Here is a 57,671-nt window from a genome sequence, read left to right as displayed (position 1 = left end):
ATCGGTGCTGCAGGATGGCCAGCCCTGTGCGACGCTGTTTCTTGCGGCGGGCAGCGATGTTGCAGCGCTTGCCCATGCGGATGGGGTCGCGCCATTGTCTCAGGCCAGTGTCGGCGGTGCTGCCTGCGTCACCTATCCACTGTCCGAGGATGGCGACCTGCGACTGACGCTGAACGGCGCGCCTGTGGAGATCATGCTGGCCGCGTCGGAACAGGACCGGTTCGAAGGGCTGAACTGCATCGCCGCGGTGCGCAATGGCGAGAATGCACAGACTGTTGCGGTCTGGCTGCAACACCATGTACAGACCCAGTCGCTTCAGGCGGCGGTCATCGTGGACCGGGCGCAACCGGGGACAGACCCCGAATTTGCCGCGCAGCTTGCCGCCGAGATGGAGCGCCTGTCTCTGGGGTGCGATGTGACCATCCTGACCAGCGATCTGCCATTGGGGCGAACCGATGCCCCCGCCGAGGCGCACCCCTTCTGCGTGCCCGAAGCCCCCGGCAAGGACCGGATGGAGGTGCCACCGCCATCGCCCTGGGACTCGCCGCTTGGCGCGATGTCGCTGTACGAAATCCTGCGCGCGCGGTTCCTCGGGCAGGCGCGGGCGGTATGCAATATCGACGTGCACGACCTTTTGCCGCCGGATGCGCCAAACGTGTTCGACAGCGCGGTGGAGGCTGAGGGCGGTCTGATTGCGCTCTTCGGGCGGCATTGCTACCCGTGGCGCGTGCGCAAGGACGACCCGACCCGTTTTGCCGATCACATCTGTGTGCAGTTCGACTCGAAAAGCGGGCGACAGCGCTGGTGTATCGCACCGGCCAAGGCGCCCGAGGCCGCGATCTGGCGGATGATCCGGATCGGGAACGCGGTGCCCGACAGACGCCGCACGCAGCTGTTCTACCGGCACATGGCGCTGCGGCACCCGACGCCGTCGATCTCAAAGATCGTGCCCAAGACCTCGCTCATCGAACACCCGCCGCTGCTGGAGATGTCCGAGCACCACTGGGGCCACAAACCCGTGCGGATGCCGGAACTCGCCACCGACGCGTTGCCCAGAGGCAAGGGGCGTCGGGTCATCGTCACCACGATGAAGAACGAGGGGCCGTTCATCCTCGAGTGGCTGGCCTATCACCGGGCCATCGGGTTCGACGACATTCTGGTTTACACCAATGATTGCACCGATGGCACCGACACGATGCTCCGGACGCTGGAACGCAAGGGGTTCGTGCAGCACCGCGAAAATCCGTTCCGCGAAAGTGGTCTCAAACCGCAGCACGCCGCCTTGCACGCGTCGGATGATGAACCCTTGGTCAAGAACGCCGCGTGGCTGACCTGTATCGACGTCGATGAGTTCGTGAACATCAAGGTGGGTGACGGCACGCTGGATGCGCTCTTTGATGCCGTGCCGGATGCCAACATGATCGCGATGACATGGCGGCTCTTCGGCAATTGCGACGTGCATGAATACGAGGACCGGCCGATCACCGAACAGTTCCTGCGCTGCGCGCCCGAATTCGCGCGCAAGCCGCATCAGGCCTGGGGCTTCAAGACGCTGTTCCGGAATATCGGCTTGTTCAAGAAGATGGGCGTTCACCGGCCCAAGGGGCTGAACCCGCAGCTTTGGGAAGAGATCAACTGGGTCAACGGGTCGGGCAAGCCGCTGCCCCGCGAGATGTTCCGAAATGGCTGGCGCTCGACGACCGAGACCTATGGCTATGATCTGGTGCAGCTCAATCACTACGCCGTGCGCTCTGCCGAGAGCTTTCTCGTCAAGCGTGACCGCGGACGCGTGAACCATGTCGACCGGGATCAGGGGCTGGCCTACTGGTTCCGGATGAACAACAATTTCGAGGAAGATCTGTCGATCCAAACGCGACTGCCACTGATGCGGGAAGAACTGGCGCGGCTGCTGGCCGATCCGGAGATCCGCGCCGCCCACGACAGCGCGGTTGCGGCGCATCGGGACAAGATCGACGCGCTTCGGGCGACCGGAAACTACGCCGGTTTCTATGCGGATTTGACCGGCGATCGGCTTGAAAAGCTGTCGCGGTTGCACATGCATTTCGGGTCGAACGTGTTTCTGTCGGGGCCTGAAGTGGTGCCGGACGAGGTTCTGCGCAAAGACCCGAACGAGGACTGGTTCTTCACTGTCGAACTCAGCGGCGAGACCGCGCACTAGGATGCCGCCGAGACATTGAAGGCCGCCCGGATGGGGCGGCCTTTTCCATCTTCCGCGACGGGGCCTGTTCAGAGGCCGCGTCGCGGGATTTGGTGTTTGGCCCATTGGGGCCGGTCCATGCTCACTTGACGAGGGCCTGGACGAGTGCGCGCTTTTCGCCTTCGCTGTCGCTCGAGTGGATGACGGACAGGATGGTGTTGACCTCGGCGTCGGTCAGGGCCGCGACATCGGCGTTCGGCGCGTATTGCTCGATCGCGGAAGTGTCGATCATGGCGGAGGCGGAGAAGGCTGTAAGGACAAGTGCGGTTGTTGCGATGAGGGTTTTCATGTTTTTGGTCCTTTTTCTGGGTTGGGTTGCTGCGCCGTGGCGCGGTTTCGGTGATCTGCTGTGCCGGTCTGTGTGTCCGACACCGATCAAGCTAGGCCCGGCTCGGCGGGCTTTGAACTCACAGCTCGTGCACGGGCGCTCTCGCAAACGTGGACTTGACGCGAGGGGTGGGCGGTCCCCCCCCCTTGCGCGATGCTGCACAGGCGCGGTGCGAGCCCGGATTTCATGGGGTTTTGGGCGGTCGCGGCTGGAAGGATTTGACACCGTCGCGTGACGGAATGGCGAGATCTCCTGTGTCCTGCGACGTGTCAACAAAATGTGACCGTTCGAAAAAAGCCCATTGTTTCAATGCAAACACCGGAGCGAGAGCAGCCGCGACCCGCGGCGTGAGGCATGTGTCGGTGTTTTGTGACGCCGGGGCGAGTCGTTTGGTCGTCTGGATGCAGAAATGGCAAGGATGATGGCCAGTAGGCGAGCCATGATCGCGCGCACGGGTCATCGTCATCCCCGGGTGTGGCCCGGTGATCTGACGTGTCCCGAGGTCCTCGGATCGATCCCGAGGGTGGCGGTGGTATTGGAGAGGAAGCGGCGCCGCCCTGTTGGGCCTGACGGTTCTCTCAAATCCCCGATTTAACGGGCGACCTGTACTCCGGGGGTGCCGGAGCCTGTGAAGACCGGTCTCTCAAGGTCAGCCTTCCGGCATATGAGAGAAGTGTCAGTTTTGTAGTGTCGCGGTATGGGAGTGACCCTTGCCGCTCAAAGCGCTTTGTGTGGGGGAAGGTGCCTCCGGAGCGTTAAGGTTTTGCAAACCCTGCGCTCGGTCAGCGAAAGTCGTTTGCCGTGGCGTGCTCCAAGCGGTCAGGAAACCGCTTGGAGCAGTTTTTCAAACGTGGTCGGCAAGCCCGTGTGACTGGGCTTGCTGCGCTTCATGTTCGCCGTCAGCCGATGATGGCGTTCAACGTTGCAGAGGGGCGCATCACAGCTTCGGTCTTTGTCGCATCGGTGTGGTAGTAGCCCCCCAGGTCCGCCGGTTGGCCCTGAGCCGCTGCCAGTTCCGACAGGATCGCCGCTTCTTTGTCTGCCAGGGCCTTTGCGATGGGCGCGAAATGCGCAGCAAGCTCGGCCTCTTCGGATTGCGCGGCCAAAGCCTCGGCCCAGTAGCGGGCGAACCAGTAATGGCTGTCGCGGTTGTCGGGCTCACCGACCTTGCGCGACGGCGACCGGTCATTGTCGAGAATGCCCTGCGTTGCGGCATCCACGGCCTTGCCCAGCACGCGCGCCTTTTCGTTCGACCGGACATCCGCGAGGAATTGCAGGCTTTCGCCCAGAGCGCAGAATTCGCCAAGGCTGTCCCAGCGCAGGTGGTTCTGTTCCATCAGCTGCTGCACGTGCTTGGGTGCCGATCCGCCTGCACCGGTTTCGAACAAGCCGCCACCGTTCATCAGCTTGACGATGGACAGCATCTTGGCCGAGGTGGCCAGTTCGAGGATCGGGAAGAGATCGGTCAGGTAGTCGCGCAGCACGTTGCCCGTCACCGCGATCGAGGTCTTGCCCTCGCGGATCGTCTCGAAGCTGGCGCGGGTTGCTTCACGCGGCGCCATGATCCTGAATTTGTCCGCCACGCCCTTGGCGTCGAGGATCGGCGTGACGTATTTCAGCAGCTCGGCGTCATGCGCCCGTGTCTCGTCCAGCCAGAAGATCGCCTCGCAGCCTTCGGCCTTCTGGCGGTCGATGGCCAGTTGCACCCAGTCTTGGATCGGGGCCTTGCGGGTCGATGCAGAGCGCCAGATGTCGCCCGTTTCGACGGCGTGTTCGTGCAGGACCGTACCGTCGCCCAGCACCATCCGCACGGTTCCGTTGTGCGGGATTTCGAACGTCGTCGGGTGCGAGCCGTACTCCTCGGCCTTCTGGGCCATCAGGCCGATATTCTGCACCGTGCCTGCGGTCGCCGGATCAAGCTTGCCGGTTTCTTTGAAGTAGTTGATCGTTTCCTCGTAGACCGACGCATAGGAGCTGTCGGGGATCACGCAATTGGAATCGTGTTCCTTGCCATCCGGGCCCCAGCCCTTGCCACCGGCGCGGATCAGCGCGGGCATCGACGCATCGACGATCACGTCCGAGGGCACGTGCAGGTTGGTGAGACCCTTGTCCGAGTCCACCATGTAGAGCGGCGGTCTTTCAGCCAGAACGCGTTCGATGTCGCCCTTGACCTCGGGCATGTCGGTGATCCGGGCCATCATGTCACCCAGACCGGAGTTCGGATTGACGCCGGCCTCTGCGAGTTTGTCGCCATGTTTGTCGAACACCGGCTGCAGGTAGGATTTGACCGCGTGGCCGAAGATGATCGGGTCCGAGACCTTCATCATCGTGGCCTTGAGGTGGAGCGAGAACAGCGTGCCGTCGCGTTTGGTGCTGGCGATTTCCTCGGAGATAAAGGCATCCAGCGCCTTGGCCGACATGAAGGTCGCGTCGACCACGGTGCCCGCCGGGAAGCTGAGCCCGTCCTTGAGCACGGTTTCGCTGCCGTCTTCCGCGATCAGGACGATCTTTGCCGTCGTTTCTGCGGGCAGGGTGGCGGATTTTTCGTTCGAGCGGAAATCGCCGGAGGTCATGGAGGACACGCGCGTCTTGCTGTCGGCCGACCAGTCGCCCATGCGGTGCGGGTTGCTCTGGGCATAGGCCTTGACCGCCTTGGCCGCGCGTCGGTCGGAGTTGCCTTCTCGCAGGACCGGGTTCACGGCGGAGCCCTTGATGGTATCGTACTTGGCGCGGACCGCCTTTTCCTCGTCGGTCTCCGGCGCGTCGGGATAATCGGGGAGCGCATAGCCCTGGGCCTGCAATTCCTTGACCGCGGCGACCAGCTGCGGCACCGAGGCCGAGATGTTCGGCAGCTTGATCACGTTTGCTTCGGGTGTCTTTACCAGCTGTCCCAGTTCGGCCAGATCGTCGGACTGCCGCTGATCTTCAGTCAGGAATTCGGGGAAGGTGGCAAGGATCCGCCCCGCGAGCGAGATGTCCCTTGTGCCGACCGTCACGCCAGCGGCGCTTGCGAATTTCTGGATGATCGGAAGGAACGACGCCGATGCGAGCTCGGGCGCTTCGTCTACCTTGGTATAGATGATGTCTGGATTTGTGGTGTCAGCCATGGGTCACGCCTTTCATGTTTCGCCCATGCAATAGGCCAAACCAAGCGAGTCGTAAACAGCATACAGTGGTATACATTGCCGCAACGGGCGATCAGGTCGAAATGAATTCCACTCCGTCAGGGGAAAACACGGCGGCGGTCAACTGCCCGGTGGCATAGGCGCCCGTGTCGATCGAGATGCGCCCATCCTGCAACTTGGGTTGGTCGACGATCGTGTGGCCGTGAACGACCCAGAATCCGTCGGTGCGCGGCGTCTTGCGGAATTCCGGATGTCCCCAGATAAAGATATCGGGGGCGTGTTCCTCAAGAGGTGTGTTCGGATCGGCCCCCGCATGCACCACCGCGATATTGCCCGACCACGCGATACATTCGAGGTTGGCCAGCCAATTCACCATCTGGTCGCCCATCGCGTCGAACAGGTCATCGCGCGCCCGCATCAGTGCGTCCGTGCCAGAGGATTCGGTGACGCCGGACACGCCAAAGCTGGCCAGCGTCTGCAGCCCGCCGTTGCGCAGCCATCTGCGGCCTTGCGTTTCCGGCGATTTCAGGAAGTTCAGCAAGACCTGTTCGTGATTGCCCATGATGGGCGTGATCCTGTCGTGGCGCATCACGTAGTCCAGCACATCCTTACTGTGATCGCCACGGTCAATCATGTCTCCGACAGAGATGATGTCTGCTTCTGGGGGCAGCGCGTCGACGAGGGATGTCAGCAGGTCGATGCGTCCATGGATGTCTCCGATCACGCAAAACAGCAAGTCCGCGCGCACGGGGGCAAAGGCGACCTCGGGGGCGGGGGGTTTGCGTTTGCCGAAGAGATTGGAGAACATCAGGCGGGCTTCTTGTTGTGACGTGTAGCGTTTGCCGGTTTTTTGTGCGGTCCTGAAGGGGAATATGGGACATTTATCGTCAATACAAACCTTTGGGGGCGATTTCCTTTGGTGGTCGTGGCTTGGGTTTCGTGCTAGCGCGTTGGCATCCACGACGACAACATGAGCGAAATGGCTTTATGAAACGTGTGCTTGTCACCGGAACCGCAGGGTTCATCGGATTTTACCTTGCGCGGTTGTTGCTGGATGAGGGCATGGTCGTTCATGGCTATGACGCACTCACGGACTACTATGATGTGACGCTGAAAGAGCGGCGCAACCAGATGCTGCTGCAATCGCCCGGTTACAGCTTTACACATGCGACGCTGGAAGAGGACGGCACGTTCGAGCGGGTCGCGGCGGAGTTTTCGCCGGACATCATCGTGCACCTCGCCGGGCAGGCGGGTGTGCGCTATTCGCTCGAAAACCCGCGCGCCTATCTGGACAGCAATCTGGTGGGCACGTTCAACGTGATGGAGGCCGCGCGGCAGTTGCAGGTCGCGCATCTGCTCATGGCGTCCACCTCTTCGGTCTATGGTGCCAACGAGGAAATGCCGTTCAAGGAGACCGACAAGGCGGACACGCCGCTGACCTTCTATGCAGCGACGAAAAAGGCGAACGAGGCGATGGCGCATTCCTATGCGCATCTGTGGCAGATCCCCACAACGATGTTCCGATTCTTCACCGTCTATGGCCCGTGGGGAAGACCGGACATGGCGCTGTTCAAGTTCACCAAGGGGATCTTCGAGGGCACGCCCATCGACATCTACAATCACGGCGACATGTACCGCGACTTTACCTATGTCGACGACCTTGTGCGCGGTATCCGGTCGTTGATGGATGCGGTGCCCGGTGGGCCGGAGACGGCGGTGGAGGAGGACACGCTGAGCCCAGCAGCACCCTACCGGATCGTCAATATCGGCAATTCCGACAAGGTGCGCCTGATGGATTTCATCGAAGCGATCGAGGCCGAGACCGGGATTGCGGCCAAGCGCAATTACATGGACATGCAAAAGGGCGATGTGTTCGCCACATGGGCCGACGCGTCGTTGCTGCGCAACCTGACGGGATACGCGCCGCAGACAGATGTGCGCGATGGCGTGGCGAAGTTTGTCGCGTGGTACCGGGACTATTACCGCATCTGACGATTGATCGTTGTTTCAAGGCAATCGCGAGCGATTATCAAGGAAAGCCGAAAAGTCTTGATTGCCGATAGGCATGGTCGCTTGGGCGTTGCGGCGCGATACTTGGCCATGATCAGCAGAGGATAGCGCGCATGACCACGTCATATTTTGCCCCCAAGGGCGGGCACCCCGGCCAGGATCAGCTTTTGACGGATCGCGCCATGTTCACCGAGGCCTACGCGGTGATCCCCAAGGGGACGATGCGCGACATCACCACCAGCTTTCTGCCGTTCTGGGACAACACGCGGCTTTGGGTGATTGCCCGGCCTTTGACCGGGTTCGCTGAGACGTTTTCCCATTACATCATGGAGGTTGGTCCGGGTGGCGGATCGGATCGCACGGAAACCGATCCCGAAGCGGAAGGCGTGCTGTTCGTGGTCGACGGTACTTTGAGCCTGAGTGTCGGCGGTGATGCGCACGAGATGACCGCTGGTGGTTATGCCTACCTGCCGCCGCAATCGGGCTGGACGCTGCGCAACACCGGGTCCGAACCTTTGCGCTTTCATTGGCTGCGCAAGGCGTATCAGGCGGTCGACGGCCTCGATCATCCGCAGGTGATCGTCACCAACGAGGCCGATGTCGCGCCGACGCCGATGCCGGGAACGGATGGCAAATGGGCGACGACGCGGTTTGTCGACCCGGGTGATCTGCGCCATGACATGCATGTCACCGTTGTGACCTTCGAGCCCGGTGCTGTGATCCCGTTTGCCGAAACCCATGTCATGGAACACGGGCTGTACGTGCTTGAAGGCAAGGCGGTCTACCGGCTCAATCAGGATTGGGTCGAGGTCGAGGCGGGCGATTACATGTGGCTGCGCGCGTTCTGCCCGCAGGCCTGTTATGCTGGCGGGCCGGGGCGGTTCCGCTATCTGCTTTACAAGGATGTGAACCGGCACATGCCGCTGCGACTGGGTGCGGCGCGCTGAAGGGCTGCGCCGATTCTTCTGGTTTTTATGTAAAGCGTATCCTGAACCGGGTGCGCTTTTCGTTTTCAAAAAATGCTTTCATACGGTGAAAAATTTATCCCATTGATTTAATGTGTTTTCTTGCTGTGTGAAAAAATGAAAAATAATTTCGAAAAAATTGCCATAGGCGGACCGGGCCTCTAATGTTGCATTAATTGGAGGAGAGACGCCATGAGTTTCCAGAACCCCGTTTTCATACCCGGCCCGACGAACATCCCGGAATCGCTGCGCAGGGCGTGCGATATGCCGACCATCGACCACCGGTCGCCGCTGTTCGGTCAGATCCTGCACCCGGCCCGCAAGGCGGTTCAGCAGATCCTGAAAAGCACCAGCGCCGAGGTTTTCATCTTCCCGGCTTCGGGCACCGGCGGTTGGGAAACCGCGCTGACCAACACGCTTTGCGCTGGGGACAGCGTTCTTGTGGCGCGGAACGGCATGTTCTCGCATCGCTGGATCGACATGTGCCAGCGCTTTGGCCTCGACGTTCAGATCGTCGATGTCGCTTGGGGCAAGGGCATCCCGGCGGATCGCTATGAAGAGGTACTGGCCAACGATACGGAGCACCGGATCAAGGCAGTTCTGGCCACCCATAACGAGACCGCGACGGGCGTGAAGTCCGACATCGCTGCCGTGCGCAAGGCGATGGATGCGGCCAAGCATCCGGCCTTGCTGTTCGTCGATGGCGTGTCGTCGATTGCGTCGATGGATTTCCGCTTTGACGACTGGGGTGTCGATGTTGCCGTGACCGGGTCGCAGAAGGGCTTCATGCTGCCTGCCGGTCTGGCGATCTGTGGGTTCAGCGCCAAGGCGATGGAGGCGACAAACACCGCTGATCTGCACAGGACGTTCTTTGACGTGCGCGACATGATGAAGGGCTACGCGAACAACGCCTATCCCTACACACCCGCCGTTGGACTGATGAATGGCCTGAACGAGGCGTGCCGGATGTTGCAGGCCGAAGGTCTGGAAAACGTGTTTGCCCGTCACACCCGGATCGCGTCGGGTATCCGTGCGGCCGTCGATGCCTGGGGTCTGCGCCTTTGTGCGGAAACGCCCGATCTCTATTCCGACACGGTGTCCGCGATCCGCACGCCCGAAGGGTTCAACGCGACAGATATCGTGGCGCATGCCGCCAGCAATTATGGCGTGGCGTTCGGCGTTGGTCTGGGTGAGGTTGCGGGCAAGGTGTTCCGCATTGGCCACCTTGGCAGTCTCACGGATGTGATGGCGCTGTCGGGGATTGCGACAGCAGAGATGTGCATGGTGGACCTTGGTCTGGACATCAAGCTGGGGTCCGGCGTCGCGGCGGCGCAGGAGTTCTACCGCCACGGATCGAAGATCGAGCAGAAGGTTGCGGCGCAATGAAAGACAACGCATTGATCATTCCGACCTACGACGACATGCTGGCCGCGCATGAGCGGATCAAGCCACATATCAACCGCACTCCAGTCATCCAGTCCGCCTATCTGAACGATCTGACGGGCGCGCAGATTTTCTTCAAGTGCGAGAACTTCCAGGAGCCGGGCGCCTTCAAGGTGCGTGGCGGGTCGAACGCGGTGTTCGGGCTGAGCGATGAAGATGCGCAGCGGGGTGTCTGCACCCATTCGTCCGGCAATCATGCGCTGTGTCTGAGCTATGCCGCCGGTCGTCGGGGCATCCCGTGCAACGTGGTCATGCCGCGCACCGCACCGCAGGCCAAGAAGGACGCGGTGCGTCGTTACGGTGGCACGATCACCGAATGCGAGCCTTCGACCACCTCGCGCGAGGCGGTGTTTGCCGAAGTGCAGGCCCGCACGGGCGGTGAGTTTGTGCACCCCTATAACGATCCGCGCGTGATCGCGGGGCAGGGCACCTGTTCCAAGGAATTCATGGAGCAGACCGACGGGCTCGACATGATGGTCGCGCCCATCGGCGGTGGTGGCATGATTTCGGGCACCTGCCTGACGCTGTCGACGCTGGCCCCCGACGTGAAGATCATCGCGGCCGAACCGGAACAGGCGGACGACGCCTATCGCAGCTTCAAGGCCGGGCACATCATTGCCGATGACGCGCCCGAAACGATTGCCGATGGTCTCAAGGTGCCGCTCAAGGATCTGACCTGGCATTTCGTGTCGAACCACGTGTCCGACATCATGACCGCGACGGAACAGGAGATCATCGATGCGATGAAGATCACCTGGAAATACCTCCGCATCGTGATGGAGCCGTCCTGCGCCGTGCCGCTGGCGGTGATCCTCAAGAACAAGGAAGCGTTCGCGGGCAAGCGCGTTGGGGTGATCGTGACGGGTGGCAACGTGGATCTCGACAAATTGCCGTGGATGATGAGCTGAAGGCTCTTCCCATCGAGCTTAGTTTCCGATAGGAAACTTCTGGAATTATACGACACACGCTGATCTCGCGCGACGTCCGGGACGCGTTTACATTCGGAGAGACGCAATGAAAGACATGACCGTATTCGACGATTACGAAGTGGGTTTCGACATTCCGGCCAAGCCGGGCATGGCGGAATCCGATGTTCAGACACCGTGCCTCGTGCTCGACCTCGATGCGCTGGAGCGCAACATCAAGAAGATGGGCGACTATGCCAAGGCGCATGGCATGCGTCACCGCGTGCACGGCAAGATGCACAAGTCGGTTGACGTGGCGCTGTTGCAGGTCGAACTGGGTGGTGCCTGTGGCGTCTGCTGCCAGAAGGTGTCCGAGGCTGAAGTGTTCGCGCGCGGTGGCATCAAGGACGTGTTGGTGTCGAACCAGGTGCGCGAACCCGCCAAGATCGACCGCCTTGCCCGCATGCCGAAGCTGGGCGCGCGGACGATCTGCTGCGTTGACGATATCGAAAACGTGGCTGACCTCTCGGCTGCTGCGGTCAAGCACGGTACCCAGATCGAATGTCTGGTCGAGATCGACTGCGGCGCAGGCCGTTGCGGTGTGACGACGACACCGGCCGTTGTCGAGATTGCCAAGGCGATCGACGCGGCTGAGGGCCTCAAGTTTGCCGGCATCCAGGCCTATCAGGGCGCGATGCAGCACATGGACAGCTACGAAGAGCGCAAGGCGAAGATCGCGATTGCCGTGGCACAGGTCAAGGACGCGGTCGATACGCTCAAGGCCGAAGGCATCGAGTGCGACATCGTTGGTGGTGGCGGCACAGGGTCGTATTATTTCGAGTCCAACTCGGGTGTGTATAACGAGCTGCAGTGCGGATCCTACGCGTTCATGGATGCCGATTATGGCCGTATCCTCGACAAGGACGGCAAGCGGATCGATCAGGGCGAATGGGAGAACGCGCTGTTCATCCTGACCTCGGTCATGAGCCACGCGAAGGCCGACAAGGCCATCGTCGATGCCGGTCTCAAGGCACAGTCGGTGGACTCTGGCCTGCCGGTGATCTTTGGCCGGGACGATGTTCAGTACGTCAAATGCTCGGACGAGCATGGCGTCGTGATGGACACGGATGGTGTGCTGAAGGTCAATGACAAGCTCAAGCTGGTGCCGGGCCATTGCGACCCGACCTGCAATGTGCACGACTGGTATGTGGGTGTGCGGAACGGTGTCGTCGAGACCGTCTGGCCGGTGTCGGCACGCGGCCGCGCGTATTGATTTCGCCGCGCTGACGCGCATCGATCCGTGGGGGGCCAGCCCCCCACACCCCCCGAGATATTTTCGAACCAGAGAAGCCCAAGACGGTGCGCAGTGAGGACTGTCGCACCGTTTTTGCGAGGGAGAGACCATGTATATTGTTCCTGAAGCACTGATTGCCGATCTTGTGTCGCGCGAGGCGTCGTTCGAGGCGGTCGAACAGGTGTTCGCTGCGATGGCGTCCAAGGACGCCTATAATTTTCCGGTGGTGCGCGAGGCGATTGGCCATGAGGATGCGCTCTATGGCTTCAAGGGCGGGTTTGATCGCGTTGGAGGATCGCTGGGCCTGAAGGCGGGTGGATACTGGCCGCACAACCTCGAGAAGCGCGGGCTGATCAATCACCAGTCGACGGTGTTCCTGTTCGATCCCGATACCGGCAAGGTCCACGCGATGGTGGGGGGGAACCTCTTGACCGCGCTGCGCACGGCGGCGGCGTCTTCGGTGTCGATCAAGCATCTGGCGCGGGCGGATGCCAAGGTCATGGGCATGGTCGGCGCCGGTCATCAGGCGACGTTCCAGCTGCGCGCGGCACTGGAGCAGCGGTCCTTCGAGAAGGTGATCGGCTGGAACTACCATCCCGAGATGCTGCCCAATATCGAGAAGGTCGCAAACGAGGCCGGTGTGCCCTTCGAGGCGGTCGATCTGCCGGGGATGCAAGAGGCGGATGTGATCATCTCGATCACCTCGGCCTTTGCGCCGTCGCTGATGGCCGATCATGTCAGCCCCGGCACGCATCTGGCCTGCATGGGCACCGACACCAAGGGCAAGCAGGAGGTCGAGGCGGCGCTGCTCGCGCGGGCCAAGGTGTTTACGGATGAGGTTGCGCAATCGGTCAGCATCGGTGAGGCGCAGCACGCGGTGGCGTCGGGTCTGATCGCGCAGAGCGACGTGGTCGAAATCGGCGCGGTGATCAACGGCACGCATCCGGGGCGCACATCGGATGACGACATCACGCTGTTCGACGGCACGGGTGTGGGTTTGCAGGATCTGGCGGTTGCATCGCGGGTCGTGGCGCTGGCCATCGAACGGGGCGTGGCGATCGAAGTGGAGTTCTGAGCGCTATCAGGTCCGTCACAGGCGCGTTTTGACGCGGACTGTCCGGAACGGGTGCAACGTTTGTGTGTTGGTCCTCTGTCAACAAGAGAAAGGAGGACATCATGTCCGTTGCTCGTGTAACAGAGATTTCCGCTACATCACCCAACAGCTTCGATGAGGCCACCCGTATGGGGATCGAGCGCGCGTCGAAAACGCTGCGTGGTATGACAGGCGCCTGGGTGAAGGATCAGAACGTGATGATCGAAGGCGGCAAGATCACCGAATTCAAGGTCAACCTCGCCGTGACATTCATTCTGGACGACTGAGCCAGATCGTGGGGTGGGCCTTTTGCAAGGCGCGCCCTGACGGGTTCGGCGGAGAGCACACCATCCGCCCTGAAAGGGTTCCCGCGCATCATGACGGGAGCCCTTTTCTTGTGCGCATCTCCCGTGGACGGCAACATCCGCCCCGCATCAAAAAACCCCGCGCCCGGACAGGCCGAGCGCGGGGTGAAGAGCGAGATCAGGTCAGCTTACTGGGAGCGTGCCTGAAGTTGCGTGTAGTCGAAATTCTCGAGCGTATCGACTTCAGTCGCGTCATAGGGCAGATCATACCGGGGACTTTCCATCGGTGCCGCGCCATTGACGTTGTAGGGATAGGCGTAATAGCCGGCCCGACCATAGGCACGCGCATCCGTGACGATGGCAGAGACCATCTCGTCCTGCACGAGGATGTCAGCAACATACCCATAACGGACGTCATCGCTCAGGTAAACGTAATCGCCGATCAGGTCCGTTGCCTTGAACACGCTGGGACCGGCAACAAGATCATCGTTTACGGGGCTGACTTCGGCGGTGTCCTCCTGATCGATCTGTTCCTCACCGGTAAAGCCGCCGAACACGTCGAAATTGTCGACCGTTTCCTCGGTCACCGGCACTTCGATCTGGTCAATGTCGTCACCGACCATCACGTCGCTCCATGGGACATGAACATGGGTGTCGCCGATATCCCAGAAACCGCCGACCTCTGCGATCACGCCGAGCAATTCGCCTTCATTGCTGAAGATGACGTTTTCCACGTCGCCGATCACCTCGCCGTTCGAATCCACGACTTCGGTGACGTTGAACATGCTTTCGATGCTCCAGCCGCTTTCATAGATCGGATCATAGGTCCAGCTGGACAGGAGCTTGACGGAATCGCCTTCGGATTGCTCGGATTCCTGTGCAATCGCGGGGGCGGCGACGGCCAAAGCCAGTGCGCTTGCGGTTGTCAATGTGAGTGAGAACGTCTTCATATCTGTCTCCTTGGCTGTGCGTGCCGCGCGGCACGTCTTCAGCAGGGAAACGCGAAAGCACAGGTTTCGTTCCGGTCAGTGCCGACGGGCTGAACCGCCCAGGTTCGCAGGATCGGTGCCTTTTTCGCCCGTAAAAAGGCCCCCGGCGCTTTGCCGGAGGCCCGCTGGTGTCGCATCGGGATGCGGTTATTCGCCGGGCATCGACCCCTTGCCGTGGCCTGACATGCCGCCCGAGACTTCCTCGGTCGATTCACCGGCCAGTTCTTCGGGCAGGACAAGGTTCAGCACGATGGCGATCAGCGCGGCGGGCAGGATGCCGGATGTTGCCAAAACCTTGAGCGTCTGCGGCAGGTATTGCAGCGCGTCGGGTTCGAGTTGCAGGCCAAGCCCCAGCGACAGGGCAATCGCGAAGATCACCATGTTGCGCCGGTTCCAGTTGACGTCGGACAGCATCGAGATGCCCGCCGCGACAACCATGCCGAACATGACGATCACACCACCGCCCAGCACTTCGATTGGAACCGACGAGATCACCGCGCCGACCTTGGGCACGAGACCGCAGAGGATCAGGAACAGCGCGCCTATGGTGACGACGCCGCGGCTCATCACGCCGGTCATGGCAATGAGGCCCACGTTCTGGCTGAAGGAGGTGTTGGGCAGCGCGCCGAAGAGGCCGGAGACCGCTGTACCCAGACCGTCGGCATAGGTTGCGCCCTCGATCTCTTTGTCCGTCGCTTCACGGCCTGCGCCGCCCTTGGTGATGCCGGACACGTCACCGACGGTTTCGACAGCCGACACGAAGGACATCGCGCAGAAGCCGACAATGGCCGCGACCGAGAATTCCAGCCCGAAATGCAGCGGGTTCGGCAGGGCAAAGCTGGCCGCGCGGCCCACATTGCCAAAGCTCACCTGACCCAGAGCAAAGGCAACGGCATACCCTGCCAGCAGGCCAACAAGCACGGCGGATACCGACAGCATGCCACGGGTGAAGAACTTGAGGCCGAGTGTGACAAGGATGACCGTTCCGGCCATCGCCCAGTTGAGCAGCGACCCGTATTCCGGCGTGCCGATGGCGGGAACGCCGCCTGCCGCGTATTGCACGCCCACCCGCACCAGCGCGAGGCCGATCATGGTGACCACAAGCCCGGTGACCAGCGGCGGCAGGGCAAAGCGCAGCTTGCCGATGAAAAGGCCAAGGGCCGCGTGGAAGAGGCCACCGACAAGGATGCCGCCCATCAGCACTGCAATGGCGTCAACGCCCTTGCCCGCGACCAGCGGAATCATGATCGGGATGAAGGCAAAGGACGTGCCCTGCACGATGGGCAGACGCGCTCCCACGGGGCCCATGCCGATGGTCTGGAAGAGCGTGGCGATGCCGGCAAAGAACATCGACATCTGGATCATGTAGATCATCTGCGGGAAGTCGGGGCTGTTCGAACCAAAGCCGAAGCCCGCAGCACCGCACACGATGATCGCCGGGGTGACGTTGGACACGAACATCGCCAGAACGTGCTGGATGCCCAGTGGCACCGCCTTGATCAGTGGGGGGGTGTAGTTCGGATCGCGGAGCTGTTCCGGTGTGCCGATGGATGCGTCAGACATGGTTCTCTCTCCCTCGTAACCATTGGTTTTATTGCCGGGCGCCCCTCCTCAAAGGCAGCCGGTTCGTCATTCGTGGCGGATCACCTCGACGGGGGTGTCGAGCCAATGCTCTTGCAGATTCGCTCCGTCTCCGATCCGGTCGATGACGGCGAAAAGCCCCGTGCCTGACAGCGGGGTCAGAACCCCGTGCCAGGTGCTGCGGTGCAGGTTGATCGCCTGACCTGCTTGGGTCAGGAAGGCGCGGGGTGTGCCGGGGGTGCCGCCTTCGTCCGGGGCGACGATCACCAGAAAGGGATCATGGCTCATCGGCACAAAGGCCTGACTTCCCAGGGGGTGCCGTTCCAGCAGGTCCAGCGTGTAGGGCAGGCTGCGCAGTTCGGCCTTGAAGAGGCTGATCCCGGCGCGGCCATCGGCGAAATCGAGCGTTGCGCGGTCGTGGTAGCGGCCGCACAGACCCTGATTGATGAGCTTGTCCGGGTCGCCTGCGCAATCGAGGAGGTCTCCGAACGGGGCGAAGGCGTCGGCCGTCAGCGGCTCTGTGGTGATCTGGCGGGTCATGCGCCCAGCTTTTCGATCAGGCGCAATTCCGCGATCCGTTCGACCTGACGGCAGGCTTCGGCGAATTCGGTGTCGCGGTCGTTGCCGAGGCGGCGGTGGAAGGCGGCGAGGATCGTGGCCTTGGTGTTGTCCTTGACAGCGATGATGAACGGGAAGCCGTGGCGCGTGACATAGTCGATGTTCAGTTTCTGGAACGTCGCGCGTTCCTCGTCGGTCAGCATGTCGAGGCCCGCGCCTGCCTGCTCGGCAGTGGACTCGGCGGTCAGGCGACCGGCCGCGGCAAGTTTCCCGGCAAGGTCCGGGTGAGCGTTGAGCACGCCAAGCCGTTCGTCGTCCGTGGCGCTGCGGAACGCGCGGCAGAGCAGGCTGTGCACGCCGCGCGCCGTGTCATGGGTCGGGCCGGACTCAAAGGCGCAGGCGCGTTCGGCGATCCAGGGAGAATGCTCAAAAATGCCACCGAAGGCGGCGACGAACACCTCTCGCGACATCTCGGAGGGGCGCTGTGCTGTCGGCGCGGGATGCTCCTTGGCCCAATGCTGCGCGATCTGCTGGCGCGTGGCGAACCAGACGCCATCATGGCTGGCCATGTAGTCGAGCGCGCGCTTGAGCGCAGCCGCCCGTCCGGGGCGGCCGGCGATGCGGCAATGCAGCCCGATGGACAGCATCCTGGGCGCGCCTTCGACCCCTTCGGCATAGAGGTAGTCAAAGCTGTCCTTGAGATAGCTTTCGAACTGGTCGCCGGTGGTGAAGCCCGCCTGAATGCCGAACCGCATGTCGTTGCAATCCATGGTGTAGGGCATGATGAGCTGATGCGTGTCGCCGAAGCGCGCCCAATAGGGCAGGTCATCGGCATAGCTGTCGGCAACGTAATCAAACCCGCCACGCTCCGCGACCAGCCGCACGGTGTTGTTCGAGCAGCGGCCGGTGTACCAGCCTTTGGGCGGTTCGCCGACGATTTCGGTGTGCAGGCGGATCGCCTCCTCAATCTGCGCGCGTTCCTCGTCTTCGGGCATGTCCTTGTGTTCGACCCATTTCAGGCCGTGCGACGCGATTTCCCAACCGGCATCCTTCATGGCCGCCACCTGTTCGGGCGCGCGGGCCAGCGCGGTGGTGACGGCGTAGACCGTGATCGGCAGATCCTGCATCATCCGGTGCAGACGCCAGAACCCGGCGCGGCTGCCGTATTCGTAGAGCGATTCCATGTTCCAGTGCCGCTGACCCGGCCAGGGCTGTGCGCCGGTGATTTCGGACAGGAACGCTTCGGAGGCAGCATCGCCGTGCAGGACGTTGTTCTCGCCGCCTTCTTCGTAGTTCATCACGATCTGAACGGCGATCCTGGCCCCACCGGGCCAATTGGCGTTTGGCGGCGTCGCACCATATCCTGTCATGTCGCGGGGGTAGCGTTGCACGTCTGTGTCCTCCTGAGTGGTCGTCGTTATATTCCGAATAATGCAATCCGTTTTTCAAGAAATCCCGAAAGGTGTCTCAAACGGCTTATCGTTTGCGCCTTTCCGGCTGTTGGCTGCATAAAGAGGCAATCATGCAAGAGGAGAGCGCGATGTCAGGCTATTTGACCACCCATGTTCTGGACACGGCCAAGGGCTGCCCGGCGGCGGGTCTGAGGATCGTTCTGTATCGCGTGACAGGTGCGGGGTCAGAACAGATCGCCGAGACCAAGACCAATGACGACGGTCGGACGAACAGCCCGATCCTGCCCGCAGATGCCTTTGAGACCGGGACATATGAGTTGGTGTTCTTTGCGGGCGATTACCTGCGGGCGTCAGGTCAGGCGGGGGATGATCCGCTGTTCCTCGATCAGGTGCCGATCCGGTTCGGCATGTCGGATGCTACCGCGCACTACCATGTGCCGCTTTTGCTGTCACCTTACGGGTATTCGACCTACCGGGGGAGTTGAAGTTCTGCTGACCCGATCTGACTGACGCTCAGAATTTTATGGGGGCGGCCAAGAAACTTCGTACGAAGTTTCTTTCAGCCGCGGATTAATTTCTGGTGATGTCGCCTCGAAATACCCTCGAATTTCAGCGCGTGACATGATCCATCCAGAGGGATGGAGTCCATCTGATCCAATCTTCGACGGCTTCAGGCGTTCTTGATGGCCAAGCCGATGCGGCCAATGACGAAATCCATGAACAGCCGCGTCTTTGGGTCTTGCCTGCGCCTGTGGGTAAAGAGGCAGGCCATCTGAACCGGGACCGGCGGGGTGTTCCTGGCCACCGCGACCAGACGCCCGGCGCGCAGATGATCGCCCACTTCGAACACGGGTTTGAGCGCGATGCCATGCCCCGCCAACGCCCAATCGGTGAGTACATCGCCATCATCGGATTCGTAGCGCCCTTTGACCTTGAACCGTTTTGGCCCGTCGGGGGTTTGCAGCCGCCACTGGAACTCCGTCGCCCCCGGAAAGCGCAGGTTCAGGCATTCGTGGTTCTGGCTGAGCAGGTCATCGCCGGAATCGGGCATCCCGCGCGACTCGAGATAGCTGGGCGCGGCGCAGAGCACACGGGTCACATCGTCGATCTTGCGAATGCGGAGCGTGCTGTCTTCGGGTTCGCCCAGAAAGAACGCGAGATCCAGACCTTCGGTGGTCAGGTCAACCTTACGGTCCGTCAGGCGCAACCGGACGGAGACCTCGGGGTATTGTTCGATGAAGGCGGGCACTTGCGGCGCGATCAGGCGGCGGCCCACACCCAAGGGTGCTGCGACATAGAGAGACCCGCGCGGGTTCTCGGTGATGTTGACCACCTGCGCCTCGGCCACTTCCACCGCTTCGAGCACCTCGACAGCACCGGTATAGAACAACCGCCCCTGTTCGGTGGGCGTCAGGTTGCGCGTGGTGCGCTGAAAAAGGCGGACCGACAGATGTTCCTCAAGCTGGGCGATGCGCGTCGAGGTCACGGCAGGTGAAATGCGCAAATCGCGCCCGGCGGCGGACATGCTGCCCAATTCGTAGACACGCACGAAGGTTCTGATGTTGTCCAGATAGCTCATTATTCGCAGATTTTTGATACAGCTTGGAGTTTCATCGGAATAGCAGAAGAATGACCCTGCCGCTAGTCTGGTGCAAACCTGCCAACAGGAGCCTTTCGCCATGTATGATTTCGCCGTTCTCTGGGACTGGATCGCCTTTGCGGTGCGCTGGCTGCACGTCATCACCGCAATGGCGTGGATCGGTGCCAGCTTTTATTTCATTGCACTCGACCTGATGTTGAAACCGGCCCCCGGCATGCCCGAAGGTGCCTATGGCGAAGAGTGGGAGGTGCACGGTGGCGGGTTCTATCACACCACCAAGTATCTTGTGGCGCCCGATAGGCTGCCCGAGCATCTGACCTGGCACAAATGGCAGAGCTACACGACCTGGTTGTCAGGTGCCGCCCTGTTGATGATCATCTACTGGGTCGGTGGAGAGCTGTATCTGCTCGACCCGACCAAGGCCGATTTGTCCCTGTGGCAGGGGATCGTGATCTCGGCGCTGTCGCTGACCATTGGTTGGCTGCTCTATGATGTCCTGTGCAAATCCGCGCTGGGCAATCAGCCGACGGTGTTGATGCTGCTTCTGTTCGTGATCCTCGTGGTGATGGCCTGGGGCTATGACCAGGTGTTCACCGGGCGTGCCGCGCTGTTGCATCTGGGCGCGTTCACGGCGACGATCATGACGGCCAACGTGTTCTTCATCATCATGCCGAACCAGCGGATCGTTGTGGCGGACCTCAAGGACGGGCGCACGCCGGATCCGAAGTATGGCAAGATCGCCAAGCTGCGGTCGACCCATAACAACTACCTGACGCTGCCCGTGATCTTCCTGATGCTGTCGAACCACTACCCGCTCGCCTTCGGCACCGAGTTCGCCTGGATCATCGCGTCGCTGGTGTTCCTGATGGGGGTGACGATCCGGCATTACTTCAACTCCATGCACGCGGGCAAAGGCCAGCCCAACTGGACCTGGGCGGTCACGGTGGTGATCTTTATCGCGATTGCGTGGCTGTCCACCTTGGGCGGGGCCGAAACCTATGACGAGGCGGCGGAACGGCCTTTGACCGAATTCGAAATGCGTTTCGCGTCAGCAGACGGTTTTGAGGACGCGTATAACGTGGTGCAGGGCAATTGTTCGATGTGCCATGCCCGCGAACCTGTGTGGGATGGCATCCGCTGGGCCCCCAAGGGCGTTTACCTGGAGACCGAAGGTGACGTGGCGCAGCATGCAGAGCAGATCTACCTGCAAGCCGGACGGTCCCATGCGATGCCTCCGCCGAACGCGATCCAGATGGACGCCGAGCAACGCGCGCAGATCGTGGCGTGGTATCGGGCGGTGGAGTAGGGCGGGAGACTTTTCGAAAAGCCTCCCGCACGTCTTCGAAGAAGTGCCGTCCTTAGAGGACCGCTTCGAACAACGCCCGCGTGTTCGCCTCGTTCATGGTGACCGGGTTGCCGCCAGTCGAGGGATCGTTCAGAGCGTCGCGGACCAGCACGTCGAGGTTGGGATCGGTCACTCCCAGATCACCCAGCGTTTTGGGGATCGCGAAGCTGTCGTTGAACTGATCGACAAAGGCGCAGAACCCGTCGAACCCACCCTCGATGCCCAGATAGCCCGCCGCGCGGTCAAAGCGGTCGCGGATGGCGTCGGCGTTGAACTTGAGCACGGTGGGCATGAAGACCGCGTTGGTGGTGCCGTGGTGCGTGTGGTGATGCGCGCCGATGGGGTGGCTTAGCGCATGGATCGCGCCGAGGCCCTTCTGGAAGGCGGTGGCACCCATGGCGGCGGCGCTCATCATGTTGGCGCGGGCTTCGATGTCGGTGCCGTCGGCATAGGCGCGAGGCAGGTTGTCGACGACAAGGCGCATGCCTTCCAAGGCGATCCCCTGGCTCATCGGGTGGTAATGCGGGCTGGAATAGGCCTCGACACAATGGGCGAAGGCATCAAGGCCGGTGCCTGCGGTGATGAACCTGGGCATTCCCACGGTCAGTTCCGGGTCGCAGATCACCACGGCGGGGAGCATCTTGGGGTGGAAGATGATCTTTTTCTCGTGGCTTACCGAATTGGTGATGACGCTGGCGCGGCCCACTTCGGACCCGGTGCCTGCGGTGGTGGGCACGGCGACGATGGGGTGAATGCCGGCGGGGTCCGCACGGGTCCACCAGTCGCCGATGTCCTCAAAGTCCCAGAGCGGGCGGGACTGACCCGCCATGAAGGCCAGCGTCTTGGCGAGGTCGAGACCCGATCCGCCGCCAAAGGCGATGACGCCGTCAAAGCCGCCTTCGCGGTAGACCTTGAGACCTTCCTCAACGTTCTTTTCGTTCGGGTTTGGATCGACGTCCGAGAACATCGCACGCCCCAGACCCGCTTGTTCGACAAGGTTCAGGGTCTTTGTGGTGATCTCCATATTGGCGAGGCCCCGGTCGGTGACCAGGAGGGGCTTGGTGATGCCCGCGGCAAGGCACGCCTCGGCGATTTCCGAGATGCGGCCAGCGCCGAAACGGATGGCGGTGGGATAGGACCAGTTTCCAGTGGGGGCCATTTGGGTCATGCCTTCTTGAGGTGGTAGGATTTGGGGCGTGTCAGGGCCTGATACGCCAGTTTCGACAGACCTTGCCCGCGTCCGGTGTCCTTGCAGCCGGTCCAGCACAGCGCCGGGTCAAGGTAGTCGCAGCGGTTGAGAAAGACGGTGCCGGTCTCGATCCGGTCACCAAGCGCCTCGGCCGTTGCGGTGTCGGTGGACCAGATCGACGCGGTCAGACCAAAACGGCTGTCGTTCATCAGTGCGATGGCCTCGTCGTCGTCCTTGACCGGCATGATGCCCACGACCGGACCAAAGCTTTCGTCGCGCATGACGCGCATGTTGTGCGTGACATTGGTCAGGATTTGAGGGGTCAGGTAGGCACCACCATCATCGGCGGGCATGGTGTCGATATGGGCTTTCGCGCCATCGGCCAGTGCCTCTGCGATCTGGGCGCGCACTTCGTCGGCAAAGCGGACATTGGCCATCGGGCCCATCGTTGTGTCCGGATCGAGCGGGTTGCCGAGTTTCTGGGCGTTGACCCAGGCCACGGCCTTTTCAACGAACTGGTCGTAAAGGCTTTCGTGCACATAGATGCGTTCGATGCCGCAGCAGCACTGGCCCGCGTTGAACATCGCACCGTCCAGCAGCGTGTCGACCGCCGCGTCGATATTGGCGTCGGCGCGGACATAGCCGGGGTCCTTGCCACCCAATTCAGTGGAGACCGGGATGAAAGTGCCCGCCGCTGCGCGTTCCATCGCCTGACCACCGCCGACTGAGCCGGTGAAGTTCACGAAATCCACCGCGCGTTCGGACAGCAGGGCCGAGGTGGTGTCATGGTCGAGGACAAGGTTCTGGAACACGTCTTCGGGCACACCTGCGGTCTGGAACGCCTCGGCCAGATGATCCCCCACGGCAAGCGTCTGGCCTGCATGTTTCAGGATCACGGTGTTTCCTGCGATCAGGGCAGGGGCCACGGTATTGATCGCGGTCATGTAGGGGTAGTTCCACGGTGCCACGACCAGAACCACACCCCATGGGACACGCTTGATCACGCGGCGGAAGGCGTCACTGTCCTCGATTTGCATGGGGGCCAGCGCGTCTTCGGCAACTTCGGCCATGTAGGACAGGCGTTCGTCAAAACCGCCATATTCGCCGCCATAGCGCACGGGGCGGCCCATCTGGTGCGCCAGTTCGGTGGCCATGCGGTCTTTTTGCTGGCCGATGATCTGGCCTGCCTTGCGCACCAGTGCGATGCGTTCCGAGACAGGGCGCGCGGCCCAGTCGGCTTGGGCGGCTTTCGCGCGTTTGGCGGCGTCAAAGGCGGCGTCGCGGCTCAGCACCTCGCGCGTGAGATATACCGATCCATCGATCGGGGAAATCAGGTCTACAGTCTTGGTCATGTCTCAGGCTCTTTCAAATCCGCGCTGGAGTTCCCAGTCGGTGACAACGGCGTCAAAGGCTTCTTGTTCCACCTCTGCGGCGCGCGTGTAATGGTCGATCACATCGTCCCCCATCGCGCTGCGCAGCATGGCAGAGCCGCGCAACGATTCCGTGGCGGCGCGCAGGGTGTTCGGGATCTCGGGGATGCTGGTCATGTTGTAGACGTCACCCGAAACGGGCTCTTCGAGCGACAGGCCTTCTTCCATCCCGGCGATGCCAGCCGCAAGCTGCGCGGCGCAGGCGAGGTAGGGGTTGATGTCGCTGCCGGGGATGCGGCATTCGATCCGCACGCCCTTGGTGCCTTCGCCGACAAGGCGGTAGCCCGCGGTGCGGTTGTCGACGGACCATGCGATCTTGGTGGGGGCAAAGGTGCCGGGCAGGAAGCGTTTGTAGCTGTTCACGTAAGGCGCAAGAAAGACCGTCATGTCCGGGGCGTATTTGATCAGGCCCGCGACATAGGATTTCATCGTGCCGGACATGCTCAGCTTGGCGTCCGGGTCGTGGAACACGTTGGTGTCGCCCTTGAACAGCGATTGGTGCACATGCGCAGCGCTGCCCACACGGGTGTGGTGCCATTTCGGCAGAAAGCTGGCGGCATGGCCCTGCATGTTGGCGATTTCCTTGACCGCATGTTTGGCGATCGTGTGGTTGTCGGCGCAGGCCAGCGCATCGGCGTAGCGGATGTTGAGCTCTTCCTGACCGGCCTCGGCTTCGCCCTTGGTGTTTTCGACCGGGATACCGGCGGCCACCAAGTGGTTGCGGATCGGGCGCATCACGTGTTCCTCGCGGGTGGTCTGGAGGATGTTGTAATCCTCGTTATAGCCGCTGATCGGGGTCAGGGTGCGATAGCCGTTCTTGCGGATCTCGTCATAGCTTTTCTCGAACAGGAAGAATTCCAGTTCGGTTGCCATCATCGGCGTCAGGCCCATCTCGGCCAGGCGCGCTAGCTGTTTCTTGAGCATCTGGCGCGGCGAATGGGGCACAGGCTCGTGTGTGTGGTGGTCGATCAGATCACAGAGCACCATCACCGTGCCATCGAGCCACGGCATCGGGCGCAGCGTGGCAAGGTCAGGCTTCATCACGTAGTCGCCATAGCCCGCCGCCCAGCTGGTGGACTTGTAGCCATCCGGAGTGGCCATCTCGAGGTCGGTGGCCAGCAGGTAGTTGCAGCAATGCGTCTCTTTCCACGCAGACTCGAGGAAGTTCGAGACATGGAAACGCTTGCCCATCAGCCTGCCCTGCATGTCGACCATGCAGACCAGAACAGTGTCGATTGCGCCGGTTGCGGCTTTGGCGTGCAGGTCATCAAGGGTCATGTTGGCCATTGTCTCGTCCTTTTCATTCACGGTCAAAGCGACCCCCCGCAGGGGATCGCTTCGGAGTGCTGTCGCTTCGATTATTCGAAGGTGTAGGGCGCGCCAGCCTGGTTGATGACGCTGTTGTATTCGCGGAAGATGCTGATGATCTTTGCCTCGATTTCACCTTCCTGGGCAACCTCGTCCCAGAATTCCTTGGCAGCATTTTCGACCTCGGCCCATTCGCTTGGCGGAACCTGGCGCAGTTCGAGTTTGTCGCCATTGGCGCGCAGGGCGGCTTCGCCGCCCCAGTACCACTGGTTGCGGTAGGTGTGGCCTGCCTCGGTGGCGGCCATAACGACGGATTTCAGGTGATCCGGCAGGTCCGCCCAGCGTTGCTGGTTGACGAACCACGAACCGATCCACGCGCCAGAGATGTTGTTGGTCAGGAAATAGTCGGTCACGTCGGCCCAACCCACGGTGTAGTCTTCGGTGATGCCGGACCATGCCATGCCGTCAAGCTCGCCGGTCTGCACGGCAACTTCGGCGTCTTCGTAAGGGATCGACACGGGCACGACGCCGAATTTCGACAGGAAGCGACCGGCGGTCGGGAACGTGTAGAGGCGCAGGCCGTCAAGGTCCGCGACCGAGGTGATTTCCTTGGTGGTGTTGAAGTTGCACGGGTCCTGACCTGCGGCAGACAGCCACTTCACGCCGACCTTGGCATATTCCTCTTCCCAGATTTCCTTGAGGCCGTACTGGTTGAACAGCACCGGCACGTCGAGGATGTGCTTGGTCGCGAAGGGGAAATAGCCGCCGAACTGGCGCAGCGGGGTGGGCGATGCCATGGAATCGTCGTCCGAGTGCACGCCGTCGATGGTGCCGCGCTGCAGCGCCTGGAACAATTCGCCTGTCGGGACGATCTGGTCAGCGTAGAACAGTTCGACCTGAAGCTCGCCGTTGGAGTTGGCGTTGATGTAGTCGATGACCGGCTTGGTCACGTGTTCGCCAAGAGCGGCACCCGCGTAGGTCTGGAACCGCCATGTGATCGCGGATTGCGCCTTGACGACGGCCGGGGCTGCAAGGCTGCCGACACCGGCGATGCCGGCTGTTTTTAGAAACTTGCGTCTTGTGGTCATGTCATTTCCTCTCGGTTGGGTTGCGAAACGCTCCGTTGCCGGAGTCTTGGTTGTTGTCATTTGTCGTAGATGTATTCCGGCAGCCAAAGAGCGATCTGCGGGAACATCATCACGAGCGCGAGGGCCGCGACCATCACCAGAACAAACGGGATGATCGACACATAGATGTCGCGCAGGCTGATTTCCGGCGGAGCCATCGCGCGCATCAGGAACAGGTTATAGCCGAAGGGCGGGGTCATGTAGGCGATCTGGGTCGTGATTGTGTAAAGGATACCATACCAGATCAGGTCGAAGCCAAGCGCGCCAACCAGCGGCACGTAAAGGGGTGCCACGATGACCAGCATCGCGGTGTCGTCAAGGAAGGTGCCCATGATGATGAAGCTGAGCTGCATCAGGATCAGGATCACCCATGGGCTGAGGCCAAGCTGGTCGGTGAACAGGTCGTCGATTGCCTTGACCGCGCCCAATCCGTCGAACACGGCACCGAAGGCCAGTGCGGCCAGGATGATCCACATGAACATGCAGGAGATGGCCAGCGTGTTGCGGACCGAATTCTCGAACACCTCACGCGTCATGCGCCCCTTGAGCACGGCCGCGCCGAACGCCGCCAAAGCGCCGATGGCCGAGCTTTCGACAAGCGATGTCCAGCCGTTGATGAAGGGCACCATCATGACGAAGAAGATCGCCAGCGGCAGAAGGCCCGCACGCAAGAGGCGGAGTTTCTCGGCACGCGGTATGTCGCGTTCGGCGGCGGGCAGGACCGGGCCGAGAGCGGGGTTCAGTTTGCAGCGGATGACGATGTAGAGGATGAACATGGTCGCCATCATCAGGCCCGGGATCACGCCTGCGAGCCAAAGCTGGCCCACGGGTTGGCGCGCGATCATGGCATAGAGCACCAGAACCACAGAGGGCGGCACAAGGATGCCAAGCGACGATCCCGCCTGGATCACACCTGTCACCATGCGCTTGTCGTATCCTCGCCGCAGCAGTTCGGGCAGCGCGATGGTGGCGCCGATGGCCATGCCTGCCACGCTGAGCCCGTTCATGGCAGAGATCAGGACCATCAGACCGATGGTGCCGACGGCAAGGCCACCGGACAGCCCGCCCATCCAGACATGGAACATCTTGTAGAGGTCATCCGCGATGCGGCTTTCCGACAGCACGTAGCCCATGAAGATGAACATCGGCAGGGTCAGCAGCGGATACCATTTCATCAGCTTCATCGCTGCAGAGAAACCGAGGTCGAAACCGCCCCGATCTCCCCAGAGGAAAAAGGCCGCGACCACGGCGACAAAGCCGATGGCCCCGAACACGCGCTGGCCGGTCAGCAGCATCAGCATCATGGTCGAGAACATGAGCGCCGCGATCAGTTCATACGGCATCAGACTTTGGCCCCCATGTCATGTCCCTTGAGGCGCAGGATGTCCTTGGCCAGTTCGCACAGCACTTGCAGCAGCATCAGGAAGATGCCGATCACCATGATCGTCTTGATCGGCCACAGATAGGGCCGCCACGAAGTCGGGCTGCGTTCGAGGAAGCCCAGTTCTTCGCTGCCGGTGGCAAGACCGGCAAAAAAGCTGATCGGCTCGGAGCCGAAATAGCCCAGCGAATAGGCGGTGGAGGCGATGCCGCCATAAAGCAGGAAGCCAAGATAGACGAGCAGGAACACGACCGTCACCGCGTCGATCGCGGCTTTGCGTCGGTCGCTCATCTCGCCGTAAATCAGGTCCATCCGCACGTTCGACCCCATCTGGATCGAATAGGGACCGCCAAGGATGTAATAGGCGACCATCGCGAATTGCGCCATTTCCAGCGTCCAGAGCGAGGGCAGGAAGAACACCTTGGTGACGGACGACCACAGCAGGATGCCCATCATCACGAAGATGCCGTACATCACGATGCGCCCGATCATCCGGTTGAATGGGTCGATCACCCCGACATAGGCCTTGAGCGCGCGGATCATGTGACCCCCTGTGTCGCCAGTGCGCGGGTCAGCATGGTGTCGAGGATGCCTGCGAACCTGGCCACACCCGCCGCGTCCGAGACAAGGTCGTTGCGGACTTCGATCATCACGTTCTGCACGCCGCGCGGGATCGCATGTTCGCGCAGGGTGTGGGTGACGCCATCGGTCACCGAATAGGGCGCGTTCAGCCTTGCGTCCAAGCCGTCCGGTGCTTCGGCCAGCATGGCGCGGGCCAGCCGGTCGTCGCTGTCATGCAGGAGGCCAAGCTCCACCTCGCGGGGCTGACCGAACCAGACAGGCGTGAAGGAATGGATGGTGACAAGAACCGGAGGCTCGGCAAATCCGTCAAGCGTGGTTTTTAGCAAGGTGCGGAAGGGATCATAAACCTCCGTCGCGCGGGCGGCGCGGGCGGTGTCGGACAGGCCGACATTGCCGGGCACCTCCACCACTTCGGATTTTTCAGGGATCGCGCCGGGCGCGTTCGGGGGACGATTGCAGTCGTAGACCAGCCGCGAGACACGCGATGCCACGAGTGGGGCGTCCAGCCGTTGCGACAGGGCGGTCGCCAGATCACGCCCGCCGATATCCCATGCGGCATGGCTCTGGCGGTGTTCCGGCGCGACGCCAAGATCACCCAGCGTGGCGGGGATAAATGCGCTCGCATGTTCGCAGACAAGGCAGATCGGAGCTGCCCCGCGAGGGTTGATCACCTCGGCGGCGGGCCCGTCATCGGGACCCAGAATCGTATGTTCTCTGGCTGTGCTCACGACGTCATTAGGGTTGGGGCACCAAGATCTGTCAAGATAATTTCGTTGATTATTGTACCAAGATGGTTACCAATGTAGCGATTGCTACAAAAGGCGTCAGGCGATGGCCAAACCCCTTTCAGTCAAGGACAAGCTGCATGAACAGGCCGGTGCGCTGACGCCCGCCGAACGGCAATTGTCGAGCGTTCTCATGCGCGATTACCCGGTGGGTGGCTTGCAATCCATCACCCGCATTGCCGAAGCTGCGGGGGTCTCTACGCCCACGGTCATCCGGCTTGCGCGCAAGCTTGGTTTTGACGGTTTTCCCGAATTGCAGGCCGCAATGCGCGACGAGGCATCCGAACAGTTCAAGACCCCCATCCGCAAGCGCGAAGGCTGGGGCGACACCAAGCCGGGATCAGCGGCGTTCAAGGCTTTTGCAGAGGCGGTGTTCGACAACCTGAGCCGCACCATCGACCGGCTGGAGCCGGGAACGCTGGATGCCATAGCGGGGGTTCTGGCGGATCGGCAACGGCCGGTCTACCTGTCGGGTGGACGGATCACGCGGTCAAACGCCGATTACTTCTACAACCATCTCCAGATCATCCGCCCCGGTGTGACGCTTCTGGGGGCGTCGCCGAATGTCTGGCCGCAATACATCCTCGACATGGACAACGCGTCGGTCCTGATCCTGTTCGACATCCGGCGGTATGAGCGTGATCTCGAACGGCTGGCCGAACTGGCCAAGGAACGCGGGGCCGCAATCATCCTTTTCACCGATCAATGGGGCTCGCCGATCTCGGGGCTGGCAGATCACGTGGTCAATGCGATGATCGAGGTGCCTTCGAGCTGGGATTCCACCCTTGCCATCAATCTGATCATCGAGGCGCTGATTGCCGAGGTTCAGACCCGAGTGTCCGATACGGCGCGCGCACGTATCGAGGCACTGGAAGACATGTTCCGCTCGACCCGGATTTTCCGAAAGCCCTGAGCTAGCTGAGCGCGAGGAGCATCACGCCGAGCGCCACGACAGAGGCAGCGACAAGTCGACGGCGGGCTGGCCCTTCGCCGAGCCAGTAGACGCCGATCAGCGCTGCAAAGATCACGGAGGTTTCGCGCACCGCAGACACGATCCCGATAGGGGCAAGCGTCTTGGCGAAGAGGGCCAGCGCATAGGCGAGCCCGGAAATCAGGCCACCGGTCAGGCCGAGGACACGCGCCTTTGCGCTTATCGCTCGGGCCCGGTCGAACCGCGTTGCGATGACGAAGACCGCAACGAAGATCTCGGCGGCGAACAACCACACCACATAGCCGATGGGCGTGCCCGAGACTCGAATGCCGATTCCGTCCACAACCGAGTAGGCGGCGATGATTCCCGAGGTCAGCAGCGCCGCACCCATTCCGCGCTTGTCGGCGTAGCGCACGGCCGCAAGGATCAGGATTCCTGCCGACACGGTCAGAATGCCGATCCACGCCCAGATCGACAGGATCTCGTCGGCCCAGATCATCGCGCCAAGGGCGACCATCACCGGAGCGGTGCCGCGCGCGATGGGATAGATCAGTGACAGGTCACCAAAGCGGTAGGAGATGTTCAGGAAATAGTAATAGCCCCAGTGGATCACCGTCGAGGCAATGATGAACGGAAACGCTGCTGCAACGGGGACCGGGACAAAGGGCATCAGCGCCAGTGCAGGAATGCAATGGCCCGCAGCCACGAGACCCAGCGTGATCGCCCGGTCATGCGAGGTTTTGACCAGAGCATTCCACACCGCGTGCAGCACCGCTGCCACGAGGACGATGGCAAGAACGGGCGCTGTCACACATTCAAGTGTCCGGCTGCGGTCAGGCTGGCGTTGCCTTTTCCGGCGTGGGTTACGGCCACGGCAGGGAGTAGGTCTTGACGTTGGTGAAGAACTTCATCGCTTCGATGACGCCTTCCTTGACGCCATTGCCGCTGTCCTTGATGCCGCCGAAGGGCGACATCTCGATCCGGTAGCCGGGCTGTTCCCAGATGTTGCAGGTGCCGACATTCAGCCCGTTGATATAGGCAATCGCGCGATTCAGGTCATTGGTGCAGACGCCCGAGGACAGGCCGAACGCGGTGCTGTTCGAGATGCGCATGACTTCCACGTCATCGTCGGGCACCCGCACGATCGGGATGATGGGACCGAAGGTTTCCTCCATCACCAGTTCGCTTTCATGCGGCACGTGATCGACCACGATGGGCGGCAGCAGCGCGCCTTGACGACCCGGATCGTAAAGCACCTTGGCGCCCTGTTCGACGGCCATGTAAACGCGCTTTTCGAACAGCTCGGCGGCTTTAGAATGGATCACGCAACCCAGTTCGGTTTCGGGGTCCTGCGGATCGCCGAATTTGATCTTTTTCGCTTTTTCGACCACCAGCGGCACGAAGCGGTCAGCCACGCTTTCCTGCACGAGGATGCGTTTGATCGCGGTGCAGCGCTGGCCGGAATTGCCAGTGGCGCCGGCAACGGCGATGGTCGCGGCCTTGTCCAGATCGGCGTCAGACAGGTCATTGCAGACGATGAGCGGATCGTTCCCGCCCAGTTCCAACGCGGTGCGCTTGTAGCCCGCCTTGGTCGCGATCATCTTGCCCACGGGCACACCGCCGGTGAAGGTGATGATGTCGATGTTCTCGTTGGTGATCATCTCGTCACCGATATCGGCGGGCATTCCGGTGACCACCTGGAACATCTCGGGCGGCAGGCCTGCTTCGTACAGGATATCGGCCAGCGTCAGCGCCGTCAGCGGCGTCAGTTCCGTGGGTTTGCACACCATGCAATTGTTGGTGGCAATCGACGGTGCGATCTTGTGGCTGACCATGTTGAGCGGATGGTTGAACGGGGTGATCGCGCTGATGACGCGCACGGGTTCACGCATTGTGAAGATCTTGCGCGCCTTGCCGTTGTGAGTCAGGTCGCAGGAAAACACCTCGCCATCGTCCTTGAGCGCCTCGGCGGCGGCGAACTGGTAGACATCCTGCGCGCGCTTGGTCTCGTAGATCGCGTGCTGGTGGCAGATGCCCAGTTCCAGCACCAGCCATTTGGCAAGGTAGTCGCGCCGTTCGCCGATCAACTGCCCGGCGCGTTGCAGGATCTGGCTGCGTTCGTAGCGGGTGAGCTTGGGGGTGTAGTTCGCCGCGATCTCGAACGCGCGGCGGGCATGCTCTGCCGTTCCCATCGGGACGGTGCCGATCACCTCGTCCGTATAGGGATAGCGAACTTCGAGCCGTGCGTCAGTGTCGACCTTTTCGCCGCCGATGCGCATCTGTTCGTGACGGATCTCGGTCATGCGGGCACCTCTTCGAGCGCAGCGGCGGTGGTGGCGTAGAAGAACGCATCGAAATTGCGCAAGGTCGGAGCGGTGGGCAGGTCGATCACGCGGTTCACGATGAACGGCACCACCTGTTCGGTCAGGCCACCATGCGACCGCAACGGCTCCTTGAGGGCTGCAAGGTCGTGGCGGTGGGCGCTGGTGCCGATGGTCATGTTCTCGGTCGAGACCATGACGATGTCGCCGATCCGGTCGGCGGGCAACTCGAACCGTTGCACGGCGGTGGCCTTGTCCAGCACCTCCAGCATCTCTGGAAGAGCGCGCAGACGCGTGATGACATCTGCCTGATCTGCGCCGGGTGGCAGGTAGGCGGTGGCAAACGACCCCAGCGCACCGTGGTGAACGACATACGGATCGGTGATCGGCAGGATCACCCGCGCGGCAGCTTCACCCAGCCACTCGTCCAGCACGTCCTGGACGTAGATCACCGCTGGATCGCCATTGGCGTCATGCTTGGGCTTCATGCCGTGATCGGCCGTCACGACGATGGCGGCACCCATGGCGTCAAGTTCGGTCAGGTAGCGGTCGAACATCGCGTAGAAGTCCTTGGCACCCTGTTCCTCGGGGGCGAACTTGTGCTGGATGTAGTCGGTGGTGGAGAGGTACATGACGTCCGGTTTCCACTCGCGCAGCAGCTTTACACCAGCGGCAAAAACGAATTCCGACAGGTCGGCGGAATAGACCTCGGGCACCGTCATGCCGAGCCAATCGCTGGCCTTGTCGATGCCGTGTTCCGCTTTGGTGGTGTCACCCGAACGCTCGGACGAAAACGCGATGGCGCGGTCTTCATCGAACTTGAGGCCCGCGCCAAGCAGCGCGCGCAGCTTGTCCTTGGCGGTGACAACAGCGACCCGTGCGCCCGCCTCGTAGAACTTGGAGAACACCGTGGGCGCGCGCAGGAAGCGCACGTCGTTCATCATGACCTCCTGGTCGGTTTCCGGCTCGTACAGGAAGTTGCCGCAGATGCCGTGCACCGATGGGGGGCGGCCTGTTGCGATGCTCATGTTGTTGGGGTTGGTGAAGGACGGGATCACCGAATGGGCCAGCCTGTCTGTGCCGGTTTCGCGAATGCGCTTGAGCGTCGGCATCAGCCCTTCGGCGATGGCGACCTCAAGGTATTCGGGTTCGCAGCCATCCAGACAGATCGCAATCGCGCAGGTCCTGGGGGCGGGGTAGGTGCGGTCATTGGCGACCACGGGGTTCTTGATCGGCATATCTCTTCCTTCAGGCGGCGAGTTTCTTGCGCTCTTCCAAGGCAGCGGCGGGCGGGGCCGCGCTGCCGACACTCATATCGGTGAGGGCGTCGCGGGCGGCCTCCACCACGCGGCGCATGACGTGTTCATCCATCTGCCCGATCACCCCGATGCGGAAAGAGTCCACCACGGTCAGCTTGCCGGGGTAGATGATGAACCCGCGGGCCTTCATGGCGTCATAAAACGCGGGGAAGGTAAAGTTCGGATCGGAGGGGCAGAAAAAGGTCACGATGATCGGACTGAGCCAGCGGTCGGCAAGCAATGTCTCGAACCCGAGATCGCGCATGCCCTGCACGATCACGTCGCGGTTGCGGGTGTAGCGCGCGCCACGGGCGGGAACGCCGCCTTCGGCCTCGTGCAGGTCGAGCGCCTTGAGGAAAGCTGCGACCACATGTGTCGGGGGCGTAAACCGCCATTGGCCGGTCTTTTCCATCGTCGCCCATTGCGCGTGCACGTCCAGCGACAGGGAATGCGAGTTGCCCTTGGAGGCTTCGATCTCGTCCTTGCGGGCAATGACAAAGCCGAAACCCGGCACGCCTTCGATGCATTTGTTGGCCGAGGACACGAAGGCGGTGCAGTTGAGTGCGACCGGGTCCAGCGGCAGCGCGCCAAAGGCCGACATGCTGTCGATCAGCAGCTTGCGCCCGGCGTCCCGCGTGGCCTGCGCGATTTCCTCGACCGGGTTCAGGATGCCGCTGGAGGTTTCGCAATGGATCGCAAGGACATGGGTGATGGCAGGATCATCCGTGAGGATGGCAGCAACCTCGTCCCCGCGCGGGGGCAGGTAATCGCCCTTGTCGAGCAGGTGACAGGCGCGGCCAAGGTAATCCAGCGTCTGCGCCGCGCGCAGCCCGTAAGCCCCGTTGGCCAGCACAAGCACCTTGCCATCGCGCGGAACGAAACTGCCCAGCATCGCCTCGACGCAATAGCTGCCCGAGCCCTGGATGGGCACGCAATCATAGGTCTCTGCGCCGTCCCCGATCAGCGCCAGAAGGCGGGATCGAAGCGCGCGCGTCATGGCGCGAAAATCGTCGTCCCAACTGCCCCAATCCCGAAGCATCGCCTGTTTGACGGCATAGGCCGTGGTCAACGGGCCGGGCGTGAGCAGATAGGGTTCACCAAGTTCAGGAGCGGGCAGGGGCATGGCTGGCATGGCACGGTTCCAAGGGAGGTCTGCCACCGGGTATGCGGTGCTGCCTGACATATGTAAAATCTTTGTTTTCTATTGATTGATAGGTAATGATTATGGCAGCCGACCAATCTCGGAGAGCCAGATGCGCTATAGCCAGTTACGCGCCTTTCATCATGTCGCCCTGCATGGCGGATTTTCCCGTGCCGCGCGGGCCTTGAACATTTCGCAGCCTTCGGTGTCGGACCAGGTCCGACAGCTCGAACAGCGGCATGATGTGCTTTTGTTCACCCGCGAAGCGCGGCAGGTGCGCATGACCGATGCCGGAGAAGCGCTGTTCCGGCTCACGAGCGAGATGTTCGAGGTCGAAGAGCGCATCGGCGCGTTGTTCGATGAAAACCGTGCGGCGTTGTCCGGGCATCTGCGCATCATGGCGGATTCCGCGATGCACATCACCGACGCCGTGCGCCTGTTCCGCGAATCCAGCCCGGAGGTGTTCGTCACAATCCGCACCGGCAATACCGAGGATCTGTTGCGCCGCTTGCGGAATTACGAGGCCGAAATCGGAGTGGTCGGCAATACGATCTCGGCCCCGGATCTGGACAGCATCGACCTTGGGCGGACACCGATCCTTGCGCTCGTGGCAAAGGGATATCTGCCGCAGGGCACGCGCAGGCTTCGGTTTCGCGATCTTGCGCAATATCCGTTGATCTACCGCGAAGTGGGGTCGCGCACCCGCGCGCAGGTCGAAGAAGAGGCGGGCCGACTGAAGCTGTCGCTGATGCCGGCGATCGAGGTCGAAGGCCGCGAGGGCATGCGCGAGGTTGTGGCGTCGGGTGCGGGCATCGGGTTCATCAGCGAGGCCGAGTTCGGGCATGACCGAAGGCTCAAGGCCATTCCGTTCGAGGATGTCGATATCGGCATGCCGGAATCTCTTGTGACGCTGTCGGCGCGCCGCGACGTGCCGTTGATCCGGGGCTTCGTGAGAGCCGTGCAAAAGACCTTGGCCTCCGAAGCGGCGTGATTGGATAGGTTTTACCTATGGACCTATACAAAACACGCATCTTTACAGATGATGGACGCTCGGCATGATTGCTTGAGCCCTGGGATGTACCGTGTCTGAGACCAAGCCGAATACGCTGTTCATCGTGATCGACCAGTTGCGCGCGGATTGTGTGTTCGGGGCGCTGGCGCAGCATCTTGACCTGCCCAACATCCGCGCCCTTGCCGAAGACGCGGTGTGTTTCCGGAACCATCATTCGGTGACATCGCCCTGCGGTCCGTCCCGCGTGTCATTGCTGACGGCGCAATACGCGTCGAACCACGGAGCCACGCGCAACGGAACTCCGTTGAAACGCGACACGCCGAACCTTGCCACTGTGGCACGGCACAATGGGTTTGACCCGCTGCTGTTTGGTTACACCGACACGTCCCATGACCCACGGTTTTTGTCACCCGATGACCCGAGGCTGTTTTCCTACGAAGAACTTGCGCCCGGTTTCGATGAGGTTGTGCGCATGCGGCTCGAAGGGGATTCGAGCGCTTGGGAGCAGCATCTGCGTGACAATGGCTATGATGTGCCGCCCTATCCCGAGATATACCGCCCCGTTGGCAATTCACCGGACGCCCCGGCGCTCTATGCTGCGGAACACAGCGACACCGCGTTCCTGACCGACCGGGTGATCGACGACCTAGCCAAACGACCGCAAGGCTGGTTCGCGCTTGTGACCTATATCCGCCCGCATCCGCCGTTTGTAGCCCCGGCCCCCTACAACATGATGTATGATGCAGGTGACATGCCCTCGGCGCTCGAGGCATCGGACCCGGATTGGCACCCCTATGTCGAAACCGCGCGCCGAAAGAGCAATGTGGCGTCAACGGTTGTCGGGTTTCCCGATCTGGACGCGTCGGACGCGACCACGCGGATGATCCGAAAGCTCTATTTCGGGCTTGCGACCGAGGTGGATCACCATATCGGCCGTATCTTGTCGTGGCTCAAGGACAGCGGCCAATACGAAGACACGCTCATAGTCCTCACGGCGGATCATGGCGAAATGCTGGGGGATTACGGCCTCTGGGGCAAGATGACCTTTCACGATGCCGCGTTCCACGTTCCTCTGATCATCCGGCAGCCGCAGGCGAGCTTGCGCGGCATGGTGGTGACGCAGCCGACGGAATCCATCGATATCACGCCAACGATCCTCGACTGTCTCGGTCTGGATGCGCCGCACGCGATGGATGGCAAAAGCCTCAAACCGTTTCTTGGCGGAGAAACCCCGCGGGATTGGCGGGAGGTGTCGGTTTCACAGCTGGATTTCGGCGATCCGATCACGCCCACGCTTTGGCAAACCGATCATGGCCTGTCGGTGGATACCGCGAATCTTGCGGTGCTGCGTCGCGGGCCTTTGCGATTCGTGCAGTTCGCCGGAGGGCTGCCGCCGATCCTTTTGGATGCGTCCAGCGGCATCGAAGGTCGCAATCTGGCGAAAAACCCGGCGCATCTACAGACAATGCTTGATTTGATGCAGGATATGCTTTGCCATCGCATGGCAAATGGGGATGGCACATTTTCAAGGACATTGATTACCGAAACCGGCGTTAAGGTAGCTCCGTGAAACCAAACCTTGTCACGGATCTGTCATGTTCGCCAGAGATACAAAACCCGGCTGTTTCGACCGGGCTGACCACAAGAAGGAGGCGTCACGCCAGAGCTATATCCTGACCGCGTCGAGATCTGCCGAAACGCGGCGTGATGTCATGGATACCCAAAATGACCGGAAGACCGTTGAACCGGGAAAAAAGGGGGGAACAGCCCCCGTACACCACTTGGAACCAACAGGAGATAAAATGAAACGACTTCTACTTTCAGGCGTGGCCCTGATTGCCCTTCCGGCAGCGGCCTATGCCAACTGCCCGGCAGTCACCGTCGCCGACATGCAGGGCGTTGCCGCCGGTGAATTCCCGCAACAGTTCGAGCTGAGCGCCTTCCAGGACGCCGCGGGTTGCACCATGGAGTTCACCACAAATCCCGAGATCGAAGCGCTGAACGCGATGATCAAGGGCAACCCCGATCTGCCGCCGCTGGCAGAGCGTCTGCCTGCCGAACCCTTGGTGATCGTGCCTTATGACAGCATCGGGCAGTACGGTGGCGAACTGAACGCCCTGTCCAACGCGACAGAAGCCGGTACATCGGATTTCCTGTCGGTGCGTCACGTCAACCTTGTGCGCTATTCCGACGACCTTCAGACCATCGTTCCCAACATCGCGAAATCATGGTCATGGAACGACGATTACACCCAGCTGACATTTACCCTGCGTGAAGGTCACAAGTGGTCGGACGGCGCGCCGTTCACATCCGCCGACGTGGCATTCTGGCATGACAATATCATGCTCGACACCAACATCTTCGAACAGCCGCGGGATTACGTCACCGTGGGTGGCGAAACCATGACTGTCGAGACACCGGATGACGTGACCGTCATCTTCAACCTGCCCGCACCCAAGCCGGGTCTGTTGACTCACTTCGCCACATCCTATGCCCAAGGCTTCCAGCCCAAGCATTTCCTTGGCCAGTTCCACCCGGACATCAACCCGGATGCGGACAGCTATGCCCAAAGCCTTGGCTTTGAAAACGGCTACGATGCGATCCTTGCGTATTATGGCAACTCGGACTGGACCGACACGCCGACACCGATGCTGTCGCGTGCCGCCATCGTGGACGGTCTGCCCAAGGCAACCATGCCGACGCTGGAATCGCACATCTACATCACAGACACGACCGAAGGCCGCAAACTGGTGGCGAACCCGTATTTCCACCAGGTCGACACCACAGGTCAGCAGCTTCCCTACATCTCGACGCAGGACGAGCTTTATATCAACGACAACGAAGTGCGCATCCTCAAGCTGGTGAACGGCGAGGTGGATTACAAATCGCAATCCGTCCGTCTTGAATCCGCACCGCTGCTTCTGGAAAACCAGGAAAAGGGCAACTATTCGATCCAGCTCAAGCCGACTGTGAGCATGCCCGCCTTCAGCTTCAACTTCACCATCGAAGACGAAGCCAAGCGCGCCGTTTACAACGACCTGCGGTTCCGCGAAGCCATGTCGCTGGCCATCAACCGCGAGGAACTGAACGAGATCGCGTATTTCGGTCAGGGCACGGTCAGCCAGATCGCACCGTTCAACCCGGCGCCCGACTTTGTCGATCCGAGCTGGGAAACCTACAAGGCCGAATTCGATCCGGAAACCTCGAAGGCGCTGCTGGATGAAGTCGGCATGGTCGATGTCGATGGTGACGGTTTCCGCGAACTGCCGAACGGTGAGAAGATCACCCTGAACCTGCAGTTCACCACGCAGGGTATCGCTGGCAGTGTCGTGGAACTGGTTGGCCAGAACTGGGCCGATGTCGGTATCCAAACGCAGGTCAAGGAAGTGACACCTGATGAATACCGCTCTGCGCAATCCGCCAACAACCTCGACGTGGGTCTGTGGCAATACGGTGCGCCACTCGCGATCCATCTGGGTCTGAACAGCTTCTTCCGTCCGCCGTTCGGCACCTATTTCGAACACCGCGCCGGGATGCTCTGGGCGGAATGGCTGGACACCAATGGTGCGTCTGGCGTTGAGCCGCCGGAATGGGCCAAGAAGCTTGCGTCCGACATCGACGCGTTCCAGTCGGCTGTTCCGGGAACACCGGAGTCCGACGCGCTGGGCGCTGGTCTTGTCGAGACCTTCGTGAGCAACATGGTCATGATCGGCACGGTAAAGGCGCCGGAACCGATCTACGCCAGCAACAACCTCAAGAACTTCACCGAGTTCGAGACATGGTCCTACGAATACTACCGGACCTACCCTTACCTCGCCACGCAGTGGTGGCTCGACGAATAAAGGTCTCTGACCTTGATGCGGGCGGCAGAGGTCGCCCGCATGTTTCAAGAATGACGGCGTCTGACCGGCACACCGGATCAACCGGAGGCACAGGCGCAACGCAGGGGCATGCTTCATGTTGAATTTCGCGCGCTTCGTGGTGACACGTGCAGTGCTGGCGATGATCACGCTGATCATTGTCTCACTGGTCGTGTTCTCGCTCATGGAGCTGGTGCCGGGAGATTGCGCAGAGCGCTACCTCGCGTTCAAGAACACCCAAGGGTCGGGCATTTCCGCTGCCGATATCGACAACGAGCGCATCCGGCTTGGCCTTGACCGGCCGTTCCTCGAACGCTGGGGCAAGTGGATCGTCGGTGCGTTCCAGGGTGAATTCGGTGACAGCTGTATCCTGCGGGTGAACATCGCGCAGCTTCTGGGCGACAAGTTCTGGATCTCGCTGGGCCTGTGCCTTGCCTCGCTGATGCTGGCCTATGCCATCGCTTTGCCGGTCGGCATCATTGCCGCCGCGTCCGACAACGCGGTTCTCAACAACTCGCTGCGCCTGTTCAGCTATCTTGGCCTTGCCATGCCGAACTTCCTGCTGGCGCTGATGATCATGCTGTTTTCCACGGTCTATTTCGGGGACACGTTGACGGGGCTCTTCTCTGCCGAATACAGGGATGCGCCGTGGAGCTTCGACAGGGTGATGGACCTGCTCAGCAATGCGTGGCTGCCCATCTTCATCCTTGGCTGGTCGGCCACCGCCTTTGCGTTGCAGACCGTTCGTGCGCTGATGTCTGACGAGATCGGCAAACTTTATGTCACCGCCGCATCGGCACGCGGGGTGCATGGGCGCAAGCTGCTGTGGAACTACCCGGCGCGTCATGCGCTGGGCCCGATCGTCAACAGCCTTGGCTTCGACCTGAACCGCATCTTCAACGAACTGCCCATCGTTGCACTGATCCTGACGCTGACCGAGGCGGGTGCGCTTCTGATCGAGGCGCTGGCCCGGTCGAATGACCAGCAGTTGGCCGGTGCGATCATCTTCCTTCTCACCGCGTCTATCGTGACGCTCAACTTCCTGACGGACGTCATGCTTGCGGCTCTTGATCCGCGCGTCCGCAAGAGCATCGTGAGGTGACGCCATGACGACGACACCGGATCCCTTCAAGCCGAACATGGCCGAAACCACCGGCCCGCATGTGCAGGTTGTCGAAACCGACGCCGGTGTCGAGCGCCGGTCGAAAGAGGCGTATTTCACCGCGTCGCAAGGCCAGTTGATCTGGGCGCGGTTCAAGAAACAGCGATCTGCCATGATCGCGGCCAGCGTGTTGCTGTTCCTCGTCCTGACGGGGATCTTTGCGCCGTTCCTGTCGCCCTACAATCCGACGATTGCCGGCAAGAACGACGAATACACCAACGGCGCGCCACAGATCCCGCAGTTCTGTGACACCAACGGCTGTTCATTGCGGCCCTTTGTACATGTGGTCGAGCGCGAACGGTCGATGGCCACGAATTTCCGCTGGGTGACCACCGTCAACGAGGATGAGCGGAACTACATCTATTTCTTCGTCGAAGGGTGGGACTACCAGCTGTTCGGCTTCATCCCGATGGATACCCATCTGTTCGGCACGCAGGACGGGTTTGTGCATGTGTTCGGCACCGACGATGCGGGCAAGGACATCTTTTCCCGCACCTTCCACGCCATCTGGACCTCGTTGCAGGTGGGCACGATCGGTGTCTTGATCGCCTTTGTGCTGGCGCTCGTGATCGGGGGGGTGTCCGGCTATTACGGCGGCTGGATCGATTCCGTGTTGCAGATGATCACGGACGCGGTGCGTACCGTGCCGGCCATTCCGTTATTCATGGCGGTGGCAGCTTTCATGCCGCCGGAACTGTCGGCGGAGGAACGGTTTTTCTATATCTCGCTGATCCTTGGCCTGATCGGTTGGCCGACGCTGGCGCGGCGGGTGCGGACGCATCTGCTGACCGAACGCAATCAGGAATACGTGCTTGCGGCGCAGCTTTGCGGGGCGTCGTCGGGCCACGTGATCCGGCGGCATCTGCTGCCCAGCTTCACAAGCTATATCATCGTCGATCTGGTGATCTCGTTCCCCTACATGGTGCTGTCTGAAACCGCGCTGTCCTTTATCGGTCTTGGCCTCAAGGACCCGGTGAACAGCCTTGGCGTGATGCTTCAGAACGTGACCAGCGCGGATGTGCTGCTCAATTATCAATGGTACTTCATCCCGGTCATTTTTTTCATCGCGTTGGTGATGGCGTTCGTGTTTGTCGGTGACGGCCTGCGCGACGCGGCAGACCCCTATTCGGACAACAACAAATGACGGCCCTGATCGACGTACAGAACCTGACGCTCAAGTTTCGCACCGACGAGGGGCTGATCACCGCCGTCGACAATGTCAGCTTTTCGCTGAACAAGGGCGAAGTGATGGGGCTGGTGGGGGAATCCGGGTCAGGCAAATCCGTGACCGCCAAGGCGTTGATGCATCTCAATGCGCGCAACGCTGTTTATTCTCCGGAAAGCAGGATCACCTTGCACACTGACACCGGGCCGGTCGATGTGCTGTCTCTGAAAACCCATCGCGAATTGAACATCGTGCGCGGTGGCGCAGTGTCGATGATCTTTCAGGAACCGATGGCCAGCTTCGCGCCCGCCATCACAATCGGCAAACAGATGGTCGAACAGCTTCAGCTGCATGGCGACTACAGCCGTGAACAGGCCAAGCGCTGGTCGATCGAGATGCTGGATCGCGTCGGTATCTCGGACGCCTCCAAGCGGTTCGACCAATACGCGTTCGAACTGTCCGGCGGGATGCGGCAACGCGCGATGATCGCGATGGCGTTGTCGACCCAGCCAAAGCTGCTGATCGCGGATGAGCCGACCACCGCACTTGACGTGACCATCCAGGCGCAGGTGATCGACCTGATGAAAGACCTCGTGGCCGAGTTTCAGATGGGGATCGTGTTCATCACCCACGACCTAGGCGTGGTGGCGCAGACCGCTGACAAGGTGAACGTGATGTATCTGGGCCGGATGATCGAGGAAGGCCCGGTGCGCGACGTGATCCGCAACTCGAAACACCCCTACACCCAAGGTTTGCTTGCCGCGCTGCCGAAACTCGACGATCTGGATTCGCCGCTGACCCCGGTGCCGGGTGATATTCCGTCGCCGCTGGAGCGCCCGTCCGGTTGCGTCTTTCACACGCGCTGTTCCAAGATGGTGGGTGATGTCTGCAAGACGGCTGATCCCAAGGATCGCCTGATCGACGCGACCCACAAGGTGGCCTGCCATATCTATGACGAGGTGCCGGCATGAGCGATGTTCTGATCCGCGCCAAAGGTCTGTCCGTTGGGTTTCCCATCGGTGGCGGGCTCTTCAACAAGCAAATCCTCAAGGCGGTGGATAATGTCTCGCTGGACATCGAAAAGGGATCGTTCTTTGGCCTTGTCGGTGAAAGCGGGTCGGGCAAGACGACTCTGGGTCGCGCGCTGCTCAAGGCGGCGCCGATCACGGCGGGGGGGGCGCATTACAGCGATGGAGAGGTGGATTATGACCTCGAAAACATCACCAATGACCAGCTCAAGGATTACCGCAAACGCGCGCAGCTGATCTTTCAGGATCCCTACGCGGCACTCAGCCCGCGCATGACGGTGCGGGATATCATCGCCGAACCCCTCGAGGTGATGAGGCTGACAAAATCGCGTGCCGAAACAGACGCCCGCGTCCGCGAGATCGCGGCGAAATGCCGGTTGAACCTCGAACATCTGCGCCGCTTTCCGCACGCCTTTTCGGGCGGTCAGCGCCAGCGCATCTCGATTGCCCGCGCATTGGTTTCTGCGCCCAAGTTCATCGTTGCGGATGAAAGCGTGGCGGCTTTGGACGTATCCATTCAGGCCGACGTTCTGAACCTGCTCAAGCAGATCCAGAGCGACATGGGCCTGACCTTCCTGTTCATCAGTCATGACCTGTCCGTCGTGGCCCATACCTGCGATCATGTCGCGGTGATGTATTTGGGGCGGCTGGTCGAAACCGCACCGACGCGCAAGCTCTTCGCGGCACCGCGCCACCCCTACACCAAGGCGCTGTTTTCCGCGATCCCCTCTCTTGATCCGGACGATAGGGGGTCGGCGCAAAAGCTGACGGGCGAAATTCCGTCGCCGACCAATCAGCCGCCGGGATGCAAGTTCCACACGCGCTGTCCCTTTGCCATCGATCATTGCAAGCAGGTCGAACCAAAGCTGGAAACCGACGGCACCGGCCATGATGTGTCCTGCCATCGTTGGCGCGAACTCATGGCCCCTCAGGCCGCCTGATCAACTGTCGAGCAACCGCCGATAGGGTGCATGTGTCAGCGCGCGCGCAAGGTCTGCGGCCAGCTTGGGGGCAAGCGCCAGAGCGCCGCTCGGGCTCAGCCTCGTGGACGAGATATAGTCGCTTGCCAGTCCGCCGCGCGTCTCGCAGCGTGTGCCCGAACAGAATGCGCCCCAAGTGTCCACATAGGTCATCTGTCCGGTCTGCGAGAGACTGCGGAACAGCGTGTCGATCGGCGCATGCCGGTCGGTGACGTCTTGCAAGGATACCGACGTGGCCAGCTCTGGCATCCCGACATAGAGGCCGACACCGGGCAAGCTGGCTCTTGCGGCCAACTCCGCGTCGAAGCGGGGGTGCGACGGAACCTGCCGCACAACGGAGACCAGCAATCCCCTGTCCACCAAGGCCCGGATCGTGCTTTCGGCTGAACTCGCGACGTAATCGGCCTGCCGGTTCACGTCAAAGGGGCTGCCATCCATCGGTCCAAGCCTGACCTTCGCGCGTTGGAACAGCTCGGCTTTCGGCACTTCGAGGTAATGGGCCCAGTCTGCGACCAGCGTGACCTGGCGAATGCTTTTCAGATGAGGGAGCGCCTGCAGCACCTGCGATGAATGCCAATCACATTCCTGCCCGGACATGTCGGAACTTGCCGACAACCTGCTCTGCAGGCCATCCAGCGGGATGCAATCGGCTTTCGCGATCAAAAGTGTCGGCACCTCTGCGCGTCGGGCCGCTTCGGCAAATCCGGTGCGGATCGCGTCAAGCTGATGATCCCCCCAGACCAGAACCTTGGGCGGCCCATCGGGGCCAAGCCTGCAGACTTCGAGCCCGGCAAGCGGCCCTTGGGTGGCGCGCGGACATTCAAAGGCGGGCTGATCCGAATCCAGCGCATGGATATAGGCCTGTGCCTGAGCGGGAAAGCGCATCTGCAGCCCCTCGCTCATCAGGCCGATCAGACCGTTGATCAGAAGCACGAACGCGACCACCGCGCTGATCACGATCTGGTTCGTTCCCCTGCGCTGTTCGAAATGCTGCCAGATCGTCCAGGAAAATATCGCGAACAGAAGACAGGGCACGATCAGAGGCAGAAAGTTGGTCTGCGGCGCTCCGGTGATGCTCAGCGCTGTGTTCAGGTGCGTCAGCGGCACCGCCCAGAGAAACGTATGCAGGACCATACCGAACCAGCGCCGACGCAGGTCAGACATTTCGGGATGCGATGCGCGGGGACGACTCCCGAGATAGAGAAACGCCAGCCCCATGGCGACAAGCGCACGTGCGACCAGCGTGTCCCCTGCGGCGGTGATGACAAGGACACCCGCCACGAAATTCAGAACGCCTATCTGCGTCGCGTATTCGAGAACGCGAAACCGGTTGGTGATGATGAAGGGAATTGCGCCGAACAGGAACGCCCAGAGCGCGCCGATCGGCAAAAGCTGAACCATGGGGCTGTCGATCAGGGACAGAATCAGAGACGTGACCGCCAGCAGGCCCAGCACCGTCAACAGGCGCAAAGGGCGCGCGGCGAATGCCCAATACAGCAGAGCCAGGATCACGCTGCATTGCGCGATCAGGGCGGGAATCCAAAGCTGATCGAACAGCCCGTCAAACCGCATGCCCGTCTCGACCGGGAAGAACACGAGGCCGACATTCGTGGTGAAAGTTGCCGCCAGCACCAGGGCATGACCCAGATGCATGTATTCTTCGGGCAGGAAGATCATCCAGCCGACGACGAACAAAAGGAGTGCACAGCAAAGCACACCGATGAAATAGGCTTGCAGGACGCTGATCACTTGCGACCTGAAGATACCGGGGCCGCGGATCAGCTGGTTGGCACACCATCCGCCGCAGAAGACCAGAATGATGTCCTTGGCGAACGCATGTGCGCCGACCTGGCCTGCGCCAAGTGCTGCAAGGACAAAGGCAAGGCATGCCATGGATAGAAGAAACTGCCGAACTTCGGATCGGGCGGATTCCGAGTCCCTGAAGACAAGGACATCCGACATGTGAAGGCGGCTTGGCACGCTATTCCAATTCTGCAGCTACGGCCCCCACCGTCCAAGGGTGATACCCGCATCGCCTCTATTCGGGCAACCGCTATCTCGGAAACAGTCTGTTGGATAGATCAGGGCATTGTTGCGGCAACTGGCCTTAATGCGGCCCTGAAAATGTCAGGTTTTTCTGCTCTCTTTGTGCCTAAAGTCCACTCATAGACCTCTTTGATCTGGGCCGCCTTGCGCGACCAGAGGAAATACTCATCGACCCGCGCCTTGGCCGCCTGCGCCATCGGTGCCAGTGCAGCAGGGTTGCCGAATAGGCGATCAGACAGGTCTGTCAGGGTTCGACCAAAGGCCGCTATGATCTCGTCGCGGCTGCCGCAGGGCACCTTGAAGCCGGTGTCGGCCGTGACAAGCTCTCCGGGTCCCGCGTAATCCACGATCACAGGCACGACCCCAAGCGCCATCGCCTCTAGGACGACACCGCCGCCGAATTCCCGGATCGACGGAAAGCTCAGGATATGGGACTGGCTCAGAATGGATTGCACATCCGCATGGGGGATCCACTTGTGAAAGGTCAATCCTTTCTTGCACCCCAGCGATGCTGCCTGTGCCATCAGCTGGCCCAGCATCGGCCCATCCCCGATGATATCGAGCGTCATGCGACCACTGCGCAACAGGTCCGCAGACGCCGCGATGAGCATGTCCGCACCCTTGTAGGGCACCAGACGCCCTACGAAACTCGCCTTGAGCACGTCTCCGTTGGGAGTTGCCCTCTGGTTGAACCGCGCCGGATCGATGCCATTTTCGGGGATATACAGCGTCTTGTCCTGATAGGCGTCGGGTATCTCGCTCTGGGTGTGGCGCGATCCGACCACGATGGCCGAGGCGTGTTTCAGAGTGCTGTGGCGGCCGGGCAGGTGTTTGTACGCGCTGCGCAGATAGCTCAGCCATTCTTTTTCCGCCCGACGTTCGGCGTCGAAATGCTTGGGCCAGGGCACACCCCCATTGATCGGTCCAAGGACAAAGGGCACACGAGCGCGGTTCACCTTGCTTGCAATCGGAGAAGTGATCGTCGGACTCAGCGGCGTGATGCGATGCACGATGTCGTACTCACCCGCCTTGATCGCCGGGCCGAACTCTTTCCAGACCAGGCGTTCGAACCACGGGTAGATCAGTGCGTTGAACGCCTGAAGCGTCGTCCAGCCCTTGCCTTCGCCCATCCGCAACTTTTCCGCCAGCGCCCAGAGGGGCCGGGCCACAGACTCGGAATCGATGGCGGTGAAATCGCGCCCTTCGATCAGGCCCGCGCGCAGGATCGCATCGCGGTTGCGAACCTGGGTGACCAGATGCACATCAGCCACATCGCGCAGCGCTTGCGCCAGTGACCAGCCGACCAGCGGCACACTGACCCATTCGGGATTTGCAGCCTCAGCAATGGCCAGCACCCGTGGGCGGGAAGTAATTGAGGAAATCATAGTGATACGAATTACCTACAGAACAGGACGCCATGCGAGACGATGGCTGGATTGATACGCCCCGCGGCTATCCCTGAGGCTTTCGGCATAGCCGGTCAAGGCCCCGGCCATCAACCAGGTCAGTGGAGTGAGGGTCGCATTGATCAACATGTCAAACACGTTGACAGCAAGCAAAAGGGATATTGGAACGATCAGAAGCGAATAATCCCCCTGATCGCGATATCTGGTCTCCCGCCAAAGGAAGAAAATAGGTGTGACGAGCAAACCGAATTCGGCAATGAACCCAAGCCATCCCAATTGCCCAATCAGAATGATCCATCGTCCATCGGTAATGGTTTCAATTTCACCATTGGCAGGATTCATGATCTGGTTGCGGTCGTAATTGCCCCAACCAAACATGGGTCTGGCCTGCGCACGTTCCAGAAGCTGGTTTTCGTTGGTAAAGCGGAAATCAAGCGATGCGGCGCGGTCCGGGTCGATGCTTTCAGCGAATTCAAGGATCTGTGCTTCCGGAACAAAACCGGCACTTTTCAGCGCTGGGTAGGTGACAGCAAAGGCGGCGATGCAGACCGCAAGACGCATCTGCCACCGCATCCCGAACGTCAGGATCACAGGGATCAGCACTGCAGCAAACAGCCAAGCCCCCAGCGATTTGGCCAGAACCAGAACGCCTGTCAGGTAGAGCGCAATCGCTACGATTTTCCAGCTATACTTGAATGCGCCGGTTTTCCAAAGCGCGCACGCCGCAACGATCGCCATCAGCAGATAGAAGGCGGCCCAGATGCCATGATAGAGGAACACCATCGGACGGAAGCCGCCAAACCGTATCGTCTGCGCGAAGTCATGCTGGAAATAGCCATAGATCCACAGGTTCAACTGCGGTGACAGGCGCACTTCGATAAGCATCGGCACGGAATACAGCAAACCGCCGATCATGAAGGCCACCATCAGATCGCGTTGATCCTCGGCACGTGCAAGAAACCTGCGCGCCAGAAGAAACGGCAGGACCAACAGAGCCTGCTGGATCACAAAGGCAATCGCATCGCGTACGCTCATGCCCTGAAGGTCGAATTCGCCCCAGAAAACCGGGTCCGTATTCAGAACGGCCGTTGCGACAGGCGAAAAGACGAACACAAGCAAGAGGCCGACTGTAAAAGGCGACCGCGGCAACGGATTGAAGTCTCGCGAATACAGCACATACCACATGACCAAGGCACTGAGCGCCGGAATCGTGTGCTTCGTCAGGGGCGGGATCAGCGGAAAGTCGAACTGAGCCGGTGGTTCGGGCAGGAACAGGTATCCCAGCAACAAGCTCGCGATCACAGCGCGGCCGGGCGGCAGTTTCTTGAAAAGAATGACCGTCACCAATGGCCATACAGCCAATACGAGGGTTGCCAAGGCATTTGGCATTTAGGGTCCTGCCGTTAGCGTGCGGTTCAGTGCGCGTTACATCATGTACACGGGTACTCACAGCCCGAAGCTGGTCCTGTTTCACGATGTGGTCACCATACTGCATTTGAAATACGGCACAAATGCTGCGGGATTGTAGTAAAACCATGTTTCGCGTGGCTTGCCTGTCCTCCACGATGACAGGCATCTGTGGTAAATTGGCTATAAGCGGCAGTCCAATGTGGCCCTATTGGCCGCGGCGACTCCCAGCTACTGTCCGGCCAACCGCGCCGGTCCTTTGGCCTGCGCCCTTCCCAGGGAGAGCCACCATGAAAATGACCACCGAAGAAGCTTTTGTCAAAGTCCTGCAGATGCACGGGATCGAACATGCGTTCGGTATCATCGGGTCTGCCTTCATGCCGATTTCGGATATTTTCCCGAAAGCGGGCATCACCTTCTGGGACTGCGCGCATGAAGGTTCGGGCGGGATGATGGCTGACGGGTACACCCGCGCCTCTGGCAAGATGAGCATGATGATCGCGCAGAACGGCCCCGGCATCACCAATTTCGTGACCGCCGTCAAAACCGCCTATTGGAACCACACGCCGCTTTTGCTGGTCACGCCGCAGGCCGCGAACAAGACCATCGGCCAGGGTGGTTTCCAGGAAGTCGAGCAGATGAAGCTGTTCGAAGACATGGTCGCTTACCAGGAAGAGGTACGCGATGCCTCCCGCGTGGCCGAAGTGCTGAACCGCGTGATCCTGAACGCCAAGCGCGCCTCTGCCCCGGCACAGATCAACATGCCGCGCGATTTCTGGACGCAGGTGATCGACATCGACCTGCCCGAAGTGGTCGAATTCGAACGCCCCTCTGGTGGCGACAGCGCGATTCAGCAGGCGGCAGACCTGTTGTCGACCGCCAGAAACCCCGTGATCCTGAATGGTGCCGGCGTGGTTCTCGCCGGTGCGATCCCCGCGTCGATGGCACTGGCGGAACGGCTGACCGCGCCGGTCTGTGTGGGCTACCAGCACAACGATGCCTTCCCCGGCTCACATCCTCTGTTCGCTGGTCCGTTGGGCTATAACGGCTCCAAGGCCGCGATGGAGCTGATTTCCGGCGCAGACGTGGTGCTCTGCCTTGGCACGCGCCTCAACCCGTTCTCGACCCTGCCGGGCTACGGCATTGACTACTGGCCCAAGGGGGCCAAGATCATCCAGGTCGACATCAACCCCGACCGTATCGGCCTGACCAAGAAAGTCAGCGTCGGCATCGTCGGTGACGCGAAAAAGGTGGCCGATGGCATCCTCGCGCGGCTGTCTGACACTGCGGGCGATGAGGGCCGCGAGGACCGAAAAGCCACAATCGCGAAAACCAAGTCCACATGGGCGCAGCAGTTGTCCAGCATGGACCACGAACAAGACGATCCGGGCACGTCCTGGAACGAACGCGCCCGTGCCGCCAAGCCGGACTGGATGAGCCCGCGCATGGCGTGGCGCGCGATCCAGTCGGCGCTGCCGAAAGACGCGATCATCTCGTCAGACATCGGCAACAACTGCGCCATCGGCAACGCCTACCCGTCGTTCGAAGAGGGCCGGAAATACCTTGCGCCGGGTCTGTTCGGCCCCTGTGGTTACGGTCTGCCGTCCATTGTGGGTGCCAAGATCGGATGCCCGGACGTGCCGGTGGTCGGTTTTGCTGGCGACGGTGCCTTCGGCATCGCGGTCACCGAACTCACCGCCATCGGTCGCCCGGAATGGCCCGCCATCACTCAGGTTGTGTTCCGCAACTACCAATGGGGTGCGGAAAAGCGCAACTCGACGCTGTGGTACGATGACAATTTCGTCGGCACCGAACTCGACGAGGGCGTCAGCTATGCCGCCATCGCCAAGGCATGTGGTCTCAAGGGCGTCGTTGCGCGCACGATGGATGAACTGCGCGATGCGCTGGACACCGCGATCAAGGACCAGATGGAGCATGGCAAGACCACTCTGATCGAAGCCATGATCAACCAGGAACTGGGGGAACCGTTCCGCCGTGACGCGATGAAGCCGCCGGTTGCGGTGGCGGGAATCGACCCGGCGGACATGCGCCCGCAGCAGGTCGCCTGAGATGGCTGACCCCGCAGTGGACGGGCCGATCCTGGTTCTCAATGCGGGGTCTTCCTCGATCAAGTTCGCGCTGTTCGATGCGGCTTTGACCGAGACACTCTCGGGAATGGCCGACGCCATCGGTGCGGCGTCCAGTCTGCAGATCGGTGACGACCGGCGACACACCCCGCTCATTGATCACCGCGCCGCGCTTGAGGCGATCCTGAAAGCGCTGTCGGATCGCGGCATCACGCCCGACCGGTTGCGCGCGGTTGGGCATCGCGTGGTGCATGGCGGGCGCAAGCTGACGGCGCCGATGCGCGTCACCGATCAGGTGCGCGCAGAGATTGCCAACTGCACGCCGCTTGCACCGTTGCACAATCCGCACAACCTTGCCCCGATGGAGGCTCTGTCGCGTCTTGCCCCCGACTTGCCCCAGTTCGCGAGCTTTGACACCTCGTTCCATGCCACCAACCCAAGTGTTGCAACGCGTTATGCGATCCCCAAGATGATGGAGACCAAGGGCATCCGCCGCTACGGGTTCCACGGTTTGAGCTATGCCTCTCTGGTGCGTCGCTTGCCCGAAGTCTCGGGCGAGGCGTTGCCCTCGCGCCTCTTGGCGTTTCACCTCGGCAACGGCGCGTCGCTCTGCGCGATCCACAACGGGCAATCCATCGCCACCACGATGGGGTACTCGCCGCTCGATGGTCTGACCATGGGCACACGGTCCGGCGGGATCGACGCCAACGCCGTGCTTCGCTTGGTCGAGGAAAACGGGCTGGAGCGCACCAAGGCGATCCTGAACCACGAAAGCGGATTGCTGGGCCTCTCCGGCGGCAAGTCAGACATGCGCAAGCTCATGGTCGATGCCTCTGCCGAGAGCGCCTTTGCCGTCGAACATTTCTGCTACTGGACGCTGCGCCATGCCGGGTCTCTGATCGCGGCGCTGGAAGGCTTGGATGCCATCGCGTTCACAGGCGGTATCGGCGAGAACGCCGTTGGTGTCCGGGCGCGGATTTTGCGCGGGCTGGAATGGGCCGGGGTTCGGATCAATCCGGACTTCAACCACCGCTCCGGGCCACGCCTGCATGCGGACAGTTCCAAGGTTTCAGTCTGGGTCATCCCCGCCGAAGAAGAGCGCATGATCGCAATGGACGCCGCGGCCTTGCTGGAGGCGGCGTGAGACCGATGACTCAGGCGCGCTGCGCGAGGGCGATGGTGACCAGCGTGGAGGCCACGATGTCCTCTGCCGTGGCGCCCCGGCTCAGGTCACAGACCGGTCGGGCAAAACCCTGCAGGAACGGCCCTATGGCCTGTGCGCCAGCCAGTTCCTGGCAGAGCTTGTACGCGATGTTGCCCGCGTCCAGCGATGGAAAGACCAGCACGTTTGCATCGCCGCTGCCCAAACCCTTCTTTGCGGCGATGGTTGCGTTCAATGCCGCATCCGCCTGCACCGGTCCGTCAAACCCGGTGGCCTCTGCAACCGCGCGCACCGTATCCACGCTGTCGCCCGCGCCGCTGGTGCCTGTCGAGAACGACAGCAGCGCAACCCGCGCTGACCCCAAAAGCACGCGTGCCGTGTCCGCCGAGGCGCGCGCGATGGCTTCGAGCGCGGTCGCGTCCGGCGCGACGTTCACGGCGCAATCGGCAAACACGAACGTGCGTCCGTCCGGGAACAGCATCAGGAAATATGACGACGGGATCGTGACACCGTCGGCAAGGCCGATGGCCATGCTCGCGGCCTCGATCACACGCCGGGTCGGGCTGTCTGCACCGGCCACCATCGCGTCCGCCTCGCCCGCAGCCACCATGGCAGCAGCCCGGTACAGCGGTTTCTGCAACAGCCGCCGGGCCATTGCCTCTTTCATCCCGCGCGCGCGCACCAACACCGCGACTTGCGCATCTGTAATCTCGGGTGTGACGCCCAGAACGGAACACAAATCATTCCCGGTCAAGTGCCGCGCGGCTTCTGCCACGCGCGGATCGTCCAGTTCGGGAAACACCACGCGGGTGTCAGACCCCGCTGCAATGGCGCGCGCCGCGTTCAGAACACTCATGTCGCTCTCCCGATTCCCACCGCAAAGGAGCCTTCAATGGCCGATGACGTCAAGATAAACCGAGGTTTGAAAGGGGTGTATTTCGAGCGATCGGGCGTCAGCGACATCGACGGTGCCGCAGGGATGCTGCAATATCGCGGGTATTCGATCCACGACCTTGCGACCCACGCGACCTTCGAGGAGGTCTGCCACCTCTTGATGAAGGGTGAATTGCCGACCGCCAGCGAACTTGCGGCTTTCGACGGCGCATTGAGGGCGGCGCGCGCCGTGCCGGATGCGGTGCTCGACATCATCCGCACCTGCAAGGACGGTTACCCGATGGATGTGCTGCGCACGGCGGTGTCCGCGCTGGCGGCGCTGGAGCCGGACAGCCTTGAAACTGGGGAGGAGGCGTTTCTGCGCAATGGCATGCGTCTGACCGCGCAGGTGCCGACACTGGTCGCAGCGCACGAGGCCATCCGCAACGGGCGCGATCCGGTGGCACCCGACGACAGCCTGAGCCATGCCGCGAACTGGCTCTGGATGCTCAAGGGCGAAACGCCGTCCGAGGATGCGGCGCGTCTGGCGGATGTGGATTTTGTTCTCCATGCCGAACACGGTGCGAACGCGTCAAGCTTTGCCGCGCGGGTGACGGTCGGGACCGAAGCCAACCTGCACGGGGCCATTGTCACGGCGCTCAGCACGCTGGCAGGTCCGGCGCATGGGGGTGCTGCGGAAGACGTGATGAAGATGGTCCGAGAGATCGGCACGCCGGAAAACGCCGAAGCCTATGTCAAGGCCAAGCGCGCCAACCGCGAGGCGGTCACCGGGTTCGGGCATCGGGTTTATCGCGCCGAAGACCCGCGCGCGCGCCACATGCGCGAAGGGGTGCGCAAGCTGGGCGAGGAAATGGGCGCGCCGGAATGGTACGCCATCCTGCAAGCCGTCGTCGAGGCGATGAAACCCTACAGCCGGCATGGCCTGAACGTGAACGTGGATTTCTATTCCGGCGTGATCTATCAGTTGCACGGCATCGCGATGGATCTCTATGTCCCGATCTTTGCCATCGGGCGCATGCCCGGCTGGGTGATCCAATGCATCGAACAGCAGCGCGGCAATATCCTGATCCGTCCGCTGACGCTTTATAACGGCCCCGAACCGCGTGCCTGGGTGCCTGTCGAGGATCGGTGAAACGGAAATGTAAGCGCTTGCATAATGCGCCTTTACCATCGGCGCGGAAACATGAACACTGTCGCCAAATCTGACCGGGGGCACATCCGGGCAGCAGAGGGAGGAAATCTATGGGCCATGTCCAGCCAGAGCTGAACCTGTCGCCGAAAGTCTCGGACGAGGTGCGCAAGACCACATGCTACATGTGCGCCTGCCGCTGCGGGATCAACGTGCACATGAAGGAGGGCAAGGTCGCCTATATCGAGGGCAACCGCGATCACCCGGTCAACAAGGGCGTTCTTTGTGCCAAGGGCAGCGCCGGGATCATGCAGCACAATGCGCCGTCCCGTCTGCGTGCGCCTCTGAAGCGTGTCGGCCCGCGCGGCTCCGGCGAATTCGAGGAAATCAGCTGGGACGAGGCGCTGGAGATCGCAACCGGATGGCTCAAGCCGATCCGCGACACCGCGCCCGAAAAGCTCGCGTTCTTCACCGGGCGCGACCAATCGCAATCCTTCACCAGCTTCTGGGCGCAGAATTTCGGAACGCCCAACTATGCCGCGCATGGCGGGTTCTGTTCCGTCAACATGGCGGCGGCAGGTATTTACACGATGGGCGGCGCGTTTTGGGAATTCGGCCAGCCCGACTGGGACCATACCAAACTCTTCATTCTATTCGGCGTGGCCGAGGATCACGACAGCAACCCGATCAAGATGGGACTGGGCAAGATCAAGGCGCGCGGTGCCAAGGTGATCGGCGTCAACCCGATCCGGACCGGCTATAACGCGATCGCCGATGATTGGGTCGGCATCACGCCCGGCACCGATGGCCTGTTCATCCTCGCGCTGGTCCACGAATTGCTGAAGGCCGGCAAGATCGACCTCGATTACCTCGCCCGCTACACCAATGCGCCCGTGCTGGTGAACAGCGATCCGAAATCGCCCGAACATGGCCTGTTCCTCAAGGACGACAACGGCAAGCCGCTGGTCATGGACCGTGTCACAGGCAAGCTGACGGCGTTTGACGAACCGGGTGTGAAACCCGATCTGGCAGCCAGCTACCGCCATGCCGGGATCACGCACAAGCCGGTGATGCATCTTCTGGCCGAGCGCTATCTCGATCCGCAATACGCCCCCGAAGCGGTGGCCGACACCTGCGGCGTGTCCGCCACCAAGATCAAGCGCATCGCGGCCGAGATTGCCCGCGTCGCCTTTGACGAAGCGATCGAGATCGACCAGCCCTGGACCGATTTCCGCGGCGAGAAACATGACAAGATGGTCGGCCGCCCGGTCAGTTTCCACGCCATGCGCGGGATCTCTGCCCATTCCAACGGCTTTCAGACCTGCCGCGCGCTGCATGTGTTGCAAATCCTGCTGGGCAGCGTCGAAACTCCCGGCGGGTTCCGGTTCAAACCGCCCTATCCCAAACCGGCGACTGCGCACCCGAAACCGCATTGCAAGGTGACACCGGGCAAACCCCTTGACGGCCCGCATCTGGGCTTTGTCCATGGCCCCGATGACCTCTGCCTCAAGGAAGACGGCACACCCGCCCGCATCGACAAGGCGTTCACATGGGAAAACCCCATGAGCGCCCATGGCCTGATGCATATGGTGATTTCGAACGCCTATGCCGGTGACCCCTACAAGATCGACACGCTGTTCATGTACATGGCCAACATGTCGTGGAACTCGTCGATGAACACCTCGGGTGTCATGAAGATGCTGACCGACACCGACGAGACCGGCGAGTACGTGATCCCACGCATCATCTACTCCGATGCCTATTCGTCGGAAATGGTGGCTTATGCCGACCTGATCCTGCCCGACACGACCTACCTCGAACGGCACGATTGCATCTCGCTTCTCGACCGCCCGATCTGCGAGGCGGATGCCGCGGCGGATGCGATCCGCTGGCCAGTGGTGCAGCCTGACCGTGATGTGCGCGGCTTCCAGTCGGTGCTCTGCGAGTTGGGGGCAAAGCTCGACCTGCCCGGTTTTGTCAACGAGGACGGAACCCAGAAATATGCCGATTACGCCGATTACATCACCAACCATCAACGCCGTCCCGGGATCGGGCCGCTTGCTGGTTGGCGCATGGGCGAAGAGGGGGTGACCGGCGGGCGCGGCGACGCGAACGAGGCGCAGATCGACAGCTATATCGCCAATGGCGGGTTCTGGTCGTCGCACGTTCCGGATGAAGGCCTGTATTACAAACCGTGGAACAAGGCCTATCAGGAATGGGCGGTGCAGATCGGCCTCTACGATGCGCCCGCGCCCTACATCTTCCAGCTTTACGTCGAACCGATGCGCAAGTTCCAGCTGGCCGCCGAAGGGCAGGGCGACCGCCAGCCGCCGGATCATCTGCGCGACCGCATCAAGCACACGCTCGACCCGCTACCAATCTGGTACGCGCCGTTCGAGGACGACCGCGTCGATACCGATGAATTCGCGATCCACGCGCTGACCCAGCGCCCAATGGCGATGTACCACAGCTGGGGCACCCAGAACGCGTGGCTGCGGCAGATTCACGGCCACAACCCGCTCTACCTGCCGACAAAGCTGTGGGAGAAACATGGCTTCAAGACCGGCGAATGGGCCAAGGTCACCTCGGCCCATGGCGACATCACGGTGCCCGTCGCGCATATGGCTGCGCTCAACGAAAACACCGTCTGGACATGGAACGCCATCGGCAAGCGCAAGGGTGCATGGGCGCTTGACAAAGACGCGCCCGAAGCGACCAAGGGCTTCCTGCTGAACCACCTGATCCATGAGCTTTTGCCGCCCAAGGGCGACGGGTTGCGCTGGGCCAATTCCGACCCGGTGACAGGACAGGCGGCGTGGTTCGACTTGCGGGTGAAGATCGAAAAGGTCGACGGCCCGTCTGAATCCCACCCGGTGTTCGAAGAACTGACATCACCAGTTGGCAAGGGGCCTGACGAACTGCGCTGGAAGGTGGAACCATGAACGCCGCAATGAAAGCCACTCTGATCGCGATTGCCGTGGTTCTGATCGGCATGGCCGCATCATTCATCTGGTTTGTCGCCACCTGGGACAAAGAAGCAGAGCAGCCGGTCGGGTTCCACCAGACGCCAACACACATGATGACGGAGGACCGCCGCACATGACGCAGCTTCCCGAAAAGACCGACCGCAAGATGGGACTGGTGATCGACCTCGACACCTGCGTCGGGTGTCATGCCTGTGTCGTGTCCTGCAAGGGCTGGAACACCGAAAACTACGGCGCGCCGCTGTCCGACCAGAATCCCTATGGCGCGGACCCCTCCGGTACGTTCCTGAACCGCATCCACTCCTACGAAGTGCAGCCCGAGACTGGCCCGGCGCAGCTTGTTCACTTCCCGAAATCCTGCCTGCATTGCGAAGACGCGCCCTGCGTGACCGTCTGCCCGACCGGCGCCAGCTACAAGCGCACCGAGGACGGGATCGTTCTGGTCAACGAGAAAGACTGCATCGGCTGCGGCCTCTGTGCCTGGGCCTGCCCCTACGGTGCGCGCGAGCTGGACAAGGCGGAAGGTGTCATGAAGAAATGCACCCTCTGCGTGGATCGCATCTACAACGAAAACCTCCCCGAGGAAGACCGCGTGCCTGCCTGCGTACGGACCTGTCCGTCGAATGCCCGCCACTTCGGGGATCTGGGCGATCCCGACAGCGACGTGAGCCAGCTGGTCGCGGAA

Annotated in this window: 47 protein-coding genes (2 of these 47 cut by a window edge); 24 read left to right on the top strand and 23 right to left on the bottom strand. The window is 61.4% G+C overall.

The window, feature by feature from the left end:
* A protein-coding gene (locus IEV82_RS02745) for a glycosyltransferase family 2 protein (protein WP_188480413.1) crosses the window boundary here: on the top strand, window positions 1–2,179 show its 3' portion. Its footprint begins 68 nt before the window's first position; 2,179 of the gene's 2,247 nt are visible here — the last part of the coding sequence; its start codon lies off the left edge, out of view; it ends in the stop codon at window positions 2,177–2,179.
* A 121-nt stretch (window positions 2,180–2,300) separates the two neighbouring features.
* Here IEV82_RS02745 and IEV82_RS02740 read toward each other — a convergent pair whose 3' ends face one another.
* The 3 genes from IEV82_RS02740 to IEV82_RS02730 all read right to left on the bottom strand — a co-directional run bounded on the left by IEV82_RS02740 (window position 2,301) and on the right by IEV82_RS02730 (window position 6,479).
* Entirely contained in the window at window positions 2,301–2,507 is a 207-nt protein-coding gene (locus IEV82_RS02740; RefSeq protein ID WP_188480412.1) for a hypothetical protein, read from the bottom strand.
* A gap of 938 nt (window positions 2,508–3,445) precedes the next feature.
* Entirely contained in the window at window positions 3,446–5,653 is a 2,208-nt protein-coding gene (locus tag IEV82_RS02735) for an NADP-dependent isocitrate dehydrogenase (RefSeq protein WP_188480411.1), read from the bottom strand.
* Between the two features lie 91 nt (window positions 5,654–5,744).
* Window positions 5,745–6,479 (bottom strand): metallophosphoesterase, encoded by a 735-nt coding sequence (locus tag IEV82_RS02730; protein ID WP_188480410.1) that lies wholly within the window; start codon window positions 6,477–6,479, stop codon window positions 5,745–5,747.
* Between the two features lie 179 nt (window positions 6,480–6,658).
* Here IEV82_RS02730 and IEV82_RS02725 point away from each other — a divergent pair, with 179 nt between their 5' ends.
* The 7 genes from IEV82_RS02725 (at window position 6,659) to IEV82_RS02695 (ending at window position 13,668) form a co-directional block, all read left to right on the top strand.
* The gene (locus tag IEV82_RS02725) at window positions 6,659–7,663 is read left to right on the top strand and encodes an NAD-dependent epimerase/dehydratase family protein (RefSeq protein ID WP_188480409.1); all 1,005 of its coding nucleotides are present in this window, start codon (window positions 6,659–6,661) and stop codon (window positions 7,661–7,663) included.
* Between the two features lie 131 nt (window positions 7,664–7,794).
* A complete protein-coding gene (locus IEV82_RS02720; protein WP_188480408.1) occupies window positions 7,795–8,628 on the top strand; it encodes a bifunctional allantoicase/(S)-ureidoglycine aminohydrolase in 834 nt (277 codons plus the stop codon).
* A 210-nt stretch (window positions 8,629–8,838) separates the two neighbouring features.
* Window positions 8,839–10,032, top strand: coding sequence for an L-aspartate--glyoxylate aminotransferase BhcA (gene bhcA, locus IEV82_RS02715; RefSeq protein ID WP_188480407.1), 1,194 nt, complete (start codon window positions 8,839–8,841; stop codon window positions 10,030–10,032).
* A complete protein-coding gene (bhcB, locus tag IEV82_RS02710; protein WP_188480406.1) occupies window positions 10,029–10,997 on the top strand; it encodes a beta-hydroxyaspartate dehydratase BhcB in 969 nt (322 codons plus the stop codon). The genes bhcA and bhcB overlap by 4 nt, the downstream gene beginning before the upstream one ends.
* A 106-nt stretch (window positions 10,998–11,103) precedes the next feature.
* Window positions 11,104–12,267, top strand: coding sequence for a 3-hydroxy-D-aspartate aldolase BhcC (gene bhcC / locus IEV82_RS02705; protein ID WP_188480405.1), 1,164 nt, complete (start codon window positions 11,104–11,106; stop codon window positions 12,265–12,267).
* 130 nt (window positions 12,268–12,397) lie between these two features.
* Window positions 12,398–13,363, top strand: coding sequence for an iminosuccinate reductase BhcD (gene bhcD / locus IEV82_RS02700; RefSeq protein ID WP_188480404.1), 966 nt, complete (start codon window positions 12,398–12,400; stop codon window positions 13,361–13,363).
* Between the two features lie 101 nt (window positions 13,364–13,464).
* Window positions 13,465–13,668 carry a dodecin family protein gene (locus IEV82_RS02695; RefSeq protein ID WP_188480403.1) on the top strand — a complete coding sequence of 68 codons (204 nt, stop codon included), beginning with the start codon at window positions 13,465–13,467 and terminating at the stop codon, window positions 13,666–13,668.
* A gap of 206 nt (window positions 13,669–13,874) precedes the next feature.
* On the opposite strand, the gene IEV82_RS02690 is transcribed toward IEV82_RS02695, so the two are convergent.
* From IEV82_RS02690 to puuE, 4 genes are all read right to left on the bottom strand, one after another.
* Window positions 13,875–14,636 (bottom strand): PRC-barrel domain-containing protein, encoded by a 762-nt coding sequence (locus tag IEV82_RS02690; RefSeq protein ID WP_188480402.1) that lies wholly within the window; start codon window positions 14,634–14,636, stop codon window positions 13,875–13,877.
* A 186-nt stretch (window positions 14,637–14,822) separates the two neighbouring features.
* The gene (locus IEV82_RS02685; protein ID WP_188480401.1) at window positions 14,823–16,238 is read right to left on the bottom strand and encodes a uracil-xanthine permease family protein; all 1,416 of its coding nucleotides are present in this window, start codon (window positions 16,236–16,238) and stop codon (window positions 14,823–14,825) included.
* A 66-nt stretch (window positions 16,239–16,304) separates the two neighbouring features.
* Window positions 16,305–16,796 (bottom strand): ureidoglycolate lyase, encoded by a 492-nt coding sequence (locus IEV82_RS02680; RefSeq protein WP_188480400.1) that lies wholly within the window; start codon window positions 16,794–16,796, stop codon window positions 16,305–16,307.
* The gene (gene puuE, locus IEV82_RS02675) at window positions 16,793–18,205 is read right to left on the bottom strand and encodes an allantoinase PuuE (RefSeq protein ID WP_229747635.1); all 1,413 of its coding nucleotides are present in this window, start codon (window positions 18,203–18,205) and stop codon (window positions 16,793–16,795) included. The genes IEV82_RS02680 and puuE overlap by 4 nt, the downstream gene beginning before the upstream one ends.
* A gap of 149 nt (window positions 18,206–18,354) precedes the next feature.
* Between puuE and uraH the strand changes: the two genes are divergently transcribed.
* Window positions 18,355–18,711, top strand: coding sequence for a hydroxyisourate hydrolase (uraH, locus tag IEV82_RS02670; RefSeq protein ID WP_188480791.1), 357 nt, complete (start codon window positions 18,355–18,357; stop codon window positions 18,709–18,711).
* Between the two features lie 185 nt (window positions 18,712–18,896).
* On the opposite strand, the gene IEV82_RS02665 is transcribed toward uraH, so the two are convergent.
* A complete protein-coding gene (locus IEV82_RS02665) occupies window positions 18,897–19,805 on the bottom strand; it encodes a LysR family transcriptional regulator (protein ID WP_188480399.1) in 909 nt (302 codons plus the stop codon).
* A gap of 100 nt (window positions 19,806–19,905) precedes the next feature.
* Here IEV82_RS02665 and IEV82_RS02660 point away from each other — a divergent pair, with 100 nt between their 5' ends.
* On the top strand, window positions 19,906–21,132 hold the full coding sequence (locus tag IEV82_RS02660; protein ID WP_188480398.1) for a urate hydroxylase PuuD: 1,227 nt from the start codon (window positions 19,906–19,908) through the stop codon (window positions 21,130–21,132).
* 52 nt (window positions 21,133–21,184) lie between these two features.
* Here the strand turns inward: IEV82_RS02660 and IEV82_RS02655 are convergent, their stop codons facing one another.
* The 7 genes from IEV82_RS02655 to IEV82_RS02625 form a co-directional block, all read right to left on the bottom strand.
* Window positions 21,185–22,330 (bottom strand): iron-containing alcohol dehydrogenase, encoded by a 1,146-nt coding sequence (locus IEV82_RS02655; protein WP_188480397.1) that lies wholly within the window; start codon window positions 22,328–22,330, stop codon window positions 21,185–21,187.
* 5 nt (window positions 22,331–22,335) lie between these two features.
* On the bottom strand, window positions 22,336–23,712 hold the full coding sequence (locus IEV82_RS02650; RefSeq protein ID WP_188480396.1) for an aldehyde dehydrogenase family protein: 1,377 nt from the start codon (window positions 23,710–23,712) through the stop codon (window positions 22,336–22,338).
* A 3-nt stretch (window positions 23,713–23,715) separates the two neighbouring features.
* Window positions 23,716–25,077 carry a glutamine synthetase family protein gene (locus IEV82_RS02645; protein ID WP_188480395.1) on the bottom strand — a complete coding sequence of 454 codons (1,362 nt, stop codon included), beginning with the start codon at window positions 25,075–25,077 and terminating at the stop codon, window positions 23,716–23,718.
* Between the two features lie 71 nt (window positions 25,078–25,148).
* Window positions 25,149–26,186, bottom strand: a complete 1,038-nt coding sequence (locus tag IEV82_RS02640; protein WP_188480394.1) for a TRAP transporter substrate-binding protein — start codon at window positions 26,184–26,186, stop codon at window positions 25,149–25,151.
* A 56-nt stretch (window positions 26,187–26,242) separates the two neighbouring features.
* Window positions 26,243–27,568, bottom strand: coding sequence for a TRAP transporter large permease (locus IEV82_RS02635; RefSeq protein WP_188480393.1), 1,326 nt, complete (start codon window positions 27,566–27,568; stop codon window positions 26,243–26,245).
* A complete protein-coding gene (locus IEV82_RS02630; RefSeq protein ID WP_188480392.1) occupies window positions 27,568–28,149 on the bottom strand; it encodes a TRAP transporter small permease subunit in 582 nt (193 codons plus the stop codon). Before IEV82_RS02630 ends, IEV82_RS02635 begins: the two co-directional genes overlap by 1 nt.
* Window positions 28,146–28,916 (bottom strand): N-formylglutamate amidohydrolase, encoded by a 771-nt coding sequence (locus tag IEV82_RS02625; RefSeq protein ID WP_188480391.1) that lies wholly within the window; start codon window positions 28,914–28,916, stop codon window positions 28,146–28,148. The genes IEV82_RS02630 and IEV82_RS02625 overlap by 4 nt, the downstream gene beginning before the upstream one ends.
* Before the next feature lie 103 nt (window positions 28,917–29,019).
* Here IEV82_RS02625 and IEV82_RS02620 point away from each other — a divergent pair, with 103 nt between their 5' ends.
* Window positions 29,020–29,886, top strand: a complete 867-nt coding sequence (locus tag IEV82_RS02620; RefSeq protein ID WP_188480390.1) for a MurR/RpiR family transcriptional regulator — start codon at window positions 29,020–29,022, stop codon at window positions 29,884–29,886.
* 1 nt (window position 29,887) lies between these two features.
* Here IEV82_RS02620 and IEV82_RS02615 read toward each other — a convergent pair whose 3' ends face one another.
* From IEV82_RS02615 to IEV82_RS02600, 4 genes are read right to left on the bottom strand one after another with little or no spacing between them, the layout of a single operon-like run.
* Window positions 29,888–30,715: an EamA family transporter gene (locus tag IEV82_RS02615; RefSeq protein WP_188480389.1), complete on the bottom strand. Its 828-nt coding sequence runs from the start codon at window positions 30,713–30,715 to the stop codon at window positions 29,888–29,890.
* Between the two features lie 52 nt (window positions 30,716–30,767).
* On the bottom strand, window positions 30,768–32,207 hold the full coding sequence (phnY, locus tag IEV82_RS02610) for a phosphonoacetaldehyde dehydrogenase (RefSeq protein ID WP_188480388.1): 1,440 nt from the start codon (window positions 32,205–32,207) through the stop codon (window positions 30,768–30,770).
* Complete coding sequence (phnA, locus tag IEV82_RS02605) at window positions 32,204–33,463, bottom strand: phosphonoacetate hydrolase (protein ID WP_188480387.1); 1,260 nt, start codon at window positions 33,461–33,463, stop codon at window positions 32,204–32,206. Before phnA ends, phnY begins: the two co-directional genes overlap by 4 nt.
* 10 nt (window positions 33,464–33,473) lie before the next feature.
* Window positions 33,474–34,655 (bottom strand): 2-aminoethylphosphonate--pyruvate transaminase, encoded by a 1,182-nt coding sequence (locus IEV82_RS02600; protein ID WP_188480386.1) that lies wholly within the window; start codon window positions 34,653–34,655, stop codon window positions 33,474–33,476.
* A 121-nt stretch (window positions 34,656–34,776) separates the two neighbouring features.
* Between IEV82_RS02600 and IEV82_RS02595 the strand changes: the two genes are divergently transcribed.
* From IEV82_RS02595 to IEV82_RS02565, 7 genes are all read left to right on the top strand, one after another.
* Entirely contained in the window at window positions 34,777–35,655 is an 879-nt protein-coding gene (locus IEV82_RS02595) for a LysR substrate-binding domain-containing protein (RefSeq protein ID WP_188480385.1), read from the top strand.
* Window positions 35,656–35,746: 91 nt separating this feature from the next.
* Complete coding sequence (locus IEV82_RS02590) at window positions 35,747–37,246, top strand: sulfatase-like hydrolase/transferase (RefSeq protein WP_188480384.1); 1,500 nt, start codon at window positions 35,747–35,749, stop codon at window positions 37,244–37,246.
* Between the two features lie 232 nt (window positions 37,247–37,478).
* Entirely contained in the window at window positions 37,479–39,518 is a 2,040-nt protein-coding gene (locus tag IEV82_RS02585) for an ABC transporter substrate-binding protein (RefSeq protein ID WP_188480383.1), read from the top strand.
* A gap of 115 nt (window positions 39,519–39,633) precedes the next feature.
* Complete coding sequence (locus tag IEV82_RS02580) at window positions 39,634–40,638, top strand: ABC transporter permease (protein ID WP_188480382.1); 1,005 nt, start codon at window positions 39,634–39,636, stop codon at window positions 40,636–40,638.
* 4 nt (window positions 40,639–40,642) lie between these two features.
* Window positions 40,643–41,842, top strand: a complete 1,200-nt coding sequence (locus IEV82_RS02575) for an ABC transporter permease (RefSeq protein WP_188480381.1) — start codon at window positions 40,643–40,645, stop codon at window positions 41,840–41,842.
* Window positions 41,839–42,834: an ABC transporter ATP-binding protein gene (locus tag IEV82_RS02570; protein ID WP_188480380.1), complete on the top strand. Its 996-nt coding sequence runs from the start codon at window positions 41,839–41,841 to the stop codon at window positions 42,832–42,834. Before IEV82_RS02575 ends, IEV82_RS02570 begins: the two co-directional genes overlap by 4 nt.
* The gene (locus tag IEV82_RS02565; protein ID WP_188480379.1) at window positions 42,831–43,832 is read left to right on the top strand and encodes an ABC transporter ATP-binding protein; all 1,002 of its coding nucleotides are present in this window, start codon (window positions 42,831–42,833) and stop codon (window positions 43,830–43,832) included. The genes IEV82_RS02570 and IEV82_RS02565 overlap by 4 nt, the downstream gene beginning before the upstream one ends.
* Here the strand turns inward: IEV82_RS02565 and IEV82_RS02560 are convergent, their stop codons facing one another.
* The 3 genes from IEV82_RS02560 to IEV82_RS02550 form a co-directional block, all read right to left on the bottom strand.
* Entirely contained in the window at window positions 43,833–45,764 is a 1,932-nt protein-coding gene (locus IEV82_RS02560; RefSeq protein WP_188480378.1) for an SGNH hydrolase domain-containing protein, read from the bottom strand.
* A gap of 188 nt (window positions 45,765–45,952) precedes the next feature.
* Entirely contained in the window at window positions 45,953–47,302 is a 1,350-nt protein-coding gene (locus IEV82_RS02555; protein WP_188480377.1) for a glycosyltransferase family 4 protein, read from the bottom strand.
* A gap of 15 nt (window positions 47,303–47,317) precedes the next feature.
* A complete protein-coding gene (locus IEV82_RS02550; protein WP_188480376.1) occupies window positions 47,318–48,712 on the bottom strand; it encodes an O-antigen ligase family protein in 1,395 nt (464 codons plus the stop codon).
* Window positions 48,713–49,020: 308 nt separating this feature from the next.
* On the opposite strand from IEV82_RS02550, the gene xsc reads away from it, so the two are divergent.
* Window positions 49,021–50,799: a sulfoacetaldehyde acetyltransferase gene (xsc, locus tag IEV82_RS02545; protein ID WP_188480375.1), complete on the top strand. Its 1,779-nt coding sequence runs from the start codon at window positions 49,021–49,023 to the stop codon at window positions 50,797–50,799.
* A gap of 1 nt (window position 50,800) precedes the next feature.
* Window positions 50,801–51,961 carry an acetate/propionate family kinase gene (locus IEV82_RS02540; protein WP_188480374.1) on the top strand — a complete coding sequence of 387 codons (1,161 nt, stop codon included), beginning with the start codon at window positions 50,801–50,803 and terminating at the stop codon, window positions 51,959–51,961.
* A 10-nt stretch (window positions 51,962–51,971) separates the two neighbouring features.
* Here IEV82_RS02540 and IEV82_RS02535 read toward each other — a convergent pair whose 3' ends face one another.
* Complete coding sequence (locus IEV82_RS02535) at window positions 51,972–52,835, bottom strand: phosphate acyltransferase (RefSeq protein ID WP_188480373.1); 864 nt, start codon at window positions 52,833–52,835, stop codon at window positions 51,972–51,974.
* A 36-nt stretch (window positions 52,836–52,871) separates the two neighbouring features.
* On the opposite strand from IEV82_RS02535, the gene IEV82_RS02530 reads away from it, so the two are divergent.
* The 4 genes from IEV82_RS02530 to IEV82_RS02515 all read left to right on the top strand — a co-directional run.
* Window positions 52,872–54,005, top strand: a complete 1,134-nt coding sequence (locus IEV82_RS02530) for a citrate/2-methylcitrate synthase (protein ID WP_188480372.1) — start codon at window positions 52,872–52,874, stop codon at window positions 54,003–54,005.
* A 110-nt stretch (window positions 54,006–54,115) separates the two neighbouring features.
* On the top strand, window positions 54,116–56,944 hold the full coding sequence (locus IEV82_RS02525; protein WP_188480371.1) for a molybdopterin oxidoreductase family protein: 2,829 nt from the start codon (window positions 54,116–54,118) through the stop codon (window positions 56,942–56,944).
* An 8-nt stretch (window positions 56,945–56,952) separates the two neighbouring features.
* A complete protein-coding gene (locus tag IEV82_RS02520; RefSeq protein WP_188480370.1) occupies window positions 56,953–57,105 on the top strand; it encodes a hypothetical protein in 153 nt (50 codons plus the stop codon).
* Window positions 57,102–57,671, top strand: partial view of a 4Fe-4S dicluster domain-containing protein gene (locus IEV82_RS02515; protein ID WP_188480369.1) — the 5' portion only. The gene runs 180 nt beyond the window's last position; only the first 570 of its 750 coding nucleotides appear in the window; the start codon lies at window positions 57,102–57,104; the stop codon falls past the right edge of the window. Before IEV82_RS02520 ends, IEV82_RS02515 begins: the two co-directional genes overlap by 4 nt.

Source organism: Marivita lacus (assembly GCF_014637725.1).
Lineage (GTDB): Bacteria > Pseudomonadota > Alphaproteobacteria > Rhodobacterales > Rhodobacteraceae > Marivita > Marivita lacus.
This window is presented reverse-complemented; position numbering and strand designations above follow the sequence as displayed.

What these genes read in the sequence shown, in the direction of transcription:
- IEV82_RS02740 (WP_188480412.1), bottom strand. Translation starts at nt 2,507, where the DNA reads ATGAAAACCCTCATCGCAACAACCGCACTTGTCCTTACAGCCTTCTCC.
- IEV82_RS02735 (WP_188480411.1), bottom strand. Translation starts at nt 5,653, where the DNA reads ATGGCTGACACCACAAATCCAGACATCATCTATACCAAGGTAGACGAA.
- IEV82_RS02730 (WP_188480410.1), bottom strand. Translation starts at nt 6,479, where the DNA reads ATGTTCTCCAATCTCTTCGGCAAACGCAAACCCCCCGCCCCCGAGGTC.
- IEV82_RS02725 (WP_188480409.1), top strand. Translation starts at nt 6,659, where the DNA reads ATGAAACGTGTGCTTGTCACCGGAACCGCAGGGTTCATCGGATTTTAC.
- IEV82_RS02720 (WP_188480408.1), top strand. Translation starts at nt 7,795, where the DNA reads ATGACCACGTCATATTTTGCCCCCAAGGGCGGGCACCCCGGCCAGGAT.
- bhcA (WP_188480407.1), top strand. Translation starts at nt 8,839, where the DNA reads ATGAGTTTCCAGAACCCCGTTTTCATACCCGGCCCGACGAACATCCCG.
- bhcB (WP_188480406.1), top strand. Translation starts at nt 10,029, where the DNA reads ATGAAAGACAACGCATTGATCATTCCGACCTACGACGACATGCTGGCC.
- bhcC (WP_188480405.1), top strand. Translation starts at nt 11,104, where the DNA reads ATGAAAGACATGACCGTATTCGACGATTACGAAGTGGGTTTCGACATT.
- bhcD (WP_188480404.1), top strand. Translation starts at nt 12,398, where the DNA reads ATGTATATTGTTCCTGAAGCACTGATTGCCGATCTTGTGTCGCGCGAG.
- IEV82_RS02695 (WP_188480403.1), top strand. Translation starts at nt 13,465, where the DNA reads ATGTCCGTTGCTCGTGTAACAGAGATTTCCGCTACATCACCCAACAGC.
- IEV82_RS02690 (WP_188480402.1), bottom strand. Translation starts at nt 14,636, where the DNA reads ATGAAGACGTTCTCACTCACATTGACAACCGCAAGCGCACTGGCTTTG.
- IEV82_RS02685 (WP_188480401.1), bottom strand. Translation starts at nt 16,238, where the DNA reads ATGTCTGACGCATCCATCGGCACACCGGAACAGCTCCGCGATCCGAAC.
- IEV82_RS02680 (WP_188480400.1), bottom strand. Translation starts at nt 16,796, where the DNA reads ATGACCCGCCAGATCACCACAGAGCCGCTGACGGCCGACGCCTTCGCC.
- uraH (WP_188480791.1), top strand. Translation starts at nt 18,355, where the DNA reads ATGTCAGGCTATTTGACCACCCATGTTCTGGACACGGCCAAGGGCTGC.
- IEV82_RS02665 (WP_188480399.1), bottom strand. Translation starts at nt 19,805, where the DNA reads ATGAGCTATCTGGACAACATCAGAACCTTCGTGCGTGTCTACGAATTG.
- IEV82_RS02660 (WP_188480398.1), top strand. Translation starts at nt 19,906, where the DNA reads ATGTATGATTTCGCCGTTCTCTGGGACTGGATCGCCTTTGCGGTGCGC.
- IEV82_RS02655 (WP_188480397.1), bottom strand. Translation starts at nt 22,330, where the DNA reads ATGGCCCCCACTGGAAACTGGTCCTATCCCACCGCCATCCGTTTCGGC.
- IEV82_RS02650 (WP_188480396.1), bottom strand. Translation starts at nt 23,712, where the DNA reads ATGACCAAGACTGTAGACCTGATTTCCCCGATCGATGGATCGGTATAT.
- IEV82_RS02645 (WP_188480395.1), bottom strand. Translation starts at nt 25,077, where the DNA reads ATGGCCAACATGACCCTTGATGACCTGCACGCCAAAGCCGCAACCGGC.
- IEV82_RS02640 (WP_188480394.1), bottom strand. Translation starts at nt 26,186, where the DNA reads ATGACCACAAGACGCAAGTTTCTAAAAACAGCCGGCATCGCCGGTGTC.
- IEV82_RS02635 (WP_188480393.1), bottom strand. Translation starts at nt 27,568, where the DNA reads ATGCCGTATGAACTGATCGCGGCGCTCATGTTCTCGACCATGATGCTG.
- IEV82_RS02630 (WP_188480392.1), bottom strand. Translation starts at nt 28,149, where the DNA reads ATGATCCGCGCGCTCAAGGCCTATGTCGGGGTGATCGACCCATTCAAC.
- IEV82_RS02620 (WP_188480390.1), top strand. Translation starts at nt 29,020, where the DNA reads ATGGCCAAACCCCTTTCAGTCAAGGACAAGCTGCATGAACAGGCCGGT.
- phnY (WP_188480388.1), bottom strand. Translation starts at nt 32,207, where the DNA reads ATGACCGAGATCCGTCACGAACAGATGCGCATCGGCGGCGAAAAGGTC.
- phnA (WP_188480387.1), bottom strand. Translation starts at nt 33,463, where the DNA reads ATGCCGATCAAGAACCCCGTGGTCGCCAATGACCGCACCTACCCCGCC.
- IEV82_RS02600 (WP_188480386.1), bottom strand. Translation starts at nt 34,655, where the DNA reads ATGCCAGCCATGCCCCTGCCCGCTCCTGAACTTGGTGAACCCTATCTG.
- IEV82_RS02595 (WP_188480385.1), top strand. Translation starts at nt 34,777, where the DNA reads ATGCGCTATAGCCAGTTACGCGCCTTTCATCATGTCGCCCTGCATGGC.
- IEV82_RS02585 (WP_188480383.1), top strand. Translation starts at nt 37,479, where the DNA reads ATGAAACGACTTCTACTTTCAGGCGTGGCCCTGATTGCCCTTCCGGCA.
- IEV82_RS02580 (WP_188480382.1), top strand. Translation starts at nt 39,634, where the DNA reads ATGTTGAATTTCGCGCGCTTCGTGGTGACACGTGCAGTGCTGGCGATG.
- IEV82_RS02575 (WP_188480381.1), top strand. Translation starts at nt 40,643, where the DNA reads ATGACGACGACACCGGATCCCTTCAAGCCGAACATGGCCGAAACCACC.
- IEV82_RS02570 (WP_188480380.1), top strand. Translation starts at nt 41,839, where the DNA reads ATGACGGCCCTGATCGACGTACAGAACCTGACGCTCAAGTTTCGCACC.
- IEV82_RS02565 (WP_188480379.1), top strand. Translation starts at nt 42,831, where the DNA reads ATGAGCGATGTTCTGATCCGCGCCAAAGGTCTGTCCGTTGGGTTTCCC.
- IEV82_RS02560 (WP_188480378.1), bottom strand. Translation starts at nt 45,764, where the DNA reads ATGGCATGCCTTGCCTTTGTCCTTGCAGCACTTGGCGCAGGCCAGGTC.
- IEV82_RS02555 (WP_188480377.1), bottom strand. Translation starts at nt 47,302, where the DNA reads ATGATTTCCTCAATTACTTCCCGCCCACGGGTGCTGGCCATTGCTGAG.
- IEV82_RS02550 (WP_188480376.1), bottom strand. Translation starts at nt 48,712, where the DNA reads ATGCCAAATGCCTTGGCAACCCTCGTATTGGCTGTATGGCCATTGGTG.
- xsc (WP_188480375.1), top strand. Translation starts at nt 49,021, where the DNA reads ATGAAAATGACCACCGAAGAAGCTTTTGTCAAAGTCCTGCAGATGCAC.
- IEV82_RS02540 (WP_188480374.1), top strand. Translation starts at nt 50,801, where the DNA reads ATGGCTGACCCCGCAGTGGACGGGCCGATCCTGGTTCTCAATGCGGGG.
- IEV82_RS02535 (WP_188480373.1), bottom strand. Translation starts at nt 52,835, where the DNA reads ATGAGTGTTCTGAACGCGGCGCGCGCCATTGCAGCGGGGTCTGACACC.
- IEV82_RS02530 (WP_188480372.1), top strand. Translation starts at nt 52,872, where the DNA reads ATGGCCGATGACGTCAAGATAAACCGAGGTTTGAAAGGGGTGTATTTC.
- IEV82_RS02525 (WP_188480371.1), top strand. Translation starts at nt 54,116, where the DNA reads ATGGGCCATGTCCAGCCAGAGCTGAACCTGTCGCCGAAAGTCTCGGAC.
- IEV82_RS02520 (WP_188480370.1), top strand. Translation starts at nt 56,953, where the DNA reads ATGAAAGCCACTCTGATCGCGATTGCCGTGGTTCTGATCGGCATGGCC.